Raw genomic sequence first — 55,865 nt, forward strand, 5'->3', positions numbered from 1 at the left:
ATAATCGCGAAGAATCTGAGAGGAGAGAAATTAAGAGCCTTAGTCTCTGAAAAATTGAAGTGATTGAAAAGATATAATAGTAATGGGTTGATTGTGTAAAGGAGAGAGGGTCTAACAAGTCAATTTACATGGAACTACCACCCCTTTCCCCTCCTTACACGGGAGGGGAAACCGCTTGGGACTCAGCTTTCCTCCTGTGTAAGGGGGAGGAGCTGGAGGGGGTAGTTGTTTTGTAGGAAAAGGACTTGTTATACACCTCCTTTGTTTTATTGATTCGTGGGATTAGTTACTTCTTTTTTTATCTTTGCATTTGTTGTGTAAAATATTAAAATGCTAAAGATAATGCGAAAATTACTTCTATGCGTGTTACTCGTGCTTGGGGGAACGTCATTGAAAGCCCAGTACGAGGGAATGGAATATTATTGGGAACAAGACCCGGCGGTAAAGGCGAAATTGGAACAATGGCAGGATTTGAAATTCGGTTTTTTCGTGCATTGGGGCCCGTATAGCCAGAAAGGATATTGCGAGTCTTGGACAATCTGCACGGAGGACGTGGATTGGATTCAAAGGGATTCTACGATCTCTTATGACGAGTATTACCGGAATTACGTGGATTTGAAAAAGACGTTCAATCCGGAGAAGTTTAGCCCGGAGCTTTGGGCGGATTTGGCAAAAGAGGCGGGAATGAAGTATTTCGTGTTCACGACGAAACATCATGACGGCTTCTGTATGTGGGACACGAAAGAGACTGATTATAAAATTACTTCCCGTGAATGTCCCTATCATATGGCAGCGAAACCGGACGTGTTGAAAGAGCTATACGGTGCATTTCAAAAACGAGATTTTATGATTGGGGCTTATTTCTCGAAACCGGATTGGAATAGTCCTTACTATTGGTCGGAACGTTGGCAGCATGGCGATCGGAACGTGAATTACAAGATCAAGAATCACCCGTGGATGTGGGAAAAGTTTTGTGATTTTGCTTATAACCAGATCGAGGAACTGATGACCGGGTACGGGAAGGTCGATATTATCTGGCTGGATGGCGGTTGGGTCAGCCCGGATAACCGGGATCAGGATATAAAAATGGATCGGATTGTTTCCATGGCCCGGAAGCATCAGCCGGGATTGTTGGTCGTGGATCGTTGGATTGGCGGGAAGTACGAGAATTACCGGACCCCGGAACAGAAGATTCCCGAGAAACCGTGGGACTACCCGTGGGAAACTTGCATGACAATGGCAAATCAATGGTCTTACCTGCCGGGGGATAAATACAAGTCAACCCGTGAATTGGTGCATTATCTTGTAGATATTGTCAGCAAAGGTGGTAATTTCTTGTTGAACGTGGGTGTGGATGGCAACGGGGAGATTCCGCCGGAGGGGATCAAACTCATGAAGGATATGGGAGCATGGATGAAGATTAATGGAGAGGCTATTTACGAGACTCGTCCGGTTGCCCCGTACAAGGAAGCTAAAATTTGCTACACGAAACATAAAAATAACGGGAAAGTGTATGCTGTTTACCTGAATGACGAAAACGAACTTAATCCGCCTTCCTGCGTGATGTTGTATAGTGTTAAGCCAGCTAGGGGAGCGAAGATTTCTTTGTTGGGATACAAAGGAAACCTCACGTATAAACGTGTTGGGAATGGTGTGTTAGTTACCCTGCCGACAGCATTCGTGAAAAATCCACCTTGTGAACACGCTTGGAGCCTTTGTATAGACAAGGTGGATTGATATCATGCTCTTTATTTACATCTTTTTTGCTGGAGGAGTATTAAATATCGTATTCTAGCTCCTCCTCTGTTTATGAGGGTGCGGGGAAAGTCCTATTTTCTTGAACGACCACCCCTAGCACCTCCTTACACAGATGGGAAAACCGCGTGATAATCAGTTTTCCCCCTGTGTAAGAAATCTCTTCACTCGCAAACTCGTTCCCCGTGTAAGGGATCTCTTCACTCACTAACTCACCCCCTGTGTAAGGGGGGCCGGAGGGGGTAGTTATTCCTCTCCAAAAGGATTTTTTCAGTGCCCTAGTTTATAAAGGAGGTGACGGCATAGCCGATAGAGGAGTTTTTGGAGGTAGTGATAAGAAACTCCCTCCCCGCTTCATCGTATTGAGCCCGAAACGGTCTCGAACTAGCTTGCGCTCGACAGACCGTGAACAAACTCTCCATCTGTTCTCGCTTCATCGCTAGTTTCCCTTTATAAACAGAGGGCGAGTTGAGTCTCTATCGAGGCTGATTATAACTTCTTGATCATTTCAAATTGTTTACCTGTCGGTTCAATGTTTTTTGCTTTAAGGAAAACGGTGATCGAATCACAGGCAATGTCCGTGTTCACGATTTTTATCGAGGTGTATTTATTGGCTTCGATCATTTTTTGTAACAACAATGACCCGATTCCTTTGCGACGGTATGGTTTGTCTACCGCTATTTGGGTGACATCCCCGGATGTGGGGTCGAAAACCCCGTAACCGACAAGCCTGCCTTCCGTGAAAACGCCTAAACAGATAAAATCTTCGGGCGCTCGGTTTATGGATTCGATGCTGTTCTGCCATGACGGATTGAAATCCCAGAAGCCGGGTATTGAATCATACTCGTTGATGTTGATAACTCCTAGCGTGTAAGGGAAGTCGGGAGTTTTGACCTCCTTGTTGATTCGTTCCGGTTCCGTCTTGAAATAATAAAATTCACGTGTTACCTCGAAACCTAGTTTGCTGTAAACGGAGACGGCTCCCGTGTTATGTTGTAATACTTCCAATAAGTATTCTTTAATACCCGCTTCTTTTAAATGGGGAATAGAATATTCAAATATTTGTGTGGCTAATCCTTGTCCCCGGTAATCTTTCAGCGTTCCGGTTCCCGTGTCGTAAGCCATGCGGGTACCATTGAAATCACCGATCCCATTGCAAGTGAACGAGACGATTTTATCCCCGTCAAATGCCGCGAAAGAAAGTGTCGGATTAAAACCACGCCGTTTTAACATGGTGAGGAGTTCTGCTTTGTTCAGTTGTAATTCATAATCGGCGAATGCCTGTTCAAATGCCTGGAATAACTTGTCGTGGCTCGTGTTGTCCAAAGATTTGATTTCCATATCTATTTTATTACGTTTGTTTAAAATCCGTTCAATTGCATCGTGGCCGTGGGGATCAACAGGACGAATCCTAGGATCACGAGAAGTAAGATGAATTTCCAGAAGAATTTCACCCAGATATCATAAGGAATACGGGCGATTCCGAGAGCCCCGATCAATACTCCCGAAGTCGGGGTAATCATATTCGTGAATCCGTCCCCGAATTGGAAAGCCATAACGGTAGCTTGGCGGGACAACCCGATTACATCGGAGAAAGGAGCCATGATCGGCATGGTTAAAGCGGCTTTTGCCGAGCCGGAGGGAATAATGATATTAATCAACGTTTGAATCATGTACATGATTCCGAGAGATAGAACCCGTCCGGCTTCACTCATCAGGTTAGCCAGCGAGTGCAGGATGGGGTCGATGATATGTCCCTCTTGTAGAACGATGATGATACCGCCCGCCAGGCCAACGATTAACGCTGCCGATAGAATGTCCTTTACCCCGGCGATAAACAGCTTCACGATATTATCCGCATTTTCTTTTGCCGCGAAGCCGGAGAGTATGCCCATGGCAAGGAACAGGCCGGAGATTTCCGGCAAATACCACCCGTATCCCATAACTCCCACGATGAGGAATAATATGGTGAAACCTAATATGGTCAGGATAAAGAAATGATATGATTTCCGTAATGAGAAATAGCCGATGAGGGCGAACAGGATTGTCAGGGCTGGTAACACGAATGTTGTCAAGCTGGAATGTTCCCCGATGGATAAGGTCGTGCGGGGGTAATAGAAAGAAAACAACACGAGTCCGGTAAGGATGAAGAAGTAAACGATCCAGGAGGACGTGTAACTCTTGTATTCAATTTCTTCGGTATCGGCCATTTTCTCTTTTCGCCAATGGCTATCGAGATTATAAACTAAAGAGGCTTTTGGATTCTTTTTCACTTTGGCCGCGTAACGTAATACCCACGCGATCATGATCACGTTTAATATCCCCCAGCAGAAAAGGCGGTATTCAAACCCGGAGAACAGGGGTAGGTCGGATAGTCCTTGCGCGATACCGATCGTGAACGGGTTCAATATGGCTCCAGCGAACCCGACATGCGCGGCAACGTAGACCATGCATACGCCCGTGAGTGAATCGTATCCCATGGATATGGCTAGCGGGACGATAATAATAACAAAAGCCAATGTCTCTTCGCTCATCCCGAAAATGGCCCCGAAGCTGCTGAATAGCAACATGACCAGCGTGATGATAATATTGTTCACTCCAAGTCGTCGGATGATTCCGACATGTTCCAGTTTTTGCGTGGATCGCAAGAAAGAGAAGATGCCCACGTCAATCGCCTTGCTGTTGTTCATGATCCAGAAAGCGCCCCCGATGATCAGGATAAAGGCAATAATCCCCGCTTGTTTTTCGAACCCGTTAAAAAGTGCCGAAAATACTTGCCACGTTTGAGGGCTTTTGGCCACCTCGTGAAATGAATCATTGACGATCACGGTTCTTGACACGCCGTTGACTTCCACGGTTTCACGGGCGTATTCTCCCCCTGGGATAATCCAGGTGAGGATGGCACAAATGATAATGATTGAAAATACAATGGTATAGGTATGCGGAACTTTCTTTAGCATGATAGTCTGTATTTTAGATTGAGGGACCAAACTTACGAAAAAAAGTGAAGATTTTAATTATTTTTGTCGGAGTATAATAGATGAAGGTATGATTACAGAAGAGAAGCAAGACAAGTTGTTTACCCGGGATTTTTTCCGGAAGGTGGGGAAAGCGATACATGATTATAATTTAATTGTCGACGGGGATCGAATACTGGTCGGGGTATCCGGGGGAAAGGATTCGTTGGCGTTGTTGGAGGTTTTGGCTATGCGAGCGAAAGATCCCAAGCAAAATTACACGGTGGTCGCCGCCCATATTGCCGTGGAGGACGTGGCATACGAGGTGGATAGTGGTTATTTACGGGCCTTTTGCGAGCGTTTGGGGGTGGAGTATGTATACCGGACTATTCGGGTGGATACATCGGTGAATCCCAAGAAACCCGCTTGTTTTGTTTGCTCTTGGCACAGGCGGAAAATGCTGTTTGATATCGCGAAAGAGTATGATTGTAAGAAACTGGCCTTGGGACATCACCGGGATGACGCCGTGGAGAGTCTCGTGATGAGCATGATGTTCAACGGGACGATTTGTAGTATGTCTGCCCGGTTAGAGATGTTCGAGAATACTTTCACGCTAATACGTCCGTTGATTTATCTCTCGAATGACGAGACTTTGCGATATGCTGAAATGCGTCAGTTCAAGAAACAGAAAAAGCATTGCCCTCACGAGAAAGCGACAAACCGGGATGCGGTGGGTAAAATTATCGACCAGATGACAGCGATAACTCCTCATGCCCGGAGTAATATTTTTGCGGCGATGCAAAATATCCGGGAAGAGTATTTACCTTGACGCGAAAGGATGCAATCGTGTTTTTTAGCTTTGCACATGACTCTTCAAACGAAAACATCTGTTTCGAGAAATGAATAGGATATACTTATATCTCAGGTAAATATGTCTAATCGGATTGTTTGAAAATATTTATTCGGAATATTTCGCCCAAAACTTTTTTAATTCAAAAAAAGGTCTTAAATTTGTCATCAGGAGGTGAGGATTCCAGAGAGTATGGAATTCTTAACTAGATAAAGGCACTTATTGGAGGATAAGTGTCATTTATTTTTTTATAAATGAATCAAGTTATTTAATATTATATGTTATGACAAAGAAGGTATCTTATGTAACAAAAGAAGGGCTAAAAAAGTTGCAAGATGAGCTGGACAATCTGCAGAACGTGGAGCGCCCTAAGATTTCAAAAGCAATAGGTGAAGCCATTGAAAAAGGAGATATCTCCGAGAATGCAGAGTACGATGCGGCGAAAGATGCTCAGGGTATGCTTGAGGCAAAGATCGCCCAGCTACAAGATACAATTGCCAGTTGCCGGATTATTGACGAGTCTCAGATTGACACGTCAAAGGTGCAAATTTTGAACAAGGTAACGATCAAGAACACGAAGACGAAGGCTACCATGACTTACACGCTGGTGTCAGAGAGTGAAGCCGATTTCAAAGCGGGGAAATTGTCGATCACGACTCCTATCGCGAAAGCACTGATTGGCAAGAAGCTTGGGGAGAAGGTGGAAGTACAGGTGCCGGCCGGGATGATGGAGTTCGAGATTATGGACATTTCTATTTAATTAAGAATTTGAAATGGGGAACGACAAGGCCGTTAATCCGAAATCATTAAATCATGGAATAGGCTCCGGTCTCGTGCGGTTGGAATCTAAAATCTGAAATTAATTATGGCTTCGATTTTCACTAAAATTATAAATGGAGAAATACCTTCTTACAAGGTAGCCGAGGACGAGAACTATTATGCGTTCTTGGATATTAGTCCGCTACAAAAAGGACACACATTAGTGGTTCCCAAAAGAGAGGAAGATTATTTGTTTGACTTGACCGATGAGGAGTTGGCCGGGTTGATGGTGTTTGCTAAAAAAGTGGCCAAGGCGATCAAGAAAAGCATTCCTTGCAAGCGGGTTGGTGTTGCCGTGTTGGGATTGGATGTTCCACATGCTCACGTACACTTGGTTCCTTTGGTTGAAGGTAATGATTTGAACTTTAGTAACCCGAAAAAACAATTCCCGAAAGAGGAAATGGAGGCTTGTGCCAAGTTGATCAATAGCAACTTGTAAAAATATTAGACAATTTATCATGAGGGACGCGATTACGTCCCTTTTTTTATCAGGAAATGGAAAAGAAAAAATTATATAACGCTTACGAACAACACGAGGGGTATAATTGTTTCGGTTGTGCTTCCGGTAACGAGCATGGTTTGCAATGTGAATTTTACGAGGAAGGGGAATATATTACCTGTTACTGGACACCTCGTCCCGAGTTTCAAGGTTTTTTCCACGTGTTACATGGCGGGATACAGGCCACGTTGATTGACGAGATTGCTTGTTGGAATGTTTTCGCAAAAGTGAAGAGTGCCGGGGTGACTGTTGAATTGAACACGAAATACCGCTCAACCGTTTACACGGATCGGGGCGAACTTTTCTTGCGTTCCCGTGTCGTGGAACAAAACTCTCGCCTGGCAAAGATGCACGTGGAATTATTCAACGCGGACGGAACTTTGGGTAGCGAGGCGGATGTTGTTTACCGTATTTTCCCGGAAAATGTGGCTCGCCAACGTCTAGGATGGACGGGGATCGAGGCGTTTCACAAGGAAGAGATAAAAAAGACCGTTTCTGAATAAAGAGAAACGGTTTTTAAGTTGCATGATTATATATAACGGCCTGTTGAAAACTTGGTTCATCAAAATACATGCTTAACCATTTTGCCTGACCATTGCGTGTGAATTGTCTCCCTATTAGGCGACTTCGCCCACACCTAGCCGCCACTTGGCCGCCACTTAGCCGCCATTTTAACGGGCAAGATGCCCTTTTAATAGAAGCGGGGAATTGGCGGCATGAATTATGAACGCGTCAAGTACGAGTCAAACGGTATTTAATTGGAGGGTAATGGGCAAGGCTTTTTATTAATTAGAGCATGGTGGGTCGGGAACGTGTATTTTTATTTTCAGGAGAGAAATGATTATCTTTGTCAAGGGTGTTAAGCATGTGCTGTAATATTTATTTTATTGAGAAATAACGAGTGACATGAAGTATAAGAATATTGTTTGGGACTGGAACGGGACATTGTTGGATGACGTGCGAATTAGCGTGGACACGATAAACCGGATGTTGGAGCAGAAGAATTTGAAGCGGCTGACGGTTGATAATTATAAGTCGATTTTCGGATTCCCGGTAAAAGCGTATTACGAGTTAATCGGTTTTGATTTTTCCAGGGATGACTGGGAAGAGGTTTCGATCAATTTCGTGAATACTTATAATGCCTTGGCGAAAGACGTGGAGTTGACTCCCGGAATCATGCCGGTGTTGGAAGGATTAAAGGAGAGAGGGGTACGCCAGTATATATTATCAGCCTTGCAGGAAGATTTATTAATCAATATGCTAGAGCGGTTTCACATCCGGGGGTATTTTGATGGCGTGTGCGGTTCGAATAATATTTACGCGGACGGGAAGGTGGCTCGGGGCGAGGAGATGCTACGGACTTTCCCGATAGACCCGTCTGAGACGTTGATGGTGGGCGACACGTTGCACGATGCCGAAGTGGCCGAGGCTTTGGGGTTTGACGTCTGTCTTTATTCCGGGGGGCATAATAGTGCGGAACGCTTGCGGGAGAAAGGGATGGTGTTGGAACAAATGGGGCAATTGTTGGTAGCGTTATAGGCCGAAAAGGATGAATTTCAGGCTACTTCTAAGTTGGGCTAAAGCTCGTTGGAAGTGTGTTTTCACGGTTGCTTCGGAAATGTTCATCTCTTCGGCGATTTCCCGGACCTTCTTTTTTTCCACGATGTGCAATAGTAGGACTTCACGTTGTTTTTCCGGTAGTAATTCTAGTATATATTTGAGTCTTGCATGGATGTCTTCATCAATTTCCGGGTCTTCTACGCTTGAGAATAACATGGCTTCGATGATTTTGTCCTGATGTTTATATTGTATGTTTAGGTCCCGGAGGTAATTCATGCAATTGTTCCTGACTATACCCAATAAATAATAAAATACGGGTAATTTCTCGTTATATCGTTCCGGGTGAGACCATAGGGATAGGAAAGCATCTTGTACCAGATCCTCGGCTTCATCCCAATCGTAGAGATAGCGCATGGCATATTTTTGTAGCCTGTTAAAAGACGTTTTGTAAAGCTCGTGAAAGGCTTGCTGGTTACGTTTTTTAATCAAGTGTCCTAGTTCATCTTTTTCCGTGGAATAATCCATCACGATATCTTATTTTGGGCAAAGATAAATTTTTTTTTCTGTATTGTGTCATCCGTTTTTGAATCTCATGTTAATTGCATATAAAATCTAGCGTCAGATAAAGAGTTTTGGTTTATGGATAAAAATAAGGTTAGTTGGGACATTCTACTCAAGAAAGTGCGTCGGGAATTAACTCCTGATGAACAAATGGAGTTGCAGAAGTGGCTGGGAGAAGATGAACGTCACCGGATTTATTTTGAACGGGTGCGAGCAACCTGGCAAGCAGATGAAAGTACTTCTTCTTGGGAATCAAATCTACCTAAGGTGATGACTCGTTTTGATGATTACGTGGAGAAGGAGAGGAGAGAGCATCGCCGGAAAATTCGGAATATTTATCGCTATGCGGCTTGTTTATTATTAGTTCTGGCTATCGGGGGAGGAATGTTGTTCTTTCATCAGGAAGAGGAACAGGAGGTTCTTGAAGCGAAAGTTTCAAGAGAAATTCTTCCCGGAGGTAATAAAGCTATTATACTTTTGGCTGATGGGAAAAAAGTTGATGTGGAATGGCTGGTAGATTCCGCCCAGTACAAGGTTGAAGGAGTTGAGGTTGAAAAGGAGGGAGGGAAGATTCGATACGTCGGGAAGGAACAGGTAGCTTTGAATTATAATACGATCATGATTCCGAGAGGAGGAGAGTATCAGGTTGAATTGAGCGATGGGACAATGGTTTGGTTGAATTCGGAGACGCAATTGAGAATACCGACAACCTTCGTGGGAAAAGAAAGAAGAGTGTATTTGTCGGGAGAGGCTTATTTTGCAGTTGCGAAAAATCGTGATAAACCTTTTATTGTTGAAACGGAACTGGGTGAGGTGAAAGTTTACGGGACAGAGTTTAACGTGAAGTTTTACCGGGAGGAGAAAAAGTTGAAAGCTACCTTGGTAGAAGGAAATATCGGATTCCGCAGTGAACAGATCGCCGAGTTGAAAATCAAACCGGGCTATCAGTTGAGTCTGGTCGAGGGAGCTAATACGCCTGAAATAAAGCAGGTGAAGATTTATAATGAGATTGCCTGGAAGAATCGTCAGTTCTGTTTCGAGAGCGAGCGGTTGGAGAGTGTTATGATGATGTTGCAGAGATGGTATAACGTGGAGGTTGATTTCGTGGACCCGAGTTTGAAAGATTTTAAGTTGTCAGGTACGTTGAATCGTTATGACAAGATAGAAACATTGTTACGATTTTTTGAGGAAGGATTTGATATTAAGTTTTTGGTCGAGAATAATACGATAAAAGTGATGAGAAAATAAAAGCAGAGAATGCATCTTATGGTCGGCAAACTTTAGACAGCATTCTCTACATCATTAATATTAACAAATTAATTTTACAAATGTATGAAAAAAAGGACACGTAACAGGCATGTGCGGTCTGTATTTTTACAAAAAATTTCACTGGTAGTTTTTTTATTGTTCTCTTTTGCCTTGTCTTATGCGGCAACGACGGATTCTACCAGAATGGTTAATTTTACTGTAAAATCAGAGAGTTTAAACAATGCCTTGGTCAAGTTCAAAGATTTAACCGGAGTGCAGATTCTTTTCAGCGAAGAGCTTTTAGGTGACAAAAAGTGTAAAGATTTGAATCTGGTTCATGTTTCGATTGATGAGGCCCTTGGGAAGATTTTGGAGGGAAGTGGATTCGGTTTTTCGAATGTAGACGGGGTGTATGTCGTGAAAAAGCTTCCCGACGAACAGAAAACAGCAAGAAAACCCAGGGTGTTTACGGGAATGGTGACCGATACGAAAGGGGAGCCTTTGCCTGGGGTAACGGTTGTTGTGAAAGGAACTACTTTCGGGGGAGCGACTGACGTGGACGGGAAATTTGAATTATCGCTTGCGTTGGAGGGGGAGGTGACTTTGGTTTTTTCATTCGTGGGAATGGAGAGCCGGGAGGTTACGGTGAAGGATGAGAAACCTTTGCGGGTAGTTTTGACAGAAAACACGGAGAGTCTGGAAGAAGTTGTCGTGACCGGGGTGTTCGAACGTAGAGCCGAGAGTTTTACCGGATCAGCGACAACGGTTACTCGTAAAGAGTTGTTAAAGCGTGGAAATCAAAACCTGATCCAGAGTTTAAGAAATATGGATCCGGCATTGAATATTTCTGAAAATCTTTCTTTCGGTTCGGACCCGAACAGGTTGCCGGACATGGAATTGCGCGGGACATCTTCTTTCCCCGATATAAAAGGGCAGTACACGTCAAATCCGAATCTGCCATTGTTTATTTTGGATGGTTTCGAAACCACGTTGGAAAAAGTGATCGACTTGGATATTAACCGGGTTGAGAGTGTTACATTGTTGAAGGATGCCGCGGCCAAGGCTATTTATGGTTCTAAGGCGGCTAACGGGGTAATGGTTATTGAAACGGTAAGAGTACAATCCGGGGAATTGCGGGTGAATTATATCGGTTCTTTGAATCTGGAAATGCCGGATCTAAGCAGTTATAATTTGTGTAATGCCCGGGAGAAATTGGATCTGGAATACAAGTTAGGTGCTTATGATGATAGTATGCCCTTGCGGGATTTTCAGCAGAAACAGTTGTATTACCATAATTTGGCGGAAGTTGAGAGAGGGGTGAACACGGACTGGTTGTCTCAACCTTTGCGTAATGGTGTGGGACATAAGCACACGCTTAATTTAGAAGTCGGTAGTAAAGAATTGAGAGTCGGGGTTGATCTTTCTTATAATAATATAGAAGGTGTTATGAAAGGATCGGGTCGTAATACGATTGGGGGAGGTTTTACCGTGATTTATCAATACAAGGATTTATTGTTCCGGAATCAATTCACGTTTTCAACCATGAAGTCGGAGGATTCTCCTTACGGGGAATTTTCGGAATACGCTAAATTGAATCCTTATTGGAGTCCTTATAATGAGGATGGTACTTTGCGAAAGTGTTTAGGTGTGGGACCTGTTTCTTCTGGGGATGTTTACAATCCGATGTTTAACGCAACAATTAACACGACCTTAAAGAAGAATTACACGGATTACACGAATAACACGTATGTGGAGTGGAATATTCAACCGGGGATGAAACTGGTGGGACGTGTCGGGTTAACTAACCGGATTAGTGGGGGGGAGAAGTTTTTACCGGGAAGTCATTTGCAATTTGTTAAGACGGCCGAGGATGATTTTTTCAAACGCGGAAGTTATACACAGACGTACGGGAAATCTTTCTCGGTAAGTTCGGATATCAATTTGAATTATTCTCATAATTGGGATAAGCATATTTTATTCGCAAACTTGGGAGTTAATATCCGGAGTAGTAATTCCGAGGAGTACGAGCATTCGGCAGTCGGTTTCCCGAATGACAAGATGGATAATATTATTTTTGCCAAGCAATACGCGGATAATTCGAAACCGACCGGAAGCGAATCTATTGACCGGGAAGTGGGAGCTTTGCTGGCAGTCAATTATTCTTACGATGATCGCTATCTCGCTGATTTCTCGTTACGGGCAAGTGCTTCTTCCCAGTTCGGTTCGGATAATCGTTGGGGGTCTTTCTGGTCCGCGGGACTAGGGTGGAATGTTCATAACGAGAAATTCTTTCAGGAATCGGGAGTGGTAAAACAATTGCGGTTGAGAGCTTCCATGGGATACACGGGTTCCCAGAATTTTAATTCTTACCAGGGGATGTTGTTGTATAATTATTTTACGGATGATTCTTATCTGGATTTTATCGGTACGTATTTGGAGGGGCTGGCCAATAGTAAATTGAAATGGCAACAGAAGTTTGATACGAACTATGGTATTGATATTAATCTGTGGGGACGTTTGAACGTGAAATTCGATTACTATCGCTCGGTGACTAATAATTTGCTTACTGATATTACGACGCCTCCTTCATTGGGATTTAGTAGTTATAAAGATAATTTAGGGAAGTTACTGAACACGGGGTACGAGTTCCGGGTGAATTATTTGCTTTTCTCTCGTCCGGAGGATCGGATGTCCGTGAATGTATTTGTAGCGGGGACTTCTAATAAAAATAAGATCAAGAAAATTTCTAATTCATTGAGTTCTTTGACTAGTGAACAGGATAAGGAAGCCGCGACTTCAAATAAGCCGTTCGTGCGTTTCGTGGAGGGACAATCGTTGAATGCGATATGGGCAGTTCGTTCGAAAGGTATTGATCCTTCCAGTGGTAAGGAGGTTTTTGTTCGGCCGGATGGTACATTGACAGACACGTGGTCCGCACTGGATCAAGTGGTTTGTGGAGATACGGAGCCGAAGTTGATGGGGAATTTAGGTTTTTCATTGGAGTACAAGGGGTTGTCTGTATCGTTTACCGGGTTATACCGTTTTGGCGAGTATATGTATAATTCGACGTTGGTGGATAAAGTGGAGAATGCTTCGTTGAATAATAACGTGGATAAAAGAGCATATTATGATGCTTGGATGCAAGAAGGGGATCACGTGCGATTCAAGAGTATCGGGGCGTGGAATAAGCCGACTCAGGCTACTTCCCGTTTTGTACAGAAATTGAATGAGTTTGATTTTTCCTCTTTGTCTATCGGGTATGATTTTTATCGATTCGGCTTTGTGGAGAAGTGTGGATTGGAAAGATTGCAGTTGTCATTTAATATGAATGATATCGGGAAGTTATCATCCGTGAAGATAGAAAGAGGTACTTCTTATCCTTTCGCTCGTTACTGCTCGTTTACATTGAATGTTAATTTTTAAAAGACCGGAGATGAAAAAGAGAATGATATACAGTTTGTTGCTGGTTCTTGTTGTGATGACGAGTTCCTGTGAGTCTTGGTTGGATGTACAGCCTCGTACGAAGGTGAAATCGGATGAGTTATTTAAAACGGAGGCTGGTTTCAAGGATGCTTTGATTGGTGTGTACACGTTGATGAAAGCGGAGGCTCTTTACGGGCGTGAATTGAGTTATGGTTTTGTGGACGTGGTGACAGGGCCGTATGCGGCATTTAATAACACGGTGTATTATGATGTTTCGCAGTGGAAGTATCTGACGAGTACAACGGTGCGTTCCCAGATTGATGCCATCTGGATGAAGATGTACAACCTGCTTGCTAACGTGAACAATTTGTTGGATAATATTGACGACCGCCAGTCAGTTTTTACAGGTGATAATTATAATATCATCAAGGGGGAGGCTTTGGGATTAAGGGCTTATATCCATTTTGATTTATTACGGTTGTTTGCTTCTGCGGTGGATTTGGATAAAGAAGCGATTCCTTACGTGCAAAAATTGCAGATTGAGGTTCCTCACGTGTATACCGGTAGAGAAGTGTTGGCTTTATTGAACGAGGATATCAAGAATGCTCTGGTATGTTTGGAGAAAGACCCGGTTCGCGAGGGGAAGTTGAAAGACCTTTCCGGGGATGGTTTTATGAATGCTCGTCAAATGAGATTTAATTATTTTGCCGTGAAAGCTCTTCAGGCCCGCGTGGCGATGTGGGGGGATGATTTGGAAACTGCTAAATCGGCAGCCGGGGAGATATTGGCTATTGCCGATGATATTTTCCCTTGGGTTACCACGGATGCCGTATCGGCCCCGGAAGACAAGAATCGGGATTTCACGTTTTCAACCGAGCATATTTTTGCTCTTCATGTAAAAGATTTGAAGGATTTGGCTAATACCTGGTTTTTGACCGACGGGAGTAAGAATCAACTTTATTGTCAGAATTACACGATGCAGCAATGGTATGAAATCGGAAGGGGAAATGCTGTCGGGGGAAATGATTACCGGGTTAATTATATTATGAAACAGCAGGAGACTGGTGCCCGGAATTACATGATCCGTAAATATTATCAACCGGAGAGTTATCAGGCTGATTACGCCAAAAGATTGCCTTTGATCCGGCGTTCGGAGATGGCGTATATCATGGCCGAGTGTTTGATTGGAGAGGATGATGATAAGGCTTTGGAGTATTTGAATGAAGTGAGACGTCATCGGGGGATCGTGTCTGATCTGACGAATACGGCTACTTTGCGTGATGAAGTGACCAAAGAGTACGCGAAAGAGTTCTTGGCTGAGGGACAGCTTTTTTATTATTGTAAACGTAACGAGATGACAAAATTTCCTTACGGTTATCAAGTTGCCACAGAGGAGAATGTTTATGTGTTACCGAAACCCGATTTGGAGATAGAGTTTGGAGACTATTATACAACAGATAACTCAAAATAAAAGGATTATGAACAGTCATTTAAAATATATCGTATTGGTTGTAGCCTCGTTGTTTACCTTGTATTCCTGTGAAGAGAAGGATGTGGAAGTTTATGGTAACGATCCTTACCTGGTGTTTGAAATGCCCGGTTACGGGTTGCAGAACACACCCAGAGACTCTATGGTGTTTTCATTTCCGGTTAAAGGGGATGAATGCAAGGAGGATACGTTATGGTTTAAAGCTCGTATTATCGGGAAATCGGTTCCTTATGATCGAGCGATTGATTTCGTCGTGAATGAAGAGACGAGTACGGCAAAGGATGAGAATTATAAATTAACTCCTGTCGTTATGCCGGCAAATAGTTATTCTGTTGATGTTCCTTTGGTTGTTTATCGTGCCGGGTTAAAAGATAAAAGTGTACGTTTAGAGTTGATGATCAAGCCGAACGAGTATTTCGGGGTCGGTTTCGAGAAAACGAGTAAGGCCATTTTCTTGTGGGGTGATATGTATATAAAACCGGATAACTGGGATTCTTCCAACTATAAAAATTGTTTCGGGGTGTTTACAGAGACTCGTTATGCTTTTATTCTGGAAGCTTGCGGTATTGTCGAATTGCCGGATCCACAAGATTTGACAACATTGGGATTTTATAACGCGAAGGTGCGTGAAGCACTTTACCAGTACAATAAAACTCATGATAAACCTTTGGAGGATGAGCTTGGAATAGTAGAATTTCAGGTTTGGACCGGAGTGGGAGGTATTGGATAAAAGTAATAAGTCGAATGAATAAACGGAAATGAGTATGAATAGAAATATATGGATATTAATCATGGGAGTTCTCTTTTTCCAGGCTTGTTTGGATGATGAGGGAAATTATTCCTATTCGGAATTGCAACCGATAGAGATTGATTCTTCCGGAATTGCAGATTCTTATCGTGTGACGCAGTTGGATTATTTGATTATAGACCCGGGAGTTAAACAGGGGGGGGATGATTCCAATCTTGCTTATGAATGGAAAATTTTTCAGGGAACGGGTATGCCGAACACGGAAACCGGGAAGGTTGTTAACGATGTCGTGGGGCAAGAGAGGAAGTTGAATTACAAGGTAACGATTCCTGCCGGGGAGTATACTCTTGCGTTTACGGTAACGGATAAACAAAATGGCGTATCTGAGGTGTTGAGTCGTAAACTTAATATCGAGTCTTTTGCCCCGGTGGGATTAATGATTATGCACGGGGATTCTGATTCTACCGATGTCAGTATTTTGGTCAACAACCGTGTTGTTGCGGATGTGGATAAAGATGAAGTGAAGCATAATATTTTCTCCATGACGAATGGTCATCGGGCTCCCGGGATTCCCGGAAGAGTGGGGTACGTGATGAACACACATAATGTTTACGTGTATACGCAAGGGGCCCACGGGGGATTCCGTACACGGGGGAGTGATATGGGAATATTGGACACGTACGCAGAGATGTTTACAGATCGAATGCCGGATAGTGAGATTAATTTCCAAGGATATGGTCAATGGAGTTATAATGATCTGTTGATTAATGGAGGAAAGCTTTATTTTGTTAGTCAGGCTACTACTACATTTACGAAGTTCGGTGTTCCCATTTTCGGGGAGGACTATTATGCAGAGCCATTTATCGGGACTCAGGAGCGAGGATACTATTTTGGTGTTTTTTATGACAAGTTGCAAAGAAGGTTCCTGTATATAAATGGTCAGCAGGTACTCAAAACCTTCAAAGATGCCGGGGCTTCTGCTGCTTTTAATATGAATAATGTCGGAGAAGATATGGTATACGCTGAACATGGTTTCGAGAAAAAATGGTATTGTGTGATGCGAGATCCGGAGGTCGTTACCGATTATTCTATTTATGTATGTAATCTTGAGGCTTTTGATGATGGAAACCGGGGTGTTGGAAAGTATAGTGCAAGTGGATGTACGGATATGAAAGATGCTAAGGCTTTTGCTGTTGGGAATCGTGCTGAAATTCTTTATTACGCGACAGCGACAGAGGTAAAACAGTGTGATTTCAAGCAGACGGGAAATGCGATCTCTCGCTATCGTTTGGATGATGAGTTGGTGCGGGAAGGATATGAGATTACGGCAATGCATCTGTTCAAAGTCTCCGGGAATGCTAATGAAGGTAAGCTTTTGTATGTCGGAATTTATAACGAGGCGTCGGGTGAAGGGAAGTTACTTGAATGCCCGATCGTGGAAACAAGCGGGGAGATATTGTCTGACCGGATTAAGATTTATGACGGATTCAAGAAAATAGCTCACATGAGTTATAAGTCAAAATAGAAAATGTAATTCGGTATTTGCTGAGAGAGAGTTTAGTAAGCTTTTTAATATGGAACTCCCCTCTACCCCCTCCTTACACAGGAGGGGAAACCGCTAAGTAATTAGCACTCCCCCTGTGTAAGGGGGAGTTGGAAGGGGGAGTGATTTAATAGAAAAAAACTTATTAGATAGCTTCTCAGGGATATGTTCGTCTATGTAAAAACTGTATTTAATAAATAGGATGAGTATGAAAAAGTTTAGTGGAGTAGTTTGCCTACTTCTTGCATTTGTGTTGGGTAGTTGTAATGATACGTGTAGGGTGGAAGGTAAAATGAGTGATATACCGGAGGAAACGACCGTTTATATGTTGCGTAGAACGGGAGAATTTACTTTTGATACGATCATGCAGACCGTGATGAAAGAGGGGGTTTTTCAGTTAGAGTTACCTGGAGAATTGTGGGGAGAACAGTATAATTTGAAATTCGGGGATAGGCGGGGAACAGTTGCTTTTTTGGCAGAACAAGGAAACATTGTAATCGAGGGAAGTGGGAAGACAATTTATGATGCAGATGTGAAAGGTTCGCTGGAAAATGATAGATGGAACGAATACCAGAAACTTATGTGGCGAATCGGAGCGCAACGGAATCGGTTTATGAGGGAAATGGCATCTAACCAGGAACCTGATAGTATTAAGCGGGTAAAATATGAATCATTTTCTAATAGTCTGGATGAAAAATTAATGCATTACAAAGATTCTTTAGCACAAGCGGATGCTACTTCTATAACGGCTTTGTTTTTATACTATCAATCTTTACCGTTGCTGAAATATGATCAGATAGATCGGATTTTGGAAAAATTTACGCCTCAATTGGTTGATAACAAGTATTATCAAGAAATGAAAGTACGGGCGGATCTTTTACGTAAAGTGGCTCCGGGAGTGAACGCTCCTGATTTTGAAGTGAAAACCGTTGATGGTGGTTCCGTGAAGCTTTCTTCATTCAGGGGGAAATATCTTATTTTGGATTTTTGGGCTTCTTGGTGTGCACCCTGTCGGGAAGAGACCGTGTATATAAAGGAATTATATAACAAATATCATGATGCGGGTTTAGAAGTATTTTCCGTTTCGTTGGATGATAAAAAGGATGCTTGGATCAAGGCGATAGAGGAAGACGGGATGACTTGGAATCATGGTTGCCAGTTATTAAGAGGGGGGAAAAACACGCCGGTGGCCCAATTATACGGGATTGATGGTATCCCTGCTATATGGGTAATTGATCCGGAAGGAAAAATTTTAGCGCAAGGGCTTCAAAGAGAAAAGTTAGTCGAGTTTTGTTCGCGATTATTTGAGGGAAAATAGTATAGGAGAAAATTTATTTTAAAATATGGGGTAATGAAAAAGTTAATTTTATTATTGTTTCTCTCGATATATGTAATGGTCTCACGGGCGGATGAAGGGATGTGGTTGTTGTCTCGTTTGAAACAATATAACGAGGCTCGAATGAAAGAGCTGGGGTTGAAAGTTCCTGTTGATGTGATTGTTGATAGTTTGAGTCAAGCCATTATTTCTTTTAATGGTAACGGGACGGCTTCTTTTATTTCAAAAGACGGATTGTTGGTGACGAATTACCATTGTGCGTATGCGGGAATACAGCAGAGTAGCTCGGACGAAAATAATTATATCCGGGATGGCTTCTGGGCGAGTCGTAGAGAAGATGAGATTCCTTTGAGTGGGATAAATATTTCGATTAACCGGGTGATTAAGGATGTTTCTGATGAGGTAAATGCAAAATTGATAGGGGTAAAAGCAGATCGGAAGGTAATATCTGAAATTTTGAGTGGAATTGTAGCCGGGTACAGGAAACAATATCCGGGCATGCAGGTGAATATTCGGAGTTATCGGAATAATTCGCTTCACGTGTTATACGTGGCACAATCTTTCTCGGATGTACGTTTGGTAGGGGCTCCTCCTTATGCTATTGCGAAATTTGGAGGAGAAACGGATAATTGGACCTGGCCTCGTCACGGGTGTGATTTCGCTTATTTAAGAGTGTATGTATCAAAAGATGGGAAATCAACGGGTTATCATGCCGATAACGTGCCTTATCATCCTGATGTGTATCTGAAAGTTTCCACGGAAGGGTATAAAAAGGGTGATTATGCCATGTCTATCGGTTATCCGGGGTACACGAATCGAAATGCAACTTCGATGCAAATCTGGGAAACACAGCATGTATTGAATCCTCCGATGATTAAAATACGCACGGCCAGACAGGAGATATTACAAAAATTCATGCGGGAGGATGAAAGTCTTCGTATTAAATATGCGGAGAAATTTGCTTCATCGGCTAATTATTGTAAGAATTCGATCGGAATGAACCAATGGATCGAAGATCTCAAGGTTTGTGAGAAAAAAGCCGAATACGAACAAGCTTTTTTAAATTCCTGTAAAAATGATTCCGTGCGACAATATTATGAATCCGTGCTTCGGGATATAGAGAAGGGAATTAAAGATGCGGCTCGTTATCGTATAGCTATGGGATATTACGTGGAGGCATTAGGTGAAGGATGCGAGATGTTGCGTTTTGTGTCTAGTTTCGGGAAAGCTATTCCTCATGCGCAACGGGATAAGGGCGAGATGCGTGCAAACCTATTGGTAAATGTGAAGATGTATTATAAGGATTATTCCGAAAAGGTTGATCGTACCGTTATGAAAGCCTTGTTGAAAATAGTGCGGGATGATTTGAATGCAGATTTGTTACCGGAATTTTTTGAAACCTTGAAAAATGAGTATCGGGGGGATGTTGATAAGTTTGTCGATGATTTGTATGAACATTCCGTGTTTGCAAACCAAGAACGTCTTTTGGCGGCGTTGGATAATCCGAGCTTGAATATCAAGGAGGATGTCGTTTATAAAATGTCAGAACAGTTGGAAAAAAAACGTGGGGAATTGTTCCGCTTGGTTGACGGTAAAAGGGCCGTGGCTCAGAGGGCTATTCTTGAATATAATAAAGGGATACTGAATTTTGATCAACAGAATTATTATCCTAATGCTGATAAAACGATACGTCTTTCTTATGGTACGATTTGTGATTTGCCGTTGGAGAATGGTGACGTTAAACCTTTCCAAACTTGTTTAAGCGGGGTTATTAGAAAGGCAAAATCTGATAATCCTGATTTTTATTTACCGGATAAGTTGAAAAAGCTTTGGGAAAGTAAAGATTTCGGTCGATACAACCAAAACGGGGATGTTCCTGCTGATTTTATCATGAACGGGGATGTGACCGGAGGTAATTCCGGAAGTCCTTTGTTGAATGCGAAAGGGGAATTGATTGGATTAGTGTTTGATTGTAATTGGGAATCAATGACTCGTGATTTCAATTTCGACCAAAAATTGCATCGTGTAATTTGTTTGGATGTCCGGTATTTACTTTTCATCACGGAGAAATATGCCCATGCGGAAAATGTTATTAATGAGATATTAAAAGATTAAAACAGATGGTTTTTAGATATATACTTACATGTTTATTCCTTTCTTTGGTGACGACAACGGTATTTGCTCAAAAGGCCGCTTATATAATTGTGTCGAAAGAAGAAATGCAAATGGTGGTGTATGATGAGAAAGGGGAAGAGTTGTTGAAATTTCCGATTGCTTGTGGAAAGAATTACGGACAAAAGCAAAAAGCCGGAGATAATCGGACTCCGGAAGGTATTTTTAAAGTCGTTAGTCAAGAACCGGCGGCACATTGGACGTATGATTTTGGAAACGGACCGGTAAAAGGAGCGTATGGTCCATTGTTTATTCGGTTAAGTACTCCGGGATTCAAGGGGATCGGGATTCATGGAACACATGATGAAAATACGGTACCCGGTCGGGAAACGCATGGATGTATTCGATTGAAAAATGCAGATCTTGTGCGATTGGCGAAAATCGTGGATAAGGGAACTCTTGTCGTTATTTTACCCAGCCGTGGGGATGTGTTGGCGACGTTAGCGAACAAAACAGGGGTGAATGAGAAATTGTTCTCGTATAAAAGTATGTAAATATGAAGGGATTATTAAGTATAATAGCGTTTGCCTGTTTGAGTGCCTGTACTAATGTTTGTCATGTACAGGGACGTATTGAAGGTGGCGAAAAGGATTTGCAAGTTGTTGTGTTGCGTGATCTTCAAAATTTTCAATATGATACGATTGTAAAGGCGAATTTGCATGATGGAAATTTTGAGTTCGATTTACCTGAAGAGTATTACGGTGAGGCTTACGAAATGCAATTTGGTGATCTTCCCGGTCGGGCTCTTTTCTTTGCGGAGAGAGGAACGGTTCGGGTTGAGGGACATGTAGACTCTATTTTCTTTTCAAGAGCTTCAGGAACAAGGGGGAATGATGAATGGCGGATGTATAGGAAGACGGAACAAGAAATTATACAACAACGTGATAAAGAAATGTTTGGTCCGGAAGTACGGGCTTTGGAGGGAGAGTTGAAGGTTGCTGAACAGAAAAGGATTTTGAAAAAATTTGGAGAAAAGATGTTCCGGTATCAAGAGGAATTGATAGGTGACGGAAATTCGTTGGCTGCTTTATATGTCTTTTGGAAAAGGTTTTTGGCTATGGATGCCGATGAAATTGATTCTCTACTGAAGCAATTTGGTCCGGAATTGTCTAATCATCGTTATTATTTGGCCATGAAAAATAGAGCTGACGTGTTAAGACGGGTAGCTCCCGGGGCAATAGCTCCATTGTTTACAGCAATAACATTGGAAGGGGATTCTCTTTCTTTAGCTGACCTGCGAGGGAAATATGTGATTTTAGATTTTTGGGCTTCTTGGTGTATGCCGTGTCGTGCCGAGACTGAACACGTGAAGGAGTTATATGACCGGTATCATGATCGGGGATTGGATGTTTTTTCTGTTTCTTCGGATAAGGATGAACGGGCTTGGAGGCAAGCGATAGAACAAGATGGAATGGTTTGGAATCAAGGTATTTTGCTGGGAAAAAATAAAAAGCACGTGTATGAATTGTATGGTGTTGTTGGGATACCGGCTATTTGGGTTATAGATCCGGAGGGGAAGATTATTGCAAAGAATTTGAGAGGAGAGAAATTAAAAGATTTTTGTGCTAGATTGTTTGATTAGATTAGAAGAATGAAGTTGACTGGAGTTGTATCTGGTCAGCTTTATTCGGATCGTATGACGATGAAAAACAAAAAGGTCACCATGATAAATTTGGTGACCTTTTTCACATTAGGTTGTTGCTTACAATTTATACTGATACAATTGTGCCAGTATGCTGTAATATTCTTTTTCCACGTCGAGATAGCTTTGTTGACTGTCGTAGAATGTCGAGAGTTCCGTGAAGTAGTCGATCACGGAGAGTTGTCCGGCATTCAACGCCTTGTTGAGTAATTCAACATTACGTTGTTGTTGTAACACCTTGGCGTAGTCTGCACGGGAGATTTGCAGGGCTTCGGCTTGTTGATAAAGCTGACGCAAGTTCGTCTGCAAGTTCAGGCGGTTATCAGCTAGTGATGCAGTGGCAAATTCGGCTTGTGCTTTTGCTCTTTTCACCGTGTTCTTGTTCTCGAAAAGCGGGATGGATACACCTACCACGAAACCATTGGAGGCCACGTGATCTGTTGCCGCGTTGCGTTTGTAACCGACATCAAATTTGGGCAAAGCGAGTGAACGACTTAATTTCACTTCCCGGTTGGCGATTTCTTGATCCCCGGTAAGGCTTTTCAGGCTGGGATCAGCTTCCATGAAGGCGGCTTGCAACTGTTCGAGAGCGATCAGGTTCTCGCTCATGGGATACTCTGTTGCGTCAAACGTGATCGAGGTGCCTCCGTTTAGATTTTGGAGTTGCTCCTCAGCAGCGGTCAAGGCAGCTTGGTTCATGCGGCTTTGATTCTGGGCGTTCAATAATTCCAGTTGGATTTTGTTCAATTCCAGTTGATTGGCATCACCCGATTTGAAACGCTTTTTGTAGTGCGAGAACATGGCTTCCGCATTGGATAAACGTTCATCCAACAAGGCTTTTTGCTTCCGCAGGTAGATGATCTCTATGCAGGTTTGTTTAGCCGTTAAGAGAAGTTGTTGACGATATGCCGCAGACTGGAATCCGATCGTGTTGGATTTCAAGGCAGCTAGTTTATTCTTGTTCGTGTAAGCCGAAGGAAAATCGAGAGACTGTTTCACCGTTAGCGTGTATTCTGAACCGGGGTTGTTTCGGTTGCCCCACATCTGCTCCCATTCCACGGAAGGATTGGCGAGGAATTTCCCGGTTTGCGCTTCGAGTTTCTGGGCATCGGTCATTTTCTGGTTGGCTTGTAACGACTTGTTGTTAGCTTCAATGCTTTTCAGCACGTGGTCAATGCTGTTCTGGGCTCTCGTGGTGAGAGTCCCCAATAGCATCAATCCGAGTATATACAATTTATATGTTTTCATTTCTTTATTTTCAAAGGGTTATTTTCTAGATTCTCGATCTCTTTTTGCTTGTGATTAAGCAGCAAGTACATGATAGGAACCACGAATCCGTTTAATAAAGTAGAACTTAGCAATCCTCCTAGTATTACCTGTGCCATAGGGCTTTGAATTTCATTCCCCGGAAGATCTCCGCCCACTGCTAACGGGATCAAGGCTAGAGCGGAGGTCAGGGCTGTCATCAGGATCGGGTTCAATCGGTCGAGAGATCCATGTATCACGCTGTCATGTAGAGACATCCCTTCTGAGCGCAGGTGATTATAGTGCGACACGAGCAGGATCCCGTTTCGGGTTGCGATTCCAAACAGGGAGATAAACCCGATGATGGCAGGGATACTGATAATGCCCGACGTGAACCAAATGCTGAGTATTCCACCGATAATAGCTAACGGTAAGTTTAACATGATGATCCCGGATAACGGCATACTATGGAATTCGTTGAATAATAGCAAGAAAATCAATAGTATGGAAATCATGGAGGTGAGGAACAATGTGCGTGAAGCCGCTTGCTCGCTCTCGAATTGTCCGCCGTATTCCACGTGATAACCTTCGGGTAGGGTAATTTGCTCGTCTACCGTTTTCTGGATATCCTTGACTACCCCGTTCAGGTCACGTCCGGCAACATTGGCCGATACGACGATTTTCCGTTGCACGTTTTCCCGGCTGATCGTGTTGGGGCCGACGAGGGGCAGGATTTCAGCCACGTAGTGGAGTGGAATCTTTTGTCCGTTGGCATCAATCATCAGGTTGCCGATCTGTTCCATGTTTGATTTATTGTCATCGTGTACCTTCACGGTGAGGTCGAAAACTTTTCCTCCCTCGTTTACTTGTGACACGACTTTACCGGAAAGAGCCACGTTGATGAACTCGGAGAATTCCGGCAGGGTGATGCCGAATTTGGCAAGCATGTCCCGTTTCGGTTTGATTTGCAATTGCGGGCGTTCGATTTGCTGTTCCAGTGTCAGGTCGGCGATCCCGTCGATTTTCTGGATCGCTTCCTTGATTTGTCCGCCGATGTTATAGAGTTTATTCAAGTCGTTTCCGAATAGTTTGATAGCGATATTGGCTTTCGTCCCGGAAAGCATGGCATCGATACGGTGAGAAATGGGTTGTCCGATTTCGATATTTACCCCTTTCAGGTCACCTAGTTGATGGCGCACGTCGGCGAGGAATTCATCGCGGGTGCGTTTGTCCAGTTCGAAAGGTGCTTCCATTTCGGACACGTTTACACCCAAGGCGTGTTCGTCCAGTTCGGCACGTCCGGTTTTTCGGGCCACGGTCTGTATTTCGGGTATTCCCAAAAGAATCTCCTCGGCCATACGTCCCATGTTATCCGATTCTTCGAGAGAGACTCCCGGCAGGGTACTGATATTGATCGTGAGCGATCCCTCGTTGAAGGGGGGCAAGAAACTACGTCCCAATCCGGTCATGATGACAATCGTGAAGATCAACAGGGCGGCACTGGTTCCGATCACTACTTTTTTGTGGCGGAGTGCCCATTCCAAGGCTTTTTTGTACCATACTTTCAAGGAGCGAGACACGAAAGGTTCCTTTTCGTTTTTCTTTAACGCTCTTTTAGTCGTCAACATGTAACTACATAATACTGGGGTCAGGGTTAGAGCGACGACGGTAGATGCGAATAATGCCACGATGAATGCGATACCGAGCGGGATCAACATGCGGCCTTCCATTCCGGAAAGGAAGAATAACGGCAGGAAGCAAGCCACGATGATCAACGTGGAGTTTAGGATCGGCATACGAACCTCTCGTGAGGCTTCGAATACCACTTTGAGCGTGGATAACCGTTCCTCAGCGGATTTCAATTGATTCTCTCGCAGTCGTTTGTATACGTTTTCGACGTCGACAATAGCATCGTCAACCAGAGAGCCGATGGCAATAGCGAGTCCTCCTAAACTCATGGTGTTGATTGTTAACCCTAGGGCATGAAGGGTTAGAATTGCCACAAGTAATGATAATGGCAGGGCTACCAGTGAGATAATGGTGGTACGTACGTTCATCAAGAAGAAGAAGAGTACGATGATCACGAAGATAGCTCCCTCGAACAGGGCTTTCTGTATGTTTGAAATAGAACTTTCAATGAAGCGGGATTGACGGAAGATATCAGAAGATATTTTTACGTCAGAGGGTAATGTCTTCTGTAATTCTGTGATGGCATTATCTAGCTTTTCCGTCAAATCCAGCGTGTTGGTGTTCGGTTGTTTCGTGATAGTCACGAGCACGGCCGGTTTGGCTCTTTCTGAAGCCAGTCCCAGTTTAGGTTCTTTCGGGCCGATTTGCACGGTTGCGATATCGGATAATAGTACTGGAACATTATTCACGGTTTTTACGACACCTTTACCCAATTCTTCCACGTCATTTGTGGCAAGAAGACCTTGTACGATATATTCGTTACCGTACTCGTATAGAATACCTCCCGTGGAGTTCTGGTTCATGTTGTCGACCACGGCAAGCACTTCATCCATGCTGATCCCGTAATGTTTCATCCGGGCGGGATCAAGTAGTATCTGGTATTCCTTGATGTCACCGCCGATGACAGCAACCTGAGCAACTCCTCCCGTGGATAACAGGCGGGGACGGATCGTCCAGTCGGCAATGGTTCGTAAATCCTGCAAAGACGTACTATCGGCAGTAAGGCCGAAAATCATCATTTCTCCAAGAATGGAAGATTGCGGTCCCAGGGTGGGGCGTCCCACGTTACTTGGGAGAACGTCTCCCAACGTGGATAGTTTTTCGGAAACGATTTGACGAGCCGTGTAAATGTTCGTACCCCAGTCAAATTGTACCCAGACAACCGAGAATCCTGTTGTCGATGATGAACGCACGCTTTTCACGTCCGTGGCTCCGTTAACGGCTGTTTCAATCGGGAAGGTTACCATGCGTTCCACTTCTTCCGGTGCCATTCCTTGTGCTTCGGTCATGACCACCACGGTGGGCGCGTTCAAATCGGGAAATACATCCACTTCCATTTTATGCGCCGTGTAGGACCCCCAAAGGAGTAAAGCTATCGACGCGATCATTACCACCAGACGGTTGTGTAATGAGTATTGTATAATCTTATTTAGCATCCCTTATTAATTTTAGATTTTAGATTTTAGATTTTAAATTTTAGATTCCAACCGCACGATCTCACGCTTCATTTTGGAACTTTGAATTCTAAACTCTAAACTTTTAGTTTTTATCTTTTAACTTTTAACTTATTAGTGCTCGTGGCTATGTCCGTGAGGAATTGCACTGGAAGCGGAGGCCATTTTTACCTGGTATGCGCCTTTGGTAACAACACGATCACCGGGGTTCAAGCCTTTCACGATTTGTACCTCTTTGCCATTGTTGGCTCCAAGGGCAACTTCCTGTTTACGATAGCCTTCCTCGTCGATTTGCACGTACACGTAATGGATTCCCATTTCGTTGGTCAAGGCTGACACCGGAATGGATAACGTGTTTTCAATGGGGGCTGAAATAAGATATACTTCTACGAATGATCCCGGGATAACTTCTCCCCTATTGTCAAATTCGAAAGACACAGGAATGAAGAATGAATTCTCGTTGGAGGCTTTCCCGAACGAAAGTAAACGTCCGTTCAAGTCAGACAGAGAGTACATTTTGTTATCATACGGGGTTTTGAAATTAGCCGTGCTCACGCTTTGCAGGGCGTTATAATATCTTTGAGATACTTCGGCGCGGAGTACTAGACGTTGGTTTTGTGAAACCGTGGCTAACGGTTGTCCAACCGTGATGTATTCTCCCTCTTTCACTAGAATATTCTTCACGTGTCCGTTAATCGGAGCGTTCACGCTGACTCCCTTGGCCGTTTTGTTGCTAGAGACAGCTTCGTAAGCGGTCCTGGCATTTTCGAATTCGAGTTTCGTGTTTTCGAATTCTTTTTGGGATATAATTCTGTCCTTCACGAGAGCTTCGGCCCTGTCATAGTTGGCTTTTGCTGCTTCGTAAGTCGCTTTTACTTTCGTGTAGTAATCTCCCTCGGCCATGTTCTTGGAGGATATCTGGAATAGGGATTGTCCTTTTTGAACACTTGAACCTTCTGTCAATTTGTTGGAGGAGAAAGATACGACTCCATTGCTGGTGGCTACGACAACGGCTTCGTCTCCGGGTGCTGCCATGATTTGTCCCGTGGTTTTCACGACTTGATTGAAAGAACCGGGTTGTATTTCTTTTACCTCGAAAGTAGTTTTTGCCGCTTGTGCTTTCGGGAAAATGATTTCATCACTGTGTTTGGCTTCCGTTTCTTCATGGCTGTGTGCTGCATGTTCCTTTACGGTTTCATGTTCGTGATCGTGTTCCTCGCCTTCATGTTCGTGGTCATGTTCTTCGCCCTCGTGATGATGACCTTCATGGCTATGTCCCGCGTGAGTTTCCGTTTCTGTGTGTTTGTGTTTATCTTGTGATGTTTGGTTTTTGCATCCCCACAAAGAGATGGCTAATATGGTAATAGCATAAAAAATAGTTCTCATAATAAATGATTTAATGTTGAGAATAAAAATAATAAGTGATAATTGTCCGGTTCGTACCGGGCAGAAAAATTCTATTTTAAGCTATTACGACAGGAGGGGCCCTTCCTGCAGAGGTGAGGCTCCACGTGATCGGGTGGAGACGTTCCAGATAAACGATAGACGGAACTTCTTTGGGTTTTCCGAGAAGTAATAACGAGTGATCTAACCCGGCAAAAGCCAGCATGGGCAGGAATAACTGATCCGGAATGAGGTCAGGATAGCAATTACACTCGTCATGATGTTGTTTTATAACATTGGTTTGAAATAATAATTTGACTTCACATTCTTTTTCACGTGAATTGGATTCATGTTCCTGTTGACATCCTTCCCCTATTTGTGAACTTTGTTCATGTGAAGTCGTGAAACAGATTAATTTTCCGTGATGATGATGAGGGACAATAGACGACAATAGCATAATTATGCTAGCAACAATGAGCGGTATAATAGCTATCTGTCGTTTCCTCATGAATCGCAAATGTTTAATCTCCGCAAACTTAGCTTTTTGTTCGCAGATTTGCAATAATCATCAGGAGTTTAATAAAACATTAACTATTTCTGTATCTGTTTCTCGAAGCCTTTTAGCATCAATTCGGCGGAAGCGGGATTCGTGGCTAACGGTACGTTGTGAACATCACATACGCGCATTAGCATTTGTACATCCGGTTCATGGGGATGTTTTCCAAGCGGATCACGAAAAAAGAGTACCATTTGTACTTTATGCTCTGCGACTTGTGCGGCGATTTGTGCGTCTCCTCCAAGCGGGCCGGAAAGAAGGCGTTCTACTTTTAATCCTGCATCCTGGGCATGCTTGCCGGTTGTTCCGGTTGCGATGATCTCGATGTTTGCCGAGTGCATGAAATCATGGTGTCTGTTCAGGAATGCAACCATTTCGGCTTTCTTCCCGTCATGTGCGATTACTGCTAGTTTCATTTTCATGTTATTTTAAGTTATACATATATATGATGTGAGTGCTACCAACTAAAATTGATTGTCGATTTTAAGATTGAATCCGTTTTCATGAAAAAGCGTTTGCTTTTGGTTAAATGGTAATCTTTCACGACACTGTCAGCCAAGCTCTCCGGAACCACGTAATAACGCAGGCGTCCTTCCTCGTAAGGGCGATACGTGTAAAATTTCAGGGGTTCCATGGCATAACGTACGGGCAGGCCTTTAGGTTTCGTTAAAGTTAAACGAATGCATATTCCCCCATCCGTACCTTGATAGTTTTGGTTCGAGATAAAGTTGCCGAGGGAGTAAACGGTAACTCCCAACGTGTCCTTGTCGGACATGACGTATTCAATGGGTTGCACCACGTGAGGGTGAGAACCGATAACGATGTCAACCCCTTGGTCGTGTAACCATTTACCTAGTTCTTTCTGTTCTTTGTTCGGATGGGTATGATATTCGTATCCCCAATGCATGAAAGCAATAATATTGGTTGCCGAATCCTGACGGGCCTGTTGAATATCCCGTTTGATAATCGTGGTGTCGATGAGTGAAACGACGAAACCTCTGGGAACCGGAAGGCCATTCGTGCCATACGTGTAGTTGAGCAAGGCTATTTTGAATTCTTCTTTTTGAAGGTAAAGCGGATGTCTTTTTTTATAACTGAGCGTGTCCGTGAATATTCCCGTGTGAGGAATACCCAGGGAGTCGAGATAATGGACCGTGTTGGTGATCCCCTTTGCTAGTTGGTCACAGCTATGATTGTTGGCGGTAACGAATGTTGTTACACCCAGACGATGAAGATCTCTGGCAACTTGCCAAGGGGAACAGAACCGGGGATACCCGGAAAAGTTTTTGTTTGATAACGTTGTTTCCAGGTTGGCGATGACAAAATCTGCATCCATCCAATAGGGTGCGATGTATTTGAAACACTTTAAGTAGTTATAATCTTTTTCCGAGGGTTCATGAGCGCTGTAAATTTGTGGTAGATGTTGAATAATATCTCCGCAAAAGAATAGCGTGAGTGTTTGTGGGGGGGATGGAAATTCCAGTGAATAATCGGAACGTGTGGGAATTTTCTCTTCCTTGCAAGAATAGGATAATAAAAAAAAGATGCAAGATAGGAGATATGTTGTGTTGTGGCGCATGGCGGGTATAAAAAAAGCCGTCCGAAGACGGCTTTAAATTATTTCGTTAATTCAAACTCGAATTCTTCTTCGGCAGGAGGAATACATTGTCCACCGGAGCAAGACATATATTCTATGTAGCCTACTAATTTAGCTTTGTCTTTTTTCAGTTTCACCCGTTGTACGAAAGTAACTGTTCCTTCGAAATATTTCAATTCCATGTTGAAGGCTTCGCTTTTTTCAGTTTTGGGTGCCGTGGTGGCTTTGAATTCACCCACTAATTCAATGTCTTTAGCCTCATCTTCGTCCAAGTTGAATGTTGTAGGAAGAGGACCATTCTCAGGTAATTTCGTGTCATACAAATGCCAACCGCTTTCAACGGTAGCTTTACAGATGATGTCATAAACACCTTCGCTTACTTTCTTGAAAGAAATTTGCCATTTCACTGGTTTCAATACCTGTGAATTTGCAGCTCCAACCATCATGGTTAATATTGCTGTAAGAATTAATAGTCTTTTCATGAATCAATTAAATTAGTTTTTAAAATAATTTCTCTCTAAAATTTAGTGATGCAAAGTACAAAATTATCGAGAGAAATTATGTTAGCTTATAGTTAAAATTTTTATAATGTTTTTTTCACGGCCACTTCTTCGAAGCTTTCCACGAAGTCTCCCGTCTGGATGTCGTTGTAATTGTTGATGTTCAAACCACACTCGAATCCTTTGGCAACTTCCTTCACGTCATCCTTGAAACGTTTTAATGAACCCAATTCACCCGTGAAGATCACGATACCATCCCGGATCACGCGTACTTTGGAGCTACGGGTAATCTTTCCGTCTCTTACGATACATCCGGCAATCGTTCCCACCTTGCTAATCTTGAAGGTCTCAAGCACTTCCACGGTAGAGGTGATCTCTTCCTTGAATTCTGGAGAAAGCATACCTTCCATGGCGGCCTTGATTTCCTCGATCGCCGTGTAGATGATAGAGTAGAGACGAATATCGATCTCTTCTTTTTCTGCCAGCTTCCGGGCATTCATGGATGGACGTACCTGGAAGCCGATGATGATGGCGTTCGATGCGGCAGCCAACATGACATCACCTTCGGAGATTTGTCCCACGGCTTTGTGGATCACGTTCACCTGGATTTCCGGGGTTGACAGTTTGATCAAGGAGTCGGACAATGCCTCGATAGAACCGTCCACGTCACCTTTCACGATCACGTTCAACTCCTGGAAGTTGCCGATTGCAATACGTCTACCGATTTCATCCAGAGTGATATGTTTCTGGGTACGCAGGCCTTGCTCACGTTGAAGTTGTTCGCGTTTGTTTGCTAAAACACGGGCATCTTTTTCGTTCCCCATGACATTGAATTTATCTCCAGCTTGAGGCGCTCCGTTCAATCCGAGAATTAATGCCGGGCAAGCTGGGCCTGCCTCTTCCATTTTACTTCCCCGCTCGTTGAACATGGCTTTCACGTGTCCGAAATATTGTCCGGCAAGTATCACGTCGCCTACGCGTAGTGTACCGCTTTGTACTAGCACGGTGGCCACGTATCCTCGTCCCTTATCCAAGGACGACTCGATAATTGAACCGATGGCTTTTCGTTTTGGGTTGGCTTTCAATTCCAGAATTTCTGCTTCTAGTAAAACTTTTTCGAGAAGGTCTTCCACGTGCAATCCTTTCTTGGCAGATATTTCTTGGCATTGATATTTACCTCCCCATTCTTCAACCAGGTAGTTCATGGCGGCTAGTTCTTCCCGGATCTTGTCGGGATTAGCTCCCGGTTTATCAATCTTGTTGATTGCAAACACGATAGGTACTCCTGCCGCGCTAGCGTGATTGATAGCTTCTACGGTTTGTGGCATGACGTTATCGTCAGCCGCGATGATGATAATGGCAATATCCGTTACCTGAGCACCTCTGGCACGCATGGCGGTAAATGCTTCGTGTCCAGGAGTATCTAGGAATGTTACGGTCCTGCCATCGGCAAGTTTCACGCTGTAAGCTCCGATATGCTGGGTGATACCTCCGGCCTCTCCGGAGATCACGTTAGCTTTACGGATATAGTCGAGTAAAGATGTTTTACCATGGTCAACGTGTCCCATTACAGTTACGATAGGAGGACGGGCTTCCAGATGTGCTTCTTCCTCTTCTTCTTCTTCGTCAATCGCTTCCTGAATGTCAACGCTTACAAACTCAACCTCGAATCCGAATTCTTCAGCCACGATATTGATGGTCTCCGCATCCAGACGTTGATTGATAGACACGAACAAACCGAGTGACATACAAGCCGAAATTATTTCAGCCACGGAAATGTCCATCATGGTCGCTAACTCACTGACCGTAACGAATTCCGTAAGTTTAAGGATGCTTTTTTCCATTTCCGCCTGCTCCATTTCCGCCTGCATCTTCTGGTGTACGGCATCCCGTTTGTCTCTCCGGTGCTTGGAAGCTTTGGTTTTTCCCTTGCTTCCCAGACGGGCAAACGTGTCTTTGATTTGTTTTTGTACGTCTTCTTCAGAAATTTCAGCCTTGCTGGCTTTCTTTTTCTTTATCTTTTTGATCTTTTTCTTGCTTTCCTCTTGTTTAGCGGTTTTGGAAGTGTCGATGTTGATCTTTTCATCTTTCTTCAAGATACGTTTTCTCTTTTTACGAGTTTCCGATTCATCTGAATCTTCTTCTGTCTCGTTTCCCGCTTCTTTTTTCTTGTGTGCGAATTCATCCGTGCTTTTTGGGGCTACCAATGATTTCTTTTTGAGTTCACGTTTATCTTTCTCCCGCTCTTGTTTGCTTTTCTTCGGGGGTCTTGTACGTTGGTTGATCGCATCCAGATCGATTGTCCCGACAACTTTCACATCCTTTATCGCGGGAGTCGGCGATTTGTAGCTAACTTCCTGACTTTGTCTTCCCGTGTTGGATGATTCTTCGTTACCCGGAGTTGTCTCCTGACGGTTCTCTCCTCTCGGTTGTTTAATGATGACTTTAGGAGTCTTCGTTATAGGAGTCGGGGTTTCTTCCCGTTCTTTGGGTTTTTCAACGTTTTTTTCTACTTGTACGGGAACATCCTCTACTTTAGGCTTAACCGGATTCTCTTCCTTCTTTTCCTCTTTCTTCTCTTCAACCTGTTTCTCTTCTTTCTCCTCGATCTTTTCTTCTGGCTTGGGTTTATTCAACTTGTTCAAGTCAATATGATCTACAACTTTGATTTTATTTTCCAGTTTGATCTCGTCCTTTATAGATATGAACTCTGGAGCACGTTCCTCTGTACCATTGTTCATGTTGTCAATGGTAATTGTTTCTTTTTTCAACCGGGAGTTTTTCAAATCTACTCGATTGGATTCCCTTTTTGCCTCGCTATCGGTGGAAAACTCTTTGGCTACCAAAGAGTATTGGTCATCTGTTAATTTAGCATTTGGATCAGATGAAATCTTAATCCCCTTTTCTTGTAGGAAATCCACTATCGTGGACAAGCCTACGTTAAATTCTCTAGCAACTTTACTTAGTCTAACTGCCATATTAAGATTTTATTTTACAAGCATTATAACCTTGAGCGTCCCTTATTCAAATTCTGCTCTTAATATTCTGAGAACATCCCTGATGGTTTCTATCTCAAGATCAGTCCTGCTCTCTAATTCTGATTCACTTAATTCCAACACGCTCTTCGCTGTGTCACAACCTACGCGTTTCAGTTCTTCGATTACCCATGGTTCGATTTCATCGGAGAATTCTTCCAAGTTCACGTCTTCTTCCTCCGCGGTCTCTAGTTCACGGTAAACATCGATTTCATATCCGGTAAGTTGACTAGCCAGTTTGATGTTCAAACCTCCTTTACCGATAGCCAGTGATACTTCTTCCGGGTTGAGGTAAACATTCGCTCTTTTATTATTATCGTCAAGTTCAATTTTATTGATTTTGGCCGGGTTCAAGGCACGTGTGATGTACAATTGCACGTTGTTCGTGTAGTTGATCACGTCGATATTTTCGTTTCTCAATTCCCGGACGATTCCATGAATACGAGAACCTTTCATCCCGACGCATGCTCCAACCGGGTCAATACGATCATCGTAGGATTCCACGGCAACTTTAGCACGTTCTCCGGGTACGCGAACCACGTTTTTAATCGTGATCAAACCATCGAATATCTCCGGTACCTCGTTCTCGAATAATCTTTCAAGGAACACGGGGGATGTTCTGGAAAGAATGATGTAGGGAGAAGCGTTTCGCATTTCAACCCGGATCACGACAGCCCGGATCGTATCTCCTTTTTTGAAGAAATCGCTGGGGATTTGTTCTTGTTTCGGGAGAATCAACTCGTTTCCTTCATCATCCAATACCAGTATTTCTTTCTTCCATACCTGGTAAATCTCTCCGGTCACGATCTGTCCTACTTTTTCTTTATATTTCGTGAAAATATGGTCTTTTTCGAGTTCAAGGATACGAGCGGAAAGGTTTTGTCTCAAAGCCAATACCGAGCGTCTCCCGAAATCTTTAAATTTCACCTCGTCGGTAACCTCTTCACCTACCTCGTAGTCCGAATCGATTTTTTTAGCTTCCGTCAATGAAATCTGTGTGTTCGGGTTCTCGAAAGCATCGTCTTCCACCACGATACGGTTTCTCCAGATCTCCAAGTCCCCTTTGTCTATGTTTATAATGATATCAAAATTCTCGTCTGTGTCGAAACGTTTGATAAGCATGTTTCTGAAAATATCTTCCAACACTCTCATCAAGGTTGCCCTGTCAATATTTTTAAGCTCTTTAAATTCTGCGAATGAATCTATTAAATTAATGGCTTCCATTTTTATTTTTTGTATTTAGAAAACAACAATATCTTTAACCTCCTTTATGTCAGTAAAATGAATTTCCTTCTCCACTTTAACGATACTTTTCTTCTTTTTTCCTTCAACAGCAACTTTTTCTTCGCATTCCATGACGATCCCTGCTTCGGAGTGAGATTTTAATATCCCCTGTAATTTCTCCCCGTTTTGCAGCTTGACTTCCACCTGATTACCCAAGTTCTTCTCGTATTGTTGGGGAACTTTGAACGGGTAACCGATTCCGGCGCTTGAAACTGTCAAATCATAATCTTCGATATCCCGATCAAGTTGTGCGTCTAATTGTTTGCTGATGGCCACGCAGGAATCCACGTTAATGCCTTTCAGTGAATCGATATAAACCTCGATCGAGTTTTCCAAAGATACCTTCAAGTCCACCAAAAACAATTCTGTTCCCTGCAGCATTGTTTCAATAATGTCTTTTATTTCCTCTGTACTTTTCATTCTACTCTTTAAATCTAAGATAACAGAAGAGGGGACTAATCGCCCCCTCGTTTGTTAATAACCGATCGCAAAGATACAATTAATTATTTTTATTCCAAAGGGTTCCAAGTGGAAAAATAGAAATCACGTGTATAATTTTTTGTTCCGGATGTTTTCGTGAACGTTTGCATGAATGAATAGTAACTACATGATATTTAACCATCTATTCACCATCTTACATGTTGATACATACGAGTTTAAATGATGATATTGAAACATATTTGTCACATTTTCTATATAGTTCCAAATAAAATTTGTAAGTTTGCCGAAATTTTTTGAATTATGGAGTTTAAAGCAAAGGACATAGCAGCTCTTTTAAATGGGGTTGTCGATGGTAATCCGGAGATTTCTGTTAATAATGTATCTAAGATAGAGGAAGGAAAGCCGGGAACGCTGGCTTTTCTGGCGAATCCTAAATATGAACATTATATCTACACGACTCAGGCATCAATCGTGCTGGTGAATAAAACATTCAAGCCCGCTCATGAGTATTCCTGTACATTGATTCGCGTGGAATCGGCTTATGACGCGATCGCAACTTTATTGCAAATGTACGATGATATGAAGCCGAAACCAGTAGGAATAGAGCAACCTTCTTATATCAGTGATAGTGCCTCGATAGGTGAAAAACCTTATGTCGGGGCATTCGCGTATATAGGGAGAGGTGCCAAGATCGGGAACAACGTGAAAATATACCCGCAAGCGTATATCGGGGATGGGGTGGTTGTCGGTGACAACACGGTCATCTATTCCGGTGTAAAGATATACACGGGGTGCGTGGTCGGGAAATCTTGTATCCTGCATTCCGGTGTTGTCTTGGGAGCCGATGGATTCGGTTTTGCCCCTGAAGGAGATCATTACAAGAAAGTGCCACAGATCGGGAACGTAGTGTTGGAAGACGATGTCGAGATCGGGGCGAATACCTGTATTGACCGGGCAACCATGGGATCGACGATCATCAAGAAAGGCGTTAAACTCGATAACTTGATTCAGATTGCGCACAATGTCGTGATCGGGGGCAATACCGTGATTGCCGCGCAAACGGGTATCGCTGGAACCACGAAGGTCGGAGAGAATTGTGTGTTTGGCGGACAAGTCGGCCTTATCGGGCACCTGACAATCGGGGCGGGAACCCAGATTGCTGCGCAGAGTGGTATTACTTCAAATGTACCGGAAAAATCAGTCCTTCGCGGCTCTCCTGCGTTTGATCTCCCAAAATATCAAAAATGTTATGTCGTGTTCCGTAAATTACCGGAGCTCTACGGACAAATAAAAGATTTGGAGAAAGAGGTGAATAATTTAAAATCAAAATAGAATGTCAGTAAAGCAAAGAACTTTAAAGAGTGAATTTTCTTTGAATGGGAAAGGCTTGCACACCGGTAAGCCGGTGTCCGCTACCTTTAAGCCGGCTGAAGAGAATTTTGGATATCGAATACGTCGGGTAGACTTGGAGGGATCTCCTGAAATTCCCGCTTTGGCTGAGTATATCAAGTTAATGGATCGTGCTAGTTGTCTTGAAAAAGACGGCGTGTGCGTGTTCACGATGGAGCATGCTATGGCTGCTCTTTATGGAAGTGGAATTGATAACTGCCTGATCGAATTGAACGGGGAGGAGTTCCCGATATTAGACGGTAGTTCAAAATATTACGTGGAAGAAATAGGGAAAGTAGGCATCGAGGAACAAGAGGCCGAAAGACGCTATTTCACGGTAAAAGAACAAATGGAATATTGTAGTGAGGATGGGCAAACGAAGATCACGTTATTGCCGGATACGGATTACAACGTGAATTTGGTGGTCGCTTATGATTCTCCTTACTTGCAGATGCAGTATGCCACTTATTCTGAAAAAACGACTGATTTTGCGAAAGAGATCGCCCCTTGTCGGACGTTCGTGTTTTTGCGCGAGCTGGAAATGCTTTTGCAACACAACCTGATTAAAGGGGGGGATTTGGATAATGCTATCGTGATCGTTGATCGTGAGATTTCCCAGGAAGAAGTTAATCGGTTGGCGAAATTGTTTAATTACGATTCGATAGAAGTAAAACAAGGCGTGTTGAACAACCTAACCTTGTATTTTGATAATGAACCGGCACGTCATAAATTGCTGGACGTTATCGGTGACTTGGCTTTATGCGGACGTTTCATCAAGGGACGTGTCATTGCAGAAAGGCCTGGACATAAGGCTAATACCAGTTTAGCTAGAAAAATGTGTAAGGCTATCGCTCAGGCTGAGCGAGAGGATGTACGTCCGGACGTTGATACGACTGCCGAACCTTTAATGGATATTAATAAAGTAAGATCTTTATTACCTCACCGTCCTCCTTTCCTGTTAGTGGATAAGGTTTACGAAGTGACGGATGATCTTGTGATCGGTTGCAAGAATGTAACCATGAACGAGCCGTTCTTCGTGGGACATTTTCCCGATGAGCCGGTAATGCCGGGCGTGTTGATCGTGGAAGCCATGGCTCAGTGCGGGGGTATCTTGGTATTGAATCAGGTGGAAGATCCTGAAAATTATTCAACTTATTTCGTGAAAATTGATGGAATCAAATTCCGTCATAAAGTTGTTCCGGGAGATACGCTAGTCTTTAAATTGGTGAAGATAGCCCCTATCCGGCGTGGAATCGTGACGATGAGAGGGTACGCTTTTGTCGGCAAAACGTTAGTTTGTGAAGTAGGAGAGTTTATGGCCCAAGTTGTAAAAACGAAAAAGTAATTGCAAACTTGCATCCAGAGTAAATAATATATTTAATTAAATAAAAAACGAATGAAACAACCGTTAGCTTATGTTCATCCTGATGCTCAAATTGCCGATAATGTGGTGATCGAGCCATTTGTGACGATTGATAAGAATGTCGTTATTGAGGAAGGAACAAGAATTGGTTCGAATGTCACTATCCTGGAGGGAGCACATATCGGGAAAAATTGTAAAATATTTCCTGGGGCAGTAATTTCTGCCATTCCGCAAGATTTGAAATTCAAAGGTGAAAAATCTATCGTTGTTATCGGGGATAACACGACGATCCGCGAATGTGTAACCGTAAACAGAGGAACTGCTGCTAAAGGAATTACGAAAATCGGGAATAATTGCCTGATTATGGCTTATGCTCATATTGCTCATGATTGCGAGGTCGGGGATAATTGTATCATCACGAATGCTTGTCAGTTAGCCGGGGAAGTCGTGATTGATGATTTCGCTATTCTGGGAGGTATGAGTGCCGTGCATCAATTTGTGCATATCGGTCGTCACGTGATGATCTCCGGTGGGTCCTTGATCGGGAAGGATGTTCCTCCTTACGTGAAAGCGGGAAGAGACCCCTTGTCTTACGCCGGGGTGAACTCGATCGGTTTGCGTCGTAGAGGTTTCACGAACGAAAAGATCAACGAAATTCAGGATATCTATCGTATTCTTTACCAATCAGGATTAAATAACTCGGATGCCGTAGAGCGTATCGAAGCAGAAATGCCCGCTTCCAAAGAGCGTGATGAAATTATTCTGTTCGTGCGTAATAGCAAACGGGGTATCATGAAAGGATACTTGGGGTAAACCCGAAGCCAGAAGATTTTAGGAATGGAGTCCGGTCAATATTGACCGGACTTTATTTATGTCGTTGGCAACTCAAGGGCAATAAAAAAGCACTTCCGAAGAAGTGCTTTTTTATTGTTCTAATCCTGAAATTATAATTTCGGACCTGCGGCAACCAATGCTTTACCGGCTTCATTACCCTCGAACTTCTTGAAGTTCTTGATGAAACGTTCAGATAAATCTTTAGCTTTTGTTTCCCAATCGCTGGCGTTACTATACGTGTCGCGAGGATCAAGGATATTCGGATCAACTCCCGGTAATTCCGTCGGAACTTGGAAATCGAAATACGGGATAAGCTTGGTCGGGGCTTTGTCGATAGAACCGTCAAGGATTGCGTCGATAATACCACGTGTATCTTTAATGGAGATACGTTTCCCAGTTCCGTTCCATCCGGTATTGACCAAATAAGCTTTGGCTCCGGATTTCTCCATTTTCTTCACGAGTTCTTCCGCGTATTTCGTCGGGTGCAAGGATAAGAATGCTGCACCGAAACAAGCGGAGAAAGTAGGTGTCGGTTCGGTAATACCACGTTCTGTACCTGCTAATTTGGCCGTGAATCCTGATAAGAAGTAATATTTTGTTTGTTCCGGGGTCAGGATAGATACCGGGGGTAATACTCCGAACGCATCAGCAGACAAGAAAATTACTTGACCGGCAGCCGGGCCCTTGGATATCGGTTTTACAATATTCTTGATATGATAGATCGGGTAAGAAACGCGAGTGTTCTCGGTAACTGATTTGTCGTTGAAATCAATCTTTCCGTTAGCGTCTACCGTTACGTTTTCTAACAGTGCGTCACGTTTGATGGCATTATAGATGTCCGGTTCAGCTTCTTTGCTCAGGTTGATAACTTTAGCGTAACATCCGCCTTCATAATTGAACACGCCCTCGTCATCCCATCCGTGTTCGTCATCACCGATCAGCAAACGTTTCGGGTCCGTAGACAAAGTTGTTTTACCTGTTCCTGATAAACCGAAGAAGATGGCGGTATTCTTACCGTTCATGTCCGTGTTGGCGGAACAGTGCATGGAAGCGATTCCGCGTAACGGGTTCAGGTAATTCATGATAGAGAAGATACCTTTCTTCATTTCACCACCATACCAGGTGTTCAGGATTACTTGTTCTTTCGTCTTCAGGTTGAACACGGTAGCCGTCTCTGAATTCAAACCCAGTTCTTTGAAATTGTCAACTTTAGCTTTAGCGGCGTTGAAAGAAACGAAATCAGGTTCCCCGTAATTTGCCAATTCTTCCTCTGTCGGGCGGATGAACATGTTCTTCACGAAATGAGCCTGCCAGGCAACTTCCATGATAAAACGTACTTTCAGGCGGGTTCCTTCGTTGGCACCGCAGAAAGTATCTACCACGTACAATTTTTTGCCGGATAACTGTTTTACCGCTTTTGCCTTTAAGTCTGCCCAGGCTGCCTCGGAACAAGGTTTGTTATCGTTCTTGTATTCATCGGAAGTCCACCATACTGAATCTTCACTGGCTTCATTCTTTACAAAGAACTTATCTTTTGGGGAACGTCCGGTATAGATTCCGGTCATTACGTTTACGGCACCAAGCTCGGTTAAATATCCTTTTTCGTACCCTTCCAATTTCGGGTCTGTTTCTGCTTTGTACAATTCTTCGTATGAGGGATTATGAAGGATCTCTTTCACTCCCGTGATTCCATAAATGCTTAAATCTAATTTTGCCATAGCAATAAATTTATATTAGAAATTAATTAATTCTTTTTTTCCGTAATCGGCTACAAAAGTAGAAAACATTTTGATATGTTTCGTATAAACTTGCTCTTATTTTTTCTCATCTTTCAAGAATATATTTATCCTTTCGTATATCTTTTGTACGTGCGTGTCGGTGAATTTGTTTCTATCGACATTTCGTATGTAACTGTCGGTAAATGGGGAGTTTGCTTTTCGGATAATACGACTTCTCCCGATGGCGGTTAACGCTGCCGCTTGGAGAAAAGGGGTATCCGAATGTAAATATTCATTTACCAGTTGTTCAACATCTTCCCGTTGGGCAAGAACCAACGTGCCGAAATATTCTGCGATCTCGAAGTTGTAACTGAAACTTATTAATTGTGTAATTTTTTCAGTAATCAATTCTTGAACTGGAAATAAAAAACAGGCTACAATTTGTTCTTCCCGCTTCTTTGTACCCCACAATAGTTGTGCCAATTTTAAATCACTCCGGTATTGTCCGGCCAGATTTTTAAGCGAGAGATAACTGGCCCCGATTTGGCCTCGCGTGTCGGCCCCGATTCGTTCCATGCTATCAAGACTTCTACCGTTTTGTAACCGGAATATACGTCGACTAACTTCCTTGAAAAGTTGTTCTGATTCTTTATTTATCGGGAAAACTTCTATCACCTCCTAATAATTTTTAAAGTAAATGAAAATACATGCATGACAAAAATAGGTATAAAAAATGAGATTGGCACTTTGTGCGTTATGTTTTGTAGCATATTCAAACGTTTGAGTAGAAGATGATTAGTTTAAAAAATCTGAATGTGTTAAATATTTATTAAGGTTTGGGTTAAAAGATATTATTCGCAGGGATATCATTAATTTCGTCACGCTAAACAAGATACAATAAATTTAATAGTGCGTATAATGATGATTAAGTGTATTTTATGGTTGATTCCTTGTCTTTTCGTGTTGAACGGGTTGGCTCAAAAAGCCAATTATAAGGAAGCAGAACGTTTCATGAGAGGTAAGGCAGAAGGACTGGTCGGGTCCACGAAAGTACGCCCGAGCTATCTGAAAAAAAGTGATAAATTTTGGTATAGCTATCAAACAGGAGATGGTGTCCGCTATTATTTCGTGGACCCGAAAGCGAAGTTACACCGGGAATTATTTGACCGGGAATTCATGGCGGGAGAGATCAGTAAACATACCCACGGGCCGGTGAATTACAAGAAACTTCCCGTGTCGGGGGTTACGTTTAAAGAAGACGAGAAAACGATGAAGTTTCAAGTGGATACTTTTCGTTTCGAGTATAATATCTACACGAATCGTTTGGTAAAGATTGATTCGGCTCGGAAAAAAGAAGACGTGAAACCTTCGAAACCCAAGGGATTAGTCGGGACCTATTCCCCGGATAGCACCTATATTGTTTACGCGAAGGAACATGATTTATACATGCTTTCCGTGAAAGATTCCGTGGAGACCCGGTTGACAACAGACGGGGAAATAAAATATTCTTATGCCCGTTTCGACACGGACACCACGAAAAAGAAAGTGGATGCCAGGGTGACCTGGTTCGACAATTCGGAACGTTTCTACGTGCGTCGTTCGGATCGGAGAAAGATCAAGACTCTTTTTATAGTCAATAACCTGAGTTCCCGTCCGCAATTGCAAGAATATGAATACGTGATGGCAGGGGATCAAGAGGTGCAACAAGAGGAATTGTTCCTCGTGGACACGACGAGTAAGAAGATGATTAAAGTGCCTGTCGAGAAATGGAAAGACCAGACAATGCGGGCGTTTTCGCCAGATAAGAAGGTTACCAGCCTCTATTTTATGCGCAAGAAAAGAACCTGTGATGAGATCGATATTTGCCGGGTAGACCCGGAAACGGGAGAGGTGAAAGTATTAATCAACGAGATCAGTAAACCTTATTTCAATAATGAATTTTATAATCTCTCTATACTGAACGAGGGTAAGGATATCATCTGGTGGTCGGAAAGAACCGGGCACGGGCATTTTTATCTTTATGACGGCGAGGGAAATTTGAAGAACGCTATCACTTCGGGAGATTGGACTGCAGGGAAAATAATTAAAATAGATACCGTGGGGCGGACGATTTATTTTAATGCTTACGGTCAGGCCAAGGGACAATGTCCTTATTACGCCCGGGTAAACAAGGCCCGGTTGGATGGGGGAAAAGTTGAAATATTGAGTCCGGAACAGGCCACACACGAGGCTTACTTCTCGGAATCCGGTCGCTATTTCGTGGATAATTACTCCCGTGCGGACATGGAACCCCGGAGCGTGTTGCGAGATAACAAGGGAAAGGTGATATTGGAATTGGCTTCTCCCGACCTGACCCGGCTTTACGAGACGGGCTGGAAGATGCCGGAAGCCTTTACCGTTAAAGCTGCCGACGGGGCGACCGATTTGTACGGTTTTATGTGGAAACCTTTTGATTTCGACTCCACGCTGCATTACCCGATTATCTCGTATGTTTACCCCGGACCGCAAACGGAAGCAATTCCTCTAGAGTTTTCGGTTTCTGCGGTTTACAACGTTGCGTTGGCCCAAGTCGGTTTCGTTGTGGTCACTTTCGGGCACCGGGGAGGAAGCCCGATGCGGGATAAATGGTATCACACCTTCGGGTACAATAACCTTCGGGATTACCCGTTGGCGGATGACAAGTACGGCATCGAGCAACTAGCTGATCGTTTCAATTTTATAGATAAATCGAAAGTCGGAATATTCGGTCACTCTGGTGGTGGCTTCATGTCCACGGCAGCCTTGTGTACCTATCCCGATTTTTACACGGCTGCAGTCTCTTCCGCTGGAAACCATGATAACAATATTTATAACCAATGGTGGGGAGAAACACATCACGGTGTGCGTGAGGTGAAATCTTTCGAGAAGAAAACCGTGAAAGATTCCGTCACGGGGAAGGACACCACGATCTCGGTAGAAAAGATTAAGTTCGAGACTAAAATCCCCACGAACATCGAGTTGGCTAGAAACCTGAAAGGCTATTTGATGCTCGTTACCGGGGACGTGGACAACAACGTGCACCCGGCTAACACGCTACGTATGGCTGATGCTTTATTGAGAGCCGGGAAGAATTTTGATCTGGTGATCCTACCTGGTCAGGCTCACGGTTTCGGCGGTATCCAGCAAGCATTCTACCAGCGTAAAATGTGGTATCATTTCGCCAAACATTTGTTAGGAGATTACTCTTCCGAGCAGTTCCGGGAAATAGATGCTTTCATGAGATTGTAAAAGATATATACCGAGTCTTAAACACGACACCGGAATCCAAACCTGACAGATAGTTTGAATTCCGGTGTCGTGTTTCTCCGTGGGAATGCAACCGAGTTTGTGAGGTAATGATATGGTGTTCTTAAAGGAGGGGAAATCCGGTTGCATGTGATAAAAAGGAAGGGAGAGTGTCCGTTCTCCCTTCCTACACGGAATCCTCTTTCACTGGTTGCAAAATGAAAAACGTAGTCCCAATTCCGTGTTTGTACAAGTCAATAATAAAATTCTAATTTATCCTATCCTAAATGTCAATACTTTAAAATCTTGAAAGAAATGGCTGGGGCATACATCTCCCTCGCTATTTTCATCTCTATATCTTGGTCTGGTAAAAAACTCCGGACCCAACAAGTCAACCCGGAGCGATAGCATAACGATAGGAGGTGACTTAATCGTGGGAGTAGTGCTTAAGCCAGCACGAAAAGCAAACCTACACCACTATAAGTATAATTCGAAAAGAATATACGAATAACAGATATGAGTGTTGCAATCTCGCGGCATACCGGTTTAAAAACTTAGGGCACGATTCTTAACCACAAGCATTTTCAACATCAACATCATACGGGATATTATCGGCGGCTCTCCGCACAATCCTCGGAACAAAGATATGATTATTTTCATTTTTTTACAACTTTATAAACAAAACATTCATCCTGTTTAAGCGTAAATGGCTCCAAACTTGACGGGTTTTATAGTTGATGTAATACATTGTTATAATATTAGCAAATGGTCGATGAGGCTATTTTTTAATCAACTTTTCTATTTTCTCCTTCAGTTGCAGAGCCGTGAGAGACATATCCTCGATTGCCATCCACGTAACCACGTTTTCTCGATTGATAAGGTAGATCCGGGGAATAGTGTTGTTGGCAAACAGGGAAAATACTTGCCTGTCCGGATCGAGGTAGAAAGGCATTTCAAACTGGTGTTTTTCCCAGAATTGGCTGATAACCTCTGCCTTTTCCGCCCGGGCGATGGGCACGAGCCTGAAATCCGGGTTTTCCTTCAAGTTCTCCCAAACCTGTTCAATTTTAGGAAGTTCCCTCTGGCAATCGGGGCAAGTCGTCATGAAGAACACGAGCAGGGTAACTCGACCTGTAAAATCCTGTGATTTCAACTCTTCCCCGTCAGTATTTTTAACGGTAAATTCGGGAAGTTTGTCGCCGACGTTGATATAATTCGCCATTTCTTCTGGTTTGTCTTTGTCCTTGACGCAAGCCGAAAACAAGGCGGGAGATAGGAGTAAAAAGATGAATATTATTTTCTGCATAATTGAATTCCATTTATAATTGACCCGTGAAAGTAAAGAATAAGATTGAATTAACAAAATTGCTCTTTACGTATTTCGTACCTGCGACAATACGTATATATGCATAAAAAGATACCCGTGATGTATTATATATTTGCAAAATTGAAATAGTCTAAATTTTTTGATATGGATAAAAAAGATAACATCTTGCGGGAGGATTTTACTTCCCGGGCAGTCATTGTTCCCGGGTACGAGGGATTTATGCAAGGATTGATGAATATCGTTCACTCCGGTCCGCTCTGTGACGTTGTGGGTGAACGGATAAAAGCATACGTGTTGGATTTCGTGAAAGGCAATTCGTTGGATGCGTTTAATCATTTTTCGGACACGACTTACGTGAGGAATTATATTGGACGGGACCCCGAAACACGCTGGGAAGCTATCGTGATGTGCTGGAAGAAAGGGAACCGGACGGCTATTCACTCGCATCCGCAGTTTGCAGGGTACACGTTTGTCGACGGGGAATTTCTGGTGGAAGTGTTCGAGCCTCACGAGGATGGGATCAAGTTGGCTTACAAGACGGTTGTGAATGATACCCTTGGGTTGTACGCTATCGGTGAGGCCGGGAAGTTTGATAATCATATCCATCGTATTACTTGTTTGAGTGACACGGCCCATAGTCTCCACGTGTATTCGGACGATGCGCTGAAAGGTAAGAAACTTGACGGAGTGTTTCTATACGATTGACAGTTATTGATTGGGTAGGAATTAAATAGTACTTCCGGGTCAATTCCATGAGAAGTTTTTTTTCTAAGCTATTAGAAAATTATTCGAACGCTATTATATATAGCGTTCAAATAGCGTTTGAATAGCGTTCAGCTTGGAATTCTGCTGGAATTATTCTTAGTCCCGAATTATTATATTTTATCATACTAGTGTCTACATGTTTTTACTCTTGCAATAGGGGTAGCGGGAGCTGTTTTCGGGGATTTCACGAGTTACGGGTAAAAGAATCCCGGAGGGTTTATTTCGGGAGGTTAACAGAAATTATTTTGTATGTAACCAGAAAATGTTATTTTTGCAAGCGTGTGAAAATGTTAGTAATAATTAATAGTATGAGTGTGACAACAAAAAAGAAAGAGAAAGTAAGGTTTAGTAAAGCGTTTTGGGTTGCCAACACGGTAGAATTGTTAGAGCGTGCCGCCTATTACGGGGTATTCGTCGTGATCACGTTGTATTTGAGTAATGTGCTGGGATTCACGGATATTCAAGCGGCTACTATCGCGGGAATTTTTTCCGCTTGTTTGTATTTATTGCCAACATTTTCGGGGGCTCTTGCCGATAAGATCGGTTTCAGGAAGTCGATGTTATTGGCGTTTGCTCTGTTATCGTTAGGATATCTTGGATTGGGTTTGTTCCCGAATTTCCTCGCTTCGACAGGTTTGGTGGAGTACGGTTACGTGACGAAATTCACGGGATTGCAGGAGAGTGGTTATCGTTACGGGATTATCCCGATCATGATCCTGATTATTGTTGGGGGATCGTTTATCAAGAGCGTGATTTCCGGTACCGTGGCGAAGGAAACGGACGAGAAGAACCGGGCAAAAGGTTTTGCCATTTTCTACGGAATGGTGAATATCGGGGCGTTTTCCGGTAAGGTGCTTGTGACGCCTTTGCGTGATGCCATGGGACACGAGGGGATGATCGTGTTGAATTATTTCTCGGCCGGAATGACATTCCTGGCGTTGATCGCAATTTATTTATTTTACAAGAGTGATAAACATGCGGGCGAGGGTAAGACTTTCCGGCAGATTTGGACGGGACTTGTTAAGGTGTGTTCGAACGGGCGTTTGATCGTGTTGATCTTGATTATCACGGGTTTCTGGATGGTGCAACATCAATTGTATGCCACGATGCCGAAATACGTGACCCGTTTGGCTGGGGAGGCGAGTGCTATCGGGTGGTACGCGAACGTGAATCCATTGGTGGTCGTGTTGACCGTGAATCTGGTGACTTCGTTGATGCGTAAGAAGTCTGCCTTGTTCTCGATGACCTGCGGTATGTTTATTATGCCGGTTTCGGCTCTTTGCATGGCATCAGGGAATATGCTTGGTGGGGGTGAAATCATGGGATTGCATCCCGTGGCGTTCATGATGATCGTGGGTATCGTGTTCCAGGGGTTGGCCGAGGTGTTTATTTCTCCCCGTTTCCTGGAATATTTCTCGTTACAGGCTCCGAAAGGAGAAGAGGGGATGTATCTCGGGTTTAGTCACTTGCATTCGTTCCTGTCATCGATATTCGGGTTCGGGTTATCCGGGTTTCTGTTGAGCAAGTATTGTCCGGATCGGGCATTGTTCAGTAGCGAGGCTGATTGGGCGGTAGCTTCTGTCCATGCGCATTATATATGGTACTATTTTGCGGCGATCGCTTTGGTGTCAGCCATTGCCTTGATTATTTACGGGAGAGTGGTGCGTCGGTTGGATGCGAAGAAGGGCGTGGCGTGACATATACGAAGATTAATTAAATAGGAATATAGATCGTGTAGTACTTTTGTGCTACACGATTTATGTTATGGCTAATTATAGAATAACCGGTTTGTTCCATGTCGTGGTGGGAATGTACAAATGTGTTGTGTCTCGTTGCATTTTATGTTGACGGACGTTCTGCGTTGTTGGGCAGGATGTTTTTGTATAGATGATATTATTAATGGCTATCGTGAGTCCGATGAGGAAAAGGACGATAGCCAGAATGAGGCTTCTAATCATGGTGTTTTGTATTAACGTTATATTGTCCTGTACGGATGTTACTTGTAAAGGTTTCATTTTAGTAGTTTGATCATTTTTTGTTTCGGGGCTTCTCCTCGCGGGCCGATTTATAGGTTGTAGGGTCGTATAAATATATGAAAATTTAATAAAATAGCAAAGGTTTTTCGGGTTTATGCGTGGAATATGAAGAACTTTAAGTTCGTCTTTCGTATAATCGTGTGGTTCTTACCTCGTTGGGGAGCGTGAATTTCGGGTTGTAAATTGTAACTTGGCGATGCCAACATTTTTAGTTAACTTTGTGGGAATGATGAAAGATATGAAGACGGTTATAGAATTATTTGAGAGAAGTTGTGAGATGTTTCCCGGTAATCCTTATTTGTGGGAGAAGAAAAACGGGGAATACGTGGCGACGACATACACGGATGTGAAACGCGAGGTGATGAATTTCGCAGGAGCGTTGTGTTCATTGGGGCTGGATAAGGGGGATCGGATCGCTTTGTTTAGTGAGGGGTGTAATAATTGGGTATACTCGGAGCTGGGAATGTTGTATGCCGGAGGGGTGAACGTGCCGTTATCTATCAAGTTGACGGATAACGAGATTGTTTTCAGAGTGGAACATTCTCAGGCTCGTTTCCTGATCGTGTCGTCGAATTTCTTGAATAGAATCCGGGGGATAGAAGACCGGATTGCGGATGTCGAGAAGATTATCGTGTTTCATTCGGATATAAATGAGGGAAAGTATTTGTCATTCGAGCGGTTGTTGAAAGAAGGAGAGGTCTGGAGGAAGGAGAATGCCGCATTGTTGGATGAGCGGGTGCGTTCTGTAACGGAAAATGATCTGGTGAATATTTCTTATACTTCGGGAACGACGGCAGAACCGAAAGGGATTATGTTATCGCACCGGAATTACGTGACCAACGTGTTGCAGTCGGATTCGTTGATACAGATCCCGGAGTATTACAGGATATTGTTGTTTTTGCCGTGGGATCATAGTTTCGCCCACACGGTGGGGTTGTATTCGTTCATGTATAACGGGGCATCGTTGGCGTCTGTCGATTACGGGCAGTCGGGGATGGAATATTTGCGTAATATTCCGGTTAACCTGCAAGAGGTGAAGCCTCATATTCTGTTAAGTGTCCCGGCATTAGCGAAGAATTTCAGAAAGAATATAGAAGCGGGGATAAGAACGAAAGGACGTTTTGCCAATCGGTTTTATCAAGCGGGTTTAAGAGTGGCTTACTCGTATAACGGGGTCGGAAGTGACCGGGGACGAGGGTGGAAAATGTTGTTAAAGCCTTTGGTGAAGTTGTGGGATGCGGTTCTGTTTTCTAAAATCCGGAAACAGGTGTTTGGTGGGAACCTTCGATTCTTCGTGGGGGGAGGGGCTTTGCTGGATATCGAGTTACAGCGGTATTATGCGGCTTTGGGTATCCCGATGTTTCAGGGGTACGGGCTGTCGGAGGCTTCCCCGGTGATTAGTTCGAATACTCCCGGGTATCATCGTTTCGGTTCTTCCGGGATGTTGGTGAAGCCCATGGATTTGAAAATCTGTGACGAGGGTGGTAATATGTTGCCCGCGGGGCAGAAAGGCGAATTGTGGATTCGTGGGGGAAACGTGATGGAAGGGTATTGGCGGAACGAGAGGAGCACGTCGGAGACCATCGTGGATGGTTGGCTGCACACGGGGGATTTGGGTTACTTGCATAAAGACGGTTGGTTGTACGTGTTAGGGCGTTTTAAATCCTTGTTGATTGCCAATGATGGAGAGAAGTATAGCCCGGAGGGGATCGAGGAGACGATTGCCGAGCAGTCGAAATATATAGACTATTGTATTTTGTATAATAATCAATCGCCTTACACGGCCGGGTTGATTGTTCCGAACAAGCAGGCTTTGCGGGAATATATCGAGAAGCAGGATGTGGAACCGGGGTCGATGGATGCGTACCGGGCAATGTTGAAGAAGATTCAAGGTGAGTTGATGGCTTACCGGGTGGGAGGGAAACACGCTCATCTGTTCCCGGAAAGGTGGTTGCCCGCTGTCGTGGCCGTGTTGCCGGAGTTGCTGAACGAGCAGAACGAGATGATAAATTCGACCATGAAGGTGGTAAGGGGAAAAGTTTATGATCGATTTAAGGAAGAAATAGATTACCTTTACACCCCGGAAGGAAAGGATATCACGAATAAACGGAACCTTCAGAATTTAAAACAGTTAATGTCTTGAATTGGACGTCGGGAGTGTTGTCATTCTCGATTTTCAATTTTCAATTTTCAATTATTATGGAGCGTCGAGCAACAAAACAGGTTAAAATCGGGGAAATATGTATCGGATCTGGGTATCCGGTTTTGGTGCAGTCTATGTTGAATACCGATACGATGAATACAGGGGCTTGCGTGGAACAAGCGATCCGGATAATAAAAGCGGGAGGAGAGTTGGTCAGAATCACTGCACCGGGGGTGAAAGAAGCAGAGAATTTGCGGAATATACACGCCGAATTGCGGCGAAGGGGGTACATGACACCTCTTTCGGCAGATATACATTTTAACCCGGATGCGGCGATCGAGGCGGCAAAGCACGTGGAAAAAGTGCGTATTAATCCTGGTAATTTCGTGGATAAGCGGGCGACGTTCAAGACGTTGACTTACACGGATGAGGAGTACGCTGCTGAATTGGAGCGTTTGCGGGAAAAGTTTTCTGCGTTCCTGAACGTGTGTCGGGAACACGGGACGGCGGTACGTGTCGGGACAAATCACGGTTCCTTGTCGGATCGAATCATGAGTCGTTACGGGAACACGCCTGCCGGCATGGTGGAGGCGACGATGGAATACTTGCGAGTATGCCGTGATGAGAAATTTGATAACGTGGTGATCTCGTTGAAATCGAGTGATTGCCGGGTGATGGTGGAGGCCGTACGTTTGTTAGTGCGAGAAATGGAAAAGGAGGGGATGAATTATCCCTTGCATTTGGGAGTGACGGAGGCGGGAGAGGGAGAGGATGGAAGGATTCGCTCGGCAGTGGGGATAGGTACGCTTTTGAATGAAGGGTTGGGTGACACTATAAGAGTTTCTCTGACGGAAGAGCCGGAAGCGGAGATTCCGGTTGCCAGGGAACTGGTGGCTCTTTGTAAGCCCGGTTACCGCCCGGATAGGCCCGTGCTGGAGGGACGTTTTTCCCGTCCGGTGATCGTGGCGGATATTTCGAAGGTGGAGTGTGTTGATGAATCTGTGACGGCAGCTTTGGATTTTCACGTGGCGGCGACAAATGATCCCGTGTATGGCGATCTGTTGCGGGGAGGAAAACTGGCTCCCGAATTTATATATACGGAAGCGCTGGGACCGGAATTGACGAAGTTGCCGGAAAGCGTGACGGTCGTGGTGCCTTATGATAATATTGATGTCGCTCATGTGTATAACCGGAGGGCGGTTGCCTTGATCGGGGTAAAGGATTATCTGAATATGCGGGGAGATGTCGAGGGGGATCGTATGCTGGTGGAGGTGCGTGATGTGCGGGATTTGACCCCAGAATTGGCCGATAAATTGCGGCGTGATGAGAAAACGATTGTTGTGTTGAACCCGGAAGTGCCGGAATATAATGTTTACCGGGAAATGCTGGAGAGTATGTCGTTGCGGTGGGGGATCGTGAATTCTGTTATTATCCGGGTAGAAACGAGGATACCCGTGTGGAGTGAGTTGAGTTTGATGATGGCCGCACATGTAGGGGGACTTTTCTTGGATCGGTTGGGGTATGGGATTTGGTTATCTTGTTCTGGCATACAGAGTATAGAGGGGGGCGTGCGGTTGAGTCGGGATATACTCCAATCGGCGGGAGTGCGTTGTTATAAGACGGAGTTTATAAGTTGTCCGGGATGCGGGCGTACTTTATATAATTTGCAGGAGTCGGTGGCTAAGGTGAAAAAAGCTTTCGCTCATTTGAGCCGGTTGAAAATTGCTGTTATGGGATGTATCGTGAACGGGCCGGGGGAAATGGGAGACGCAGATTACGGGTATGTCGGTGCCGGTAACGGGAAAGTCAATCTGTTCCGGGGGAAGGAAATGGTGCGCGTGGCTGTTCCCGAGGATGAGGCTATCGAGGCATTGAAACAGTTAATTATTGAATGTGGCGACTGGAATGACTAATGTAAAAGATAACACACCTTTAGTTTTAGGGACGGAGAAGATAGGAAAATTGCTGATGCAATATGCGATTCCCGCGATTATTGCCATGACGGCGTCATCGCTGTATAACATGGTAGATAGTATTTTTATCGGGCATGGAGTGGGGCCTCTGGCGATAGCCGGTTTGGCGATTACTTTCCCGCTTATGAATCTGGCTGCGGCTTTCGGTTCGTTGGTCGGGGTCGGGGCTTCGACGTTGGTGGCTATCAAGTTGGGGCAGAAGGACAAGGAGAGTGCAATCCATATCTTGGGTAACGTGGTCATGCTTAACGGTATTATTGGTTTGGTGTTCATGACATTGGCCTTGATGTTTCTCGATCCTATATTGTTGTTTTTTGGAGCGAGTGCCGATACGTTACCTTACGCCCGGGAATATATGCAGGTGATTCTGGGAGGAAATCTCGTTACCCATATTTACATGGGATTGAACGAGGTGTTGAGAGCTTCGGGGTACCCGCGGAAGGCAATGACGGCGACGTTAATGGCAGTTATCGTGAATTGTGTTTTGGATGCCTTGTTTATATTTGGTTTCGGTTGGGGCATCCGGGGTGCGGCATTGGCAACGATTGCGGCGCAGGTGATCGCTTTGGGGTGGGTGTTGTATCACTTTCTGGATAAGAGGAGTTTTTTGCATTTTGAGCGGGGAATATTTGGACTGAAACGGCATCTTGTGGGAGGGATGTTAGCTATCGGCTTGTCTCCTTTCCTGATGAATTTGTGTGCATGCTTCGTCGTGATCTTGATTAACAGGAGTTTGAAAATGCACGGCGGTGATTTGGCGATTGGTGCGTATGGTATCGTGAACCGGGTGGTTTTTCTCTTTCTCATGATCGTGATGGGATTCAACCAGGGAATGCAGCCTATTGCGGGATATAACTTCGGGGCTCGGCAGTTTGATCGTCTGGTTCAGGTATTGAAATATACTATCTTTTGTGGGGTGACGGTCACGACTATCGGGTTCTTGGTGGGGCAATTATTTCCCCGGTCGATTGTCTATCTTTTTGCCACGGATGCGGAATTGGTGCGCGTTGCCGTGGAAGGTTTGCGGATCGTGTTGATGTTTTTCCCGGTGGTGGGATTTCAAATGGTGACTTCCAGTTTTTTCCAGTCTATAGGAATGGCTAAAAAGGCGATATTCTTGTCACTGACCCGGCAATTATTGTTCTTGATCCCGTCGTTACTGGTACTCCCGCATTATTTCGGAACGCAGGGAGTATGGATGAGCATGCCCGTGGCGGATGCTATCGCGACTGTCGTGGCGGCATTCATGTTAAGTTGGCAGTTGAAACAATTAAAGAAATTTTAATCGAGGGGTCACAGGTTTTCAAAAAAATCGGTAGCTTTGTAGAAGAATAGATTTAAAAGATCAAAATATGGATGATAAGTTTGTTATTACGATAGGGCGTCAGTTCGGTAGTTGCGGCAAGGAAGTCGGGCAAGAATTGGCTAAACGGTTTGGAATAGAATTTTATGACAAGAAGTTAATCACTTTGGCATCCAAGGAGAGTGGATTGTGTCAGGAGTTTTTCGAGAAAGCCGACGAGAAAAATTCCGGTAATCTGTTGCAGGCTTTTGCCGCCGGATTTACTTTCGGACCTTTCCAGTACAATGATTTTCTTTCTAATGATAAGTTGTTCCAGATCCAGTCAGACGTGATTCGTAAAGTGGCGAGTGAACATTCTTGCGTGATTGTCGGGCGTTGTGCCGATTATATCCTGCGAGATAACAAGAGGTGTATCAACGTGTTTATCCATGCCAGTATGGAAGAACGGGTGAAGACCGTGATGAATCGCCAGCAAATTACGGAACAAGAGGCTCATGAGATGATTCGCAAAATGGATAAAACAAGGCCGAATTATTACAATTTCTATTCGGATAAGGAGTGGGGAGTGGCTTCATCCTATCATTTATCCGTGGATTCTTCTTTGCTCGGGGTAGAGGCGACGGTAGATTTTATTGAAGAGTTCGTGAAAAAAGCGCTAAAAGATTAGACTGTGTAAAAATTCGGAGATTAAATGATTTAGTGATTGTCGATCCTATGATCTGTTGATGAAATAATCACAGAATCGGCAATCACAGTTTTTTAATAGGTGGCCTTTTTAGGGGTTGGCATAAATAATTCCGGTTCTTTTCTTTCGTGAAAGTTTTTAAATAAGAATTCCGTAAAAGGAGTGTTAAATACTCTTGCCCCGTTCGGGCAGTCTTTCACGCATGCACAGCATTTTATACAGGTTTCGGGATCGCTCACGATCTCTTCTTTTAGTTCGATAGCTTCTACGGGGCAGATTTCTATACACAATTGACATTGGGTGCATAGCTCGTATGTCGTGGTCGGCGTGGCCGGAGTCTTGGGTTTATTTTCCTTGTAAGGGAAATTTCCTTTCACGTGTAATGCAGGAATGTCATTTAAATGATTAAATGATTCAAGTTGTTGTAAAACGGCTTTACCAAAATTCTTTGCAATAAGGGTATCCGATTCATCCGGGCGTCCTGCCGCAGTTGGCATGACCTCCGTGCTGTAAGAGTGTTCACCTATGAAGGCTCCGCCGGCAACGGGAATAAATCCTTGTGCTTTCACCTGATCACGCAATTCAATTAAAGCATCCTCGTAATCCCGGTTCCCGTAAAGAACGATGATGATGGCGGGCGTTTCACGTGCTTTTAGTTTTTGAATACGTTCCATGGCGATTGGGGCAACTCTTCCTGCATAAGTTGGAACGGCAATGATTGTCAGTTGGTTGTTCACGATAATGTCTTTATCCTTAATCGGATAGGTAAGGTCAATTTCGTTACTCATGGGAAGGTTCATTCCTTCCGCAATAGCGTTAGCTACTTTCAGTGAGGTGTGTGTGGGTGAAAAGTAGATTAGTTGAATGGATTTAGTTGTCATGATATCTTTGAATTTTCGTATATGACAAATGTAAAGAAATTGGAGTAGAAAGGTTCATTTTTTCGGTATATTCTTTGGTCGGTTTGTTTGTTACAAGTGTTATATCCGATTGAACTTTTTCTAGGAAGAAATACACTTCTTTTCCTTTTTAACCTTCTATGAAGAGTTAAGCGTGAAAATGATAGTTTACAATTAACTGTCGAGCAGTAAGTTGTAAAAAAAATAAAAAATAACGGGATAAAAGTTTGGAAGGAAGGATTTAATTGCCTTATCTTTGCACCCGCTTTCAAGAGAGAGGGCAAGCACGAGGAAAGGCTTAAACGAGGTAGTGGTTAGAAGAGTTTGAAAAGGTTCTCGAAAAAAAAAGTTTGAAAAAAAAGCTTGAAAAATTTGGAGAA

At 43.7% G+C, this 55,865-nt stretch carries 43 protein-coding genes; 25 read left to right on the plus strand and 18 right to left on the minus strand.

The window, feature by feature from the left end; genetic code table 11:
• Window positions 1-342 precede the first annotated feature (342 nt).
• Window positions 343-1,737, plus strand: a complete 1,395-nt coding sequence (locus DWW52_RS19290; RefSeq protein WP_118717428.1) for an alpha-L-fucosidase — start codon at window positions 343-345, stop codon at window positions 1,735-1,737.
• 296 nt (window positions 1,738-2,033) lie between these two features.
• On the opposite strand, the gene DWW52_RS21090 is transcribed toward DWW52_RS19290, so the two are convergent.
• The 3 genes from DWW52_RS21090 to DWW52_RS19300 are packed head-to-tail and all read right to left on the minus strand — an operon-like array spanning window position 2,034 to window position 4,715.
• Window positions 2,034-2,192, minus strand: coding sequence for a hypothetical protein (locus DWW52_RS21090; RefSeq protein ID WP_158582673.1), 159 nt, complete (start codon window positions 2,190-2,192; stop codon window positions 2,034-2,036).
• 52 nt (window positions 2,193-2,244) lie between these two features.
• Window positions 2,245-3,096: a GNAT family N-acetyltransferase gene (locus DWW52_RS19295; RefSeq protein ID WP_118717430.1), complete on the minus strand. Its 852-nt coding sequence runs from the start codon at window positions 3,094-3,096 to the stop codon at window positions 2,245-2,247.
• A gap of 20 nt (window positions 3,097-3,116) precedes the next feature.
• Entirely contained in the window at window positions 3,117-4,715 is a 1,599-nt protein-coding gene (locus DWW52_RS19300; protein WP_118717432.1) for a YfcC family protein, read from the minus strand.
• 88 nt (window positions 4,716-4,803) lie between these two features.
• On the opposite strand from DWW52_RS19300, the gene DWW52_RS19305 reads away from it, so the two are divergent.
• The 5 genes from DWW52_RS19305 to DWW52_RS19325 all read left to right on the plus strand — a co-directional run bounded on the left by DWW52_RS19305 (window position 4,804) and on the right by DWW52_RS19325 (window position 8,419).
• Entirely contained in the window at window positions 4,804-5,541 is a 738-nt protein-coding gene (locus DWW52_RS19305; protein WP_118717434.1) for an ATP-binding protein, read from the plus strand.
• Between the two features lie 304 nt (window positions 5,542-5,845).
• Window positions 5,846-6,322, plus strand: coding sequence for a transcription elongation factor GreA (gene greA / locus DWW52_RS19310; RefSeq protein WP_118717436.1), 477 nt, complete (start codon window positions 5,846-5,848; stop codon window positions 6,320-6,322).
• Between the two features lie 105 nt (window positions 6,323-6,427).
• The gene (locus DWW52_RS19315; RefSeq protein ID WP_118717438.1) at window positions 6,428-6,820 is read left to right on the plus strand and encodes an HIT family protein; all 393 of its coding nucleotides are present in this window, start codon (window positions 6,428-6,430) and stop codon (window positions 6,818-6,820) included.
• A 56-nt stretch (window positions 6,821-6,876) separates the two neighbouring features.
• Window positions 6,877-7,383: a PaaI family thioesterase gene (locus DWW52_RS19320; RefSeq protein WP_118717440.1), complete on the plus strand. Its 507-nt coding sequence runs from the start codon at window positions 6,877-6,879 to the stop codon at window positions 7,381-7,383.
• A 403-nt stretch (window positions 7,384-7,786) separates the two neighbouring features.
• Complete coding sequence (locus DWW52_RS19325; RefSeq protein WP_118717442.1) at window positions 7,787-8,419, plus strand: HAD family hydrolase; 633 nt, start codon at window positions 7,787-7,789, stop codon at window positions 8,417-8,419.
• Here the strand turns inward: DWW52_RS19325 and DWW52_RS19330 are convergent.
• Window positions 8,414-8,965, minus strand: coding sequence for an RNA polymerase sigma factor (locus DWW52_RS19330; RefSeq protein ID WP_118717444.1), 552 nt, complete (start codon window positions 8,963-8,965; stop codon window positions 8,414-8,416). The two genes, DWW52_RS19325 and DWW52_RS19330, sit on opposite strands and share 6 nt — an antisense overlap.
• 114 nt (window positions 8,966-9,079) lie before the next feature.
• On the opposite strand from DWW52_RS19330, the gene DWW52_RS19335 reads away from it, so the two are divergent.
• The 9 genes from DWW52_RS19335 (at window position 9,080) to DWW52_RS19375 (ending at window position 22,542) form a co-directional block, all read left to right on the plus strand.
• Complete coding sequence (locus DWW52_RS19335) at window positions 9,080-10,249, plus strand: FecR family protein (protein ID WP_118717446.1); 1,170 nt, start codon at window positions 9,080-9,082, stop codon at window positions 10,247-10,249.
• Between the two features lie 84 nt (window positions 10,250-10,333).
• Window positions 10,334-13,672 (plus strand): SusC/RagA family TonB-linked outer membrane protein, encoded by a 3,339-nt coding sequence (locus DWW52_RS19340; protein ID WP_118717448.1) that lies wholly within the window; start codon window positions 10,334-10,336, stop codon window positions 13,670-13,672.
• A gap of 10 nt (window positions 13,673-13,682) precedes the next feature.
• Complete coding sequence (locus DWW52_RS19345; RefSeq protein ID WP_158582674.1) at window positions 13,683-15,143, plus strand: RagB/SusD family nutrient uptake outer membrane protein; 1,461 nt, start codon at window positions 13,683-13,685, stop codon at window positions 15,141-15,143.
• Between the two features lie 7 nt (window positions 15,144-15,150).
• A complete protein-coding gene (locus tag DWW52_RS19350) occupies window positions 15,151-15,891 on the plus strand; it encodes a DUF4843 domain-containing protein (protein WP_118717452.1) in 741 nt (246 codons plus the stop codon).
• Window positions 15,892-15,925: 34 nt separating this feature from the next.
• A complete protein-coding gene (locus DWW52_RS19355; RefSeq protein ID WP_158582675.1) occupies window positions 15,926-17,434 on the plus strand; it encodes a PKD-like family lipoprotein in 1,509 nt (502 codons plus the stop codon).
• A gap of 226 nt (window positions 17,435-17,660) precedes the next feature.
• A complete protein-coding gene (locus DWW52_RS19360; RefSeq protein WP_158582676.1) occupies window positions 17,661-18,770 on the plus strand; it encodes a peroxiredoxin in 1,110 nt (369 codons plus the stop codon).
• 33 nt (window positions 18,771-18,803) lie between these two features.
• Window positions 18,804-20,903, plus strand: a complete 2,100-nt coding sequence (locus tag DWW52_RS19365) for a S46 family peptidase (protein WP_118717458.1) — start codon at window positions 18,804-18,806, stop codon at window positions 20,901-20,903.
• Window positions 20,904-20,908: 5 nt separating this feature from the next.
• A complete protein-coding gene (locus DWW52_RS19370; RefSeq protein WP_118717460.1) occupies window positions 20,909-21,454 on the plus strand; it encodes a L,D-transpeptidase in 546 nt (181 codons plus the stop codon).
• A 2-nt stretch (window positions 21,455-21,456) separates the two neighbouring features.
• On the plus strand, window positions 21,457-22,542 hold the full coding sequence (locus DWW52_RS19375) for a peroxiredoxin (protein ID WP_118717462.1): 1,086 nt from the start codon (window positions 21,457-21,459) through the stop codon (window positions 22,540-22,542).
• A gap of 120 nt (window positions 22,543-22,662) precedes the next feature.
• On the opposite strand, the gene DWW52_RS19380 is transcribed toward DWW52_RS19375, so the two are convergent.
• The 10 genes from DWW52_RS19380 to rimP all read right to left on the minus strand — a co-directional run bounded on the left by DWW52_RS19380 (window position 22,663) and on the right by rimP (window position 35,765).
• Window positions 22,663-23,850, minus strand: a complete 1,188-nt coding sequence (locus DWW52_RS19380) for a TolC family protein (protein ID WP_118717464.1) — start codon at window positions 23,848-23,850, stop codon at window positions 22,663-22,665.
• Window positions 23,847-26,972, minus strand: a complete 3,126-nt coding sequence (locus tag DWW52_RS19385; RefSeq protein ID WP_118717466.1) for an efflux RND transporter permease subunit — start codon at window positions 26,970-26,972, stop codon at window positions 23,847-23,849. Before DWW52_RS19385 ends, DWW52_RS19380 begins: the two co-directional genes overlap by 4 nt.
• 132 nt (window positions 26,973-27,104) lie before the next feature.
• Window positions 27,105-28,376 (minus strand): efflux RND transporter periplasmic adaptor subunit, encoded by a 1,272-nt coding sequence (locus tag DWW52_RS19390; RefSeq protein ID WP_118717468.1) that lies wholly within the window; start codon window positions 28,374-28,376, stop codon window positions 27,105-27,107.
• Between the two features lie 76 nt (window positions 28,377-28,452).
• Entirely contained in the window at window positions 28,453-28,881 is a 429-nt protein-coding gene (locus tag DWW52_RS19395) for a DUF6769 family protein (RefSeq protein WP_148315414.1), read from the minus strand.
• Window positions 28,882-28,964: 83 nt separating this feature from the next.
• Window positions 28,965-29,345 carry a methylglyoxal synthase gene (locus DWW52_RS19400; RefSeq protein ID WP_118717472.1) on the minus strand — a complete coding sequence of 127 codons (381 nt, stop codon included), beginning with the start codon at window positions 29,343-29,345 and terminating at the stop codon, window positions 28,965-28,967.
• A 41-nt stretch (window positions 29,346-29,386) separates the two neighbouring features.
• Window positions 29,387-30,508, minus strand: a complete 1,122-nt coding sequence (locus DWW52_RS19405) for a CapA family protein (protein WP_118717474.1) — start codon at window positions 30,506-30,508, stop codon at window positions 29,387-29,389.
• A gap of 38 nt (window positions 30,509-30,546) precedes the next feature.
• Window positions 30,547-31,008: a protein-disulfide reductase DsbD domain-containing protein gene (locus DWW52_RS19410; protein ID WP_233556990.1), complete on the minus strand. Its 462-nt coding sequence runs from the start codon at window positions 31,006-31,008 to the stop codon at window positions 30,547-30,549.
• 101 nt (window positions 31,009-31,109) lie between these two features.
• A complete protein-coding gene (gene infB, locus DWW52_RS19415; protein WP_118717476.1) occupies window positions 31,110-34,004 on the minus strand; it encodes a translation initiation factor IF-2 in 2,895 nt (964 codons plus the stop codon).
• A gap of 42 nt (window positions 34,005-34,046) precedes the next feature.
• The gene (gene nusA, locus DWW52_RS19420; protein ID WP_118717478.1) at window positions 34,047-35,285 is read right to left on the minus strand and encodes a transcription termination factor NusA; all 1,239 of its coding nucleotides are present in this window, start codon (window positions 35,283-35,285) and stop codon (window positions 34,047-34,049) included.
• Window positions 35,286-35,300: 15 nt separating this feature from the next.
• On the minus strand, window positions 35,301-35,765 hold the full coding sequence (gene rimP, locus DWW52_RS19425; protein ID WP_118717480.1) for a ribosome assembly cofactor RimP: 465 nt from the start codon (window positions 35,763-35,765) through the stop codon (window positions 35,301-35,303).
• 321 nt (window positions 35,766-36,086) lie between these two features.
• On the opposite strand from rimP, the gene lpxD reads away from it, so the two are divergent.
• Genes lpxD through lpxA form a run of 3 tightly spaced genes read left to right on the plus strand, consistent with a single transcriptional unit; the run spans window position 36,087 to window position 39,351 of the window.
• Window positions 36,087-37,118 (plus strand): UDP-3-O-(3-hydroxymyristoyl)glucosamine N-acyltransferase, encoded by a 1,032-nt coding sequence (lpxD, locus tag DWW52_RS19430; RefSeq protein WP_118717482.1) that lies wholly within the window; start codon window positions 36,087-36,089, stop codon window positions 37,116-37,118.
• A gap of 1 nt (window position 37,119) precedes the next feature.
• On the plus strand, window positions 37,120-38,520 hold the full coding sequence (locus DWW52_RS19435) for a bifunctional UDP-3-O-[3-hydroxymyristoyl] N-acetylglucosamine deacetylase/3-hydroxyacyl-ACP dehydratase (protein WP_118717484.1): 1,401 nt from the start codon (window positions 37,120-37,122) through the stop codon (window positions 38,518-38,520).
• Between the two features lie 51 nt (window positions 38,521-38,571).
• Complete coding sequence (gene lpxA, locus DWW52_RS19440; RefSeq protein WP_118717486.1) at window positions 38,572-39,351, plus strand: acyl-ACP--UDP-N-acetylglucosamine O-acyltransferase; 780 nt, start codon at window positions 38,572-38,574, stop codon at window positions 39,349-39,351.
• A gap of 131 nt (window positions 39,352-39,482) precedes the next feature.
• On the opposite strand, the gene pckA is transcribed toward lpxA, so the two are convergent.
• A complete protein-coding gene (gene pckA / locus DWW52_RS19445) occupies window positions 39,483-41,090 on the minus strand; it encodes a phosphoenolpyruvate carboxykinase (ATP) (protein ID WP_118717488.1) in 1,608 nt (535 codons plus the stop codon).
• 96 nt (window positions 41,091-41,186) lie between these two features.
• A complete protein-coding gene (locus tag DWW52_RS19450) occupies window positions 41,187-41,765 on the minus strand; it encodes a DNA alkylation repair protein (protein ID WP_118717490.1) in 579 nt (192 codons plus the stop codon).
• Between the two features lie 246 nt (window positions 41,766-42,011).
• Here DWW52_RS19450 and DWW52_RS19455 point away from each other — a divergent pair, with 246 nt between their 5' ends.
• Complete coding sequence (locus tag DWW52_RS19455; RefSeq protein ID WP_118717504.1) at window positions 42,012-44,357, plus strand: DPP IV N-terminal domain-containing protein; 2,346 nt, start codon at window positions 42,012-42,014, stop codon at window positions 44,355-44,357.
• Between the two features lie 775 nt (window positions 44,358-45,132).
• On the opposite strand, the gene DWW52_RS19460 is transcribed toward DWW52_RS19455, so the two are convergent.
• Window positions 45,133-45,660, minus strand: a complete 528-nt coding sequence (locus tag DWW52_RS19460; RefSeq protein WP_118717492.1) for a TlpA disulfide reductase family protein — start codon at window positions 45,658-45,660, stop codon at window positions 45,133-45,135.
• Window positions 45,661-45,825: 165 nt separating this feature from the next.
• Between DWW52_RS19460 and DWW52_RS19465 the strand changes: the two genes are divergently transcribed.
• The 6 genes from DWW52_RS19465 (at window position 45,826) to DWW52_RS19490 (ending at window position 54,568) form a co-directional block, all read left to right on the plus strand.
• Entirely contained in the window at window positions 45,826-46,386 is a 561-nt protein-coding gene (locus DWW52_RS19465) for a cysteine dioxygenase family protein (protein ID WP_118717494.1), read from the plus strand.
• 374 nt (window positions 46,387-46,760) lie between these two features.
• Window positions 46,761-48,143, plus strand: coding sequence for an MFS transporter (locus tag DWW52_RS19470; protein ID WP_118717506.1), 1,383 nt, complete (start codon window positions 46,761-46,763; stop codon window positions 48,141-48,143).
• Window positions 48,144-48,708: 565 nt separating this feature from the next.
• A complete protein-coding gene (locus tag DWW52_RS19475; RefSeq protein ID WP_370449537.1) occupies window positions 48,709-50,625 on the plus strand; it encodes a long-chain fatty acid--CoA ligase in 1,917 nt (638 codons plus the stop codon).
• Between the two features lie 56 nt (window positions 50,626-50,681).
• Window positions 50,682-52,538 carry a (E)-4-hydroxy-3-methylbut-2-enyl-diphosphate synthase gene (ispG, locus tag DWW52_RS19480; RefSeq protein ID WP_118717510.1) on the plus strand — a complete coding sequence of 619 codons (1,857 nt, stop codon included), beginning with the start codon at window positions 50,682-50,684 and terminating at the stop codon, window positions 52,536-52,538.
• A complete protein-coding gene (locus DWW52_RS19485) occupies window positions 52,531-53,883 on the plus strand; it encodes an MATE family efflux transporter (protein WP_118717496.1) in 1,353 nt (450 codons plus the stop codon). The genes ispG and DWW52_RS19485 overlap by 8 nt, the downstream gene beginning before the upstream one ends.
• 67 nt (window positions 53,884-53,950) lie before the next feature.
• On the plus strand, window positions 53,951-54,568 hold the full coding sequence (locus DWW52_RS19490) for an AAA family ATPase (RefSeq protein ID WP_118717498.1): 618 nt from the start codon (window positions 53,951-53,953) through the stop codon (window positions 54,566-54,568).
• Between the two features lie 92 nt (window positions 54,569-54,660).
• Here DWW52_RS19490 and DWW52_RS19495 read toward each other — a convergent pair whose 3' ends face one another.
• On the minus strand, window positions 54,661-55,467 hold the full coding sequence (locus DWW52_RS19495; protein ID WP_118717500.1) for an EFR1 family ferrodoxin: 807 nt from the start codon (window positions 55,465-55,467) through the stop codon (window positions 54,661-54,663).
• Window positions 55,468-55,865: the final 398 nt, after the last annotated feature.

This window comes from Odoribacter sp. AF15-53, from assembly GCF_003479425.1.
Lineage (GTDB): Bacteria > Bacteroidota > Bacteroidia > Bacteroidales > Marinifilaceae > Butyricimonas.

Coding starts and splice junctions, on each gene's coding strand:
- DWW52_RS19290 (WP_118717428.1), top strand. CDS start 343: ATGCGAAAATTACTTCTATGCGTGTTACTCGTGCTTGGGGGAACGTCA.
- DWW52_RS21090 (WP_158582673.1), bottom strand. CDS start 2,192: ATGAAGCGAGAACAGATGGAGAGTTTGTTCACGGTCTGTCGAGCGCAA.
- DWW52_RS19295 (WP_118717430.1), bottom strand. CDS start 3,096: ATGGAAATCAAATCTTTGGACAACACGAGCCACGACAAGTTATTCCAG.
- DWW52_RS19300 (WP_118717432.1), bottom strand. CDS start 4,715: ATGCTAAAGAAAGTTCCGCATACCTATACCATTGTATTTTCAATCATT.
- DWW52_RS19305 (WP_118717434.1), top strand. CDS start 4,804: ATGATTACAGAAGAGAAGCAAGACAAGTTGTTTACCCGGGATTTTTTC.
- greA (WP_118717436.1), top strand. CDS start 5,846: ATGACAAAGAAGGTATCTTATGTAACAAAAGAAGGGCTAAAAAAGTTG.
- DWW52_RS19315 (WP_118717438.1), top strand. CDS start 6,428: ATGGCTTCGATTTTCACTAAAATTATAAATGGAGAAATACCTTCTTAC.
- DWW52_RS19320 (WP_118717440.1), top strand. CDS start 6,877: ATGGAAAAGAAAAAATTATATAACGCTTACGAACAACACGAGGGGTAT.
- DWW52_RS19325 (WP_118717442.1), top strand. CDS start 7,787: ATGAAGTATAAGAATATTGTTTGGGACTGGAACGGGACATTGTTGGAT.
- DWW52_RS19330 (WP_118717444.1), bottom strand. CDS start 8,965: ATGGATTATTCCACGGAAAAAGATGAACTAGGACACTTGATTAAAAAA.
- DWW52_RS19335 (WP_118717446.1), top strand. CDS start 9,080: ATGGATAAAAATAAGGTTAGTTGGGACATTCTACTCAAGAAAGTGCGT.
- DWW52_RS19340 (WP_118717448.1), top strand. CDS start 10,334: ATGAAAAAAAGGACACGTAACAGGCATGTGCGGTCTGTATTTTTACAA.
- DWW52_RS19345 (WP_158582674.1), top strand. CDS start 13,683: ATGAAAAAGAGAATGATATACAGTTTGTTGCTGGTTCTTGTTGTGATG.
- DWW52_RS19350 (WP_118717452.1), top strand. CDS start 15,151: ATGAACAGTCATTTAAAATATATCGTATTGGTTGTAGCCTCGTTGTTT.
- DWW52_RS19355 (WP_158582675.1), top strand. CDS start 15,926: ATGAATAGAAATATATGGATATTAATCATGGGAGTTCTCTTTTTCCAG.
- DWW52_RS19360 (WP_158582676.1), top strand. CDS start 17,661: ATGAAAAAGTTTAGTGGAGTAGTTTGCCTACTTCTTGCATTTGTGTTG.
- DWW52_RS19365 (WP_118717458.1), top strand. CDS start 18,804: ATGAAAAAGTTAATTTTATTATTGTTTCTCTCGATATATGTAATGGTC.
- DWW52_RS19370 (WP_118717460.1), top strand. CDS start 20,909: ATGGTTTTTAGATATATACTTACATGTTTATTCCTTTCTTTGGTGACG.
- DWW52_RS19375 (WP_118717462.1), top strand. CDS start 21,457: ATGAAGGGATTATTAAGTATAATAGCGTTTGCCTGTTTGAGTGCCTGT.
- DWW52_RS19380 (WP_118717464.1), bottom strand. CDS start 23,850: ATGAAAACATATAAATTGTATATACTCGGATTGATGCTATTGGGGACT.
- DWW52_RS19385 (WP_118717466.1), bottom strand. CDS start 26,972: ATGCTAAATAAGATTATACAATACTCATTACACAACCGTCTGGTGGTA.
- DWW52_RS19390 (WP_118717468.1), bottom strand. CDS start 28,376: ATGAGAACTATTTTTTATGCTATTACCATATTAGCCATCTCTTTGTGG.
- DWW52_RS19395 (WP_148315414.1), bottom strand. CDS start 28,881: ATGAGGAAACGACAGATAGCTATTATACCGCTCATTGTTGCTAGCATA.
- DWW52_RS19400 (WP_118717472.1), bottom strand. CDS start 29,345: ATGAAACTAGCAGTAATCGCACATGACGGGAAGAAAGCCGAAATGGTT.
- DWW52_RS19405 (WP_118717474.1), bottom strand. CDS start 30,508: ATGCGCCACAACACAACATATCTCCTATCTTGCATCTTTTTTTTATTA.
- DWW52_RS19410 (WP_233556990.1), bottom strand. CDS start 31,008: ATGAAAAGACTATTAATTCTTACAGCAATATTAACCATGATGGTTGGA.
- infB (WP_118717476.1), bottom strand. CDS start 34,004: ATGGCAGTTAGACTAAGTAAAGTTGCTAGAGAATTTAACGTAGGCTTG.
- nusA (WP_118717478.1), bottom strand. CDS start 35,285: ATGGAAGCCATTAATTTAATAGATTCATTCGCAGAATTTAAAGAGCTT.
- rimP (WP_118717480.1), bottom strand. CDS start 35,765: ATGAAAAGTACAGAGGAAATAAAAGACATTATTGAAACAATGCTGCAG.
- lpxD (WP_118717482.1), top strand. CDS start 36,087: ATGGAGTTTAAAGCAAAGGACATAGCAGCTCTTTTAAATGGGGTTGTC.
- DWW52_RS19435 (WP_118717484.1), top strand. CDS start 37,120: ATGTCAGTAAAGCAAAGAACTTTAAAGAGTGAATTTTCTTTGAATGGG.
- lpxA (WP_118717486.1), top strand. CDS start 38,572: ATGAAACAACCGTTAGCTTATGTTCATCCTGATGCTCAAATTGCCGAT.
- pckA (WP_118717488.1), bottom strand. CDS start 41,090: ATGGCAAAATTAGATTTAAGCATTTATGGAATCACGGGAGTGAAAGAG.
- DWW52_RS19455 (WP_118717504.1), top strand. CDS start 42,012: ATGATTAAGTGTATTTTATGGTTGATTCCTTGTCTTTTCGTGTTGAAC.
- DWW52_RS19460 (WP_118717492.1), bottom strand. CDS start 45,660: ATGCAGAAAATAATATTCATCTTTTTACTCCTATCTCCCGCCTTGTTT.
- DWW52_RS19465 (WP_118717494.1), top strand. CDS start 45,826: ATGGATAAAAAAGATAACATCTTGCGGGAGGATTTTACTTCCCGGGCA.
- DWW52_RS19475 (WP_370449537.1), top strand. CDS start 48,709: ATGATGAAAGATATGAAGACGGTTATAGAATTATTTGAGAGAAGTTGT.
- ispG (WP_118717510.1), top strand. CDS start 50,682: ATGGAGCGTCGAGCAACAAAACAGGTTAAAATCGGGGAAATATGTATC.
- DWW52_RS19485 (WP_118717496.1), top strand. CDS start 52,531: ATGACTAATGTAAAAGATAACACACCTTTAGTTTTAGGGACGGAGAAG.
- DWW52_RS19490 (WP_118717498.1), top strand. CDS start 53,951: ATGGATGATAAGTTTGTTATTACGATAGGGCGTCAGTTCGGTAGTTGC.
- DWW52_RS19495 (WP_118717500.1), bottom strand. CDS start 55,467: ATGACAACTAAATCCATTCAACTAATCTACTTTTCACCCACACACACC.